This window comes from Amycolatopsis sp. NPDC101161, from assembly GCF_044768185.1.
Taxonomy (GTDB): Bacteria; Actinomycetota; Actinomycetes; order Mycobacteriales; family Pseudonocardiaceae; genus Amycolatopsis.
On record NZ_JBIWPI010000006.1, the window covers coordinates 520928 to 578598 of the forward strand.

Below are 57671 nucleotides of genomic sequence, written 5' to 3' on the forward strand. Positions count from 1 at the left end.
CCGGCGCCGGGGTTTTTGCCGGCGACTTCTTCCCCCGCCCGCCGCGCGGGGTGTTTTCTCAAAACCCGTTTAAAAACGTGTATTCCCCCACACCCCCGGCCGAGGCAGACCGCTCGTGGCGCCCACGCGGGACCGTGCTGATCACCGGCGGCACCGGGGCGCTCGGCGCCGAGGTCGCCCGCTGGCTGGCCCGCGCCGGCGCCGATCACCTCGTCCTGACCTCCCGCCGCGGCCTCGACGCCCCCGGCGCGCCGGAACTGCGCGACGAGCTGACCGCCCTCGGCGTCACCGTGACCGTCGCGGCCTGCGACGTCACCGACCGCGGAGCCGTCGCCGAGCTGGTCGACGGTCTCGACGGGCTGCGGGCCGTAGTGCACGCCGCCGGGGTTGCCCAGTCCGCGCCCCTCGCCGATCTCACCCCCGCCGAATTCGCCCGGTTCACCGCCGCCAAACTTGCCGGCGCCGGGAACCTGGACGCCGTCCTCGGTGACCGCGAACTCGACGCGTTCGTGCTGTTCTCCTCCATCGCGGGCGTCTGGGGCAGCGGCGGCCAGAGCGCCTACGCCGCCGCGAACGCCTACCTCGACGGCCTCGCCCACCGGCGCCGCGCGGCGGGCCTGGCCGCGACCTCGGTGGCCTGGGGCCCCTGGGCCGGCGGCGGCATGCTCGCGGACGAAGGCGCCGAAGACCACCTGCGCCGCCGCGGCCTCCGGCCCCTGGCGCCGGACCTGGCGATCGCCGCACTGCGCCAGGCCCTCGGCGCCGGCGACACCGCCGTGACCGTGGCCGACGTCGACTGGACGCGGTTCGCCCCCGGCTTCACCGCGGTCCGCGCCAGCGCCCTGCTCGGCGACCTGCCCGAGGTCCGCGACGCCCTCGACGTCCCGGTCGAGGAAACCCCGCGTCGCGAGCTGTCCGCCGACGAGCTGCTGGACCTCGTCCAGCGCGAGGCCGCGGCCGCCCTCGGGCACGCCGACCCGGCGTCCGTCGCCGTGGACCGGCCCTTCCGCGACCTCGGCTTCGACTCGCTGACCGCCGTCGAGCTGCGCAACCGCCTGAGCACGGTCACCGGCCTGAAACTGCCGTCGACGCTCGTCTTCGACCACCCGTCGGCCACCGTCCTCGCGGGCTTCCTCGTCGCCGAGCTGTCCGGCGGCGACGAGGAAATCCCGGTCCAGCGGGTCGAGGAGACCGACGAGCCGATCGCGATCGTCGGCATGAGCTGCCGCCTGCCCGGCGGCATCGACTCGCCGGAGGACCTGTGGCGGCTGCTGGCCGACGGCGGCGACGCCATCTCGGCCTGGCCCGCCGACCGCGGCTGGGACGTCGAGGGCCTCTACGACCCCGATCCCGACGCCGAGGGCAAGAGCTACTCCCGCGACGGCGGCTTCCTCACCGGCGCCGACGAGTTCGACGCCGCCTTCTTCGAGATGAGCCCGCGCGAGGCCCTGGCCACCGACCCGCAGCAGCGGCTGCTGCTCGAAAGCTCTTGGGAAGCGTTGGAACGCGCGGGCATCGACCCGCGCTCCCTCGCCGGGACCAGCTCCGGCGTGTTCGTCGGCGCGGGCGTCTCCGGCTACGCCGCGGGCCTGCGCGAAGCCCCCGAAGGCCTCGGCGGCCACCTGCTCACCGGCAACGCGGGCAGTGTCCTTTCCGGACGGATCGCCTACCACCTCGGCGTCGAGGGCCCGGCCGTCACGCTGGACACCGCGTGCTCGTCCTCGCTCGTCGCGCTGCACCTGGCCGCCCGGTCCCTGCGCTCGGGCGAGTGCTCCCTGGCCTTGGCCGGCGGCGTCGCGGTGATGGCCAACCCCGCCGCGTTCGTCGAGTTCAGCCGGCAGCGCGGCCTCGCGCCCGACGGCCGCTGCAAGGCGTACTCCGACGCCGCCGACGGCACCGGCTGGTCCGAAGGCGCCGGAATGCTCGTGCTGGAACGGCTTTCCGACGCCCAGCGGCTCGGGCACCCCGTGCTGGCCGTGGTGCGCGGCTCCGCGGTGAACTCCGACGGCGCGTCCAACGGCCTGACCGCCCCGAACGGCCCGTCGCAGCAGCGGGTGATCCGGGCCGCGCTCGCCGACGCCGGTCTCCGGCCGTCCGATGTGGACGCCGTCGAAGGCCACGGCACCGGCACCCGGCTCGGCGACCCGATCGAGGCGCACGCCCTGCTGGCCACCTACGGCCGCGACCGCGACCGGCCGTTGTGGCTCGGTTCGCTGAAGTCCAACCTCGGGCACACGCAGGCCGCGGCCGGCGTCGCCGGGGTGATCAAGATGGTGCTCGCCCTCCAACGCGAACTGCTCCCGAAGACCTTGCACGCCCGGCAGCCGTCGTCCGAAGTGGACTGGACGACGGGCAGTGTCTCCCTGCTCACCGAGCCGATGCCCTGGCCGGCCGACGGGCAGCCGCGCCGGGCCGGCGTGTCCGCGTTCGGCGTGAGCGGCACCAACGCGCACGTCATCCTCGAAGAGGCACCCGTGACCGAACCGGAGCTGCCGCGGCCGCGCCGGACCGGGCTGGTGCCGGTGGCGCTGTCCGGCCGCTCGGAAGCGGCGCTGCGGGCGCAGGCCGCGCAGCTGCTCGGTCACGCGGACGGCGACCTCGGCGACCTGGCCTGGTCGCTGGCCACGACCCGGTCGGCGTTCGAGCACCGCGCCGTCGTGCCGGCCGAAGACGCCGCCGAACTCCGGGCCGGGCTCGCCGCGCTGGCGGAGGGCACCAAGTCCGCCGGGGTGGTGCGCGGGACGGCGACGCAGGGCCGGACGGCGTTCCTGTTCACCGGCCAGGGCGCGCAGCGGCCCGGAATGGGCAGCGAGCTGTACCGCGAGTTCCCGGCCTTCGCCGCGGCTTTCGACGCGGTGTGCGCGCACTTCGACGGTTCTCTGCGGACGGCGATCGCCTCGGGGGAGCGGCTCGACGAGACGGCTTACACCCAGCCCGCGCTGTTCGCGGTCGAGGTGGCCCTGTTCCGGCTGCTCGAGTCCTGGGGTGTGCGGCCCGACTTCGTCGGCGGTCACTCGATCGGCGAACTCGCCGCGGCGCACGTCGCCGGCGTGCTGTCCCTCGAGGACGCGTGCACGCTCGTCGCGGCCCGCGCGCGGCTCATGCAGGCCTTGCCCACGAACGACGCAGCGTCGCGAAGCGACTCCGTTGAGGGTGGCGGTGGGGGCAAGGGCGGAGGGGCGATGGTGGCCGTCGCGGCCACCGAGGACGAGGTCACGCCGCTGCTGACCGGCCGCGTGTCGCTGGCCGCGGTCAACGGGCCGTCGTCGGTCGTGCTGTCCGGTGACGAAGACGCCGTGCTGGCGGTCGCCGCGAAGTTCGGGAAGACCCGGCGGCTGCGGGTGAGCCACGCGTTCCACTCGGCCCGGATGGACGGCATGCTCGCCGATTTCCGTACGGTGGCGGCCGGGCTGACCTACCACGAGCCTGCCATACCGGTGCTGTCGAACGTCACCGGCGAGATCGCCACCGACCTGGGTGACCCGGAGTACTGGGTCCGGCAGGTCCGCGCGACGGTCCGGTTCGCCGACGGCGTCCGCACGCTCGCCGCCCGCGGGGTGACGCGGTTCCTGGAGCTGGGCCCCGCGGGGGTCCTGTCCGCGATGGTCGCGGAATGCTTGGACGGCTCGCGGGTCGCCGTGCCGGCGCTGCGCGCCGACCGTCCCGAAGCCCGCACGCTGCTCTCGGCGCTGGCCGAACTGCAGGTCGACGGCGGCGACGTCGACTGGGCCCGGGTCGTCGGCGACGGCTCGCGCGTCGAGCTGCCGACCTACGCGTTCCAGCGCGAGCGGTACTGGCTGGAGGTGCCGGACGTCGACGGCGACCCGGCCTCGCTCGGCCAGTCCGGCGCGTCGCACGGCCTGCTGGGTGCGGCCGTGGACCTGGCCGGCGCGGACGGCGTCGTGCTCACCGGGTTGCTCTCGGTCGATGCCGCGCCGTGGCTGGGTGAGCACCGGGTCCACGGCGAGATCCTCTTCCCCGGCGCCGGGTTCGTCGAGCTGGCCCTGCGCGCGGCCGACGAGGTGGGCTGCGACCAGGTCGAGGAGCTGGTCTTGGAGGCCCCACTGGTGCTGCCGGAGCACGGCGGGGTACCGGTGCAGGTCCGCGTCGAAGCCGCGGACGGCGCCCGGCGCGCGTTCGGCATCTACACCCGCGCCGACGGCTGGGTCCGGCACGCCAGTGGTTTCCTGGCCGACGGTTTGTCCACTTCGGACGATCTGACGCAGTGGTCGCCGCCGGGCGCGCTGCCGATCGACGACTTCTACACCCAGCGCGCGGCGGCCGGGTTCGGCTACGGGCCGACGTTCCAGGGCCTGCGCGCCGCATACCGCTCTGGCGACGACGTGTTCGCCGAGGTGGCGCTGCCCGCCGGAACCGCGACCGAAGAGTGGGGACTGCACCCGGCACTGCTGGACGCGGCACTGCACGCGCTGGCGTTCGCCGACCTGACGGACGTGCTGCCGTTTTCGTGGTCGGGCGTCAGCCTGCACGCGACCGGCGCGACCGAGCTGCGGGTCCGGTTGCGCCGGACGGGAAGCGCCGTCCGGCTGACCCTGGCCGACTCGACGGGCCAGGTCGTGGCCGTCGCCGAGTCGGTCGTCCTGCGCCCGGCGACGAAGCCGGTCCCGGCCGCCACGCACCACCGCGTCGAGTGGGTCGTGAGTGAGGAACAGGGTTCTAACCCGGTTTCACGCTCACGACCGGCCGCGGTGCTCGGTGACCTCGGGCTGGCGGACTTGCCCTCCTACCAGGAGCTCGCCGACCTGGCCGCCGCCGGGGCGGTGCCGGAAGTCGTGTTCGCCTCCTGCCGGCCCGACGACACCGAAGACCGCACCTGGGCGGTCTGGGCGTCGGCGCAGCGGGCATTGGCGCTGGTCACGGCCTGGCTGGCCGACCCGCGGTTCGCCGGCTCGCGGCTGGTCTTCGTCACCCGTGGCGCGGTCGCCGTCAGCGCCGGCGAGGTGCCGGACGTGGTGGAAGCCGCCGTCTGGGGTGCCGTCGAGCCGGTGCTGGCGCGGCACCCCGGCCGGTTCGCCCTCGTCGACGGGACGCCGGTCGAGCCGATCGCGGACCGGCTCGTGATCCGCGGTGGCGTCGGCTACGAACCCCGCGCCGCGGCGGTCACGCCGGACGTGTGGAAGCCCGAGGGGACCGTGCTGCTGACCGGCGCGTCCGGCGAACTGGGCGCCGCCCTCGCGCGGCACCTCGTCGAGGACCGGGGCGTGCAGCGGCTCGTCGTGCTCGGGGACGCGGACCTGCCGGAGGCCGTTGCCTGCGACCCCGCCGATCGGCACGAGCTGGCGCGGGCGCTCCGGGACGTCCCGGACATCACCACCGCTGTCCACATCGGACTCGCCGAGAGCCCGGCCGACCTGCGCGACCGCGCCGACATCGCCTTCAACCTCGCCGAGCTGGACGTCGACCTCGTCGTCCTGACCGCCGCCGGCGGAGACGGCCTGGTCGCGGCGCAGACCGCGGTGCTCGAAGCCCTCGCGCACAGCGCGCTCGCTTGCCGTCCCGGTGAGACGTTCGACCTGCTGGGCACGAGGGGCGCGCTCCGCACCGTCGAGCAGGCCCCGGCGAAGGCCAAGACGCGCCGGGTGGTCACCCAGGTGGCCGACGCGGGCAACGCGCTGCACCAGCGGCTCGCCCGGCTGCCCGAGACCGACCGGCACCGGGCACTGCTCGCCATCGTCCGCACCGAGGCCGCGCTCGTCCTCGGCCACGCCGGACCCGAGGCGGTCGGCGCGGACCGCGCGTTCAAGGAACTGGGCGTCGACTCGCTGACCGCCGTCCAGCTGCGGACCGCGCTGAACACCGCGACCGGCTTGCGCCTGCCCGCGACGTCGGTCTTCGACCACCCGACGCCCACGGCGCTGGCGAAGGCGCTGCACGCCGAGCTGTTCGGCGCGGAGGAAGAGCACACCGAGGCCGGCACCCGGGTCGACGAGCCGATCGCGATCGTCGGCATGGCCTGCCGCTACCCCGGCGGCATCGCCGACCCCGACGACCTCTGGCGGCTCGTCGCCGAAGGCGGCGACGCGATCTCGCCGTTCCCGGCCGACCGCGGCTGGGACCTCGAAGCCCTCTACGACACCGACCCCGACGCACCGGGCACGTGCTACGCCCGCGAAGGCGGCTTCCTGCACGACGCGAGCGCGTTCGACCCCGGCTTCTTCGGGATCAGCCCGCGCGAGGCCGTCGCGATGGACCCGCAGCACCGCCTGCTCCTCGAAGTGTCCTGGGAGTCGATGGAACGCGCCGGGATCGACCCGGCCACGTTGCGCGGCAGCCGCACCGGCGTCTTCGCCGGCATCACCTACCAGGACTACGGCGGCCTGCTCGGCGCCGCGACCGACAGCTTCGAAGGCTTCCTCGGCACCGGCAACTCGCCGAGCGTGCTCTCCGGCCGCGTCGCCTACACCTTCGGCCTGGAAGGACCCGCGGTCTCGATCGACACCGCGTGCTCGTCCTCGCTGGTCGCGATCCACTGGGCCTGCCAGTCCCTACGTGACGGCGACTGCACGCTGGCCCTCGCCGGCGGCGTCACGGTCATGTCCACCCCGGTTTCCCTCGTCGAGTTCAGCCGCCAGCGCGCGCTCGCCGCGGACGGGCGCAGCAAGCCGTTCTCGGCCGACGCCGACGGTGCCAGCTGGGCCGAAGGCGCCGGGATGCTGATGCTGGAACGGCTTTCCGACGCCGAGCGCAACGGCCACCGCGTCCTCGCGGTGATCAAGGGCTCGGCGATCAACTCCGACGGCGCGTCCAACGGCCTCACCGCCCCGAACGGGCCGTCGCAGCAGCGGGTGATCCGGCGGGCGCTGGCCAACGCGCGGTTGACACCGTCCGAAGTGGACGTCGTCGAGGCCCACGGCACCGGCACCAAGCTGGGCGACCCGATCGAGGCGCAGGCCATCATCGCCACCTACGGCCGCGAGCGGCCCGCGGACCGGCCGGTGTACCTGGGGTCGTTCAAGTCCAACGTCGGGCACGCGCAGGCGGCTTCGGGCGTCGGCGGCGTGATCAAGATGGTCCAGGCCATCCGGCACGGCGTGCTGCCGAAGACGCTGCACGCGGACGTCCCGTCCCCGCACGTCGAGTGGGACGCGGGCGACGTCAGCCTGCTCACCGAGAGCCGGCCGTGGCTCGCCGACGGCCCGCGTCGGGCGGGTGTCTCGTCGTTCGGGATGAGCGGGACGAACGCGCACCTGATCCTCGAGCAGGCCACGGAAACCACGCGACGACCTGACCGCGAGACGCCGGCCGCAGTGCCGTGGCTGCTGTCCGGGCGCACGGCTGACGCGCTGCGCCGGCAAGCCGAACTGCTGTCCACAGTGGAGTCCGACGTCGCCGATGTCGCGGTGTCCCTGGCCGCCACGCGGTCGGCGTTCGAGCACCGGGCGGTCGTCGTCGGCGCCGATCGGGCCGAGCTGCTCGCCGGGCTGGCCGACCCCGCCGTGCGCGGCGTCGCCGGGACGCCCGGCAAGACCGTGTTCGTCTTCCCCGGCCAGGGCTCGCAGTGGGTCGGGATGGCCCTCGAACTCGCCGAAGCCGCGCCGGTGTTCGCCGACCGGCTCGCCGAGTGCGCGGCCGCGCTCGACCCGTTCGTCGACTGGCGGCTGACCGACGTCCTGGGCGACGCCGAGGCCCTGACCAGGGTCGACGTCGTGCAACCCGCGTGCTGGGCGGTCATGGTGTCGCTCGCCGCGCTGTGGGAGTCCTACGGCGTCCGCCCGGACGCCGTCATCGGCCACTCCCAGGGCGAGATCGCCGCCGCCTGCGTGTCCGGCGCGCTCTCCCTGGAAGACGGCGCACGGGTGGTCGCCCTGCGCAGCCAGGTGATCCGGACGTCGCTGGCGGGCCGCGGCGCGATGGCGTCCGTGGCGCTGCCGGCCGAAGACCTCGAGCTGCCGCCCGGCCTGTCCCTCGCCGCGCTGAACGGCACGGCCGCGGTCACCGTCTCCGGCGACCCGGAGCTGGTCGACGCGCTGCTGGTCCGCTGCGCGGCCGACGGCGTCCGCGCCCGCAAGGTCCAGGTCGACTACGCGTCGCACTCCGCGCACGTCGAGGCGATCGAGGCCCAGCTTCTCGAAGTGCTGGCCCCGGTGACCCCGCGCGCCGCGCGGATCCCGTTCTACTCGACCGTCACCGGCGACTGGCTCGACACCACCGAGCTGACCGCCGCCTACTGGTACCGCAACCTGCGGCAGCGCGTGTTGTTCGCGCCCGCCACCGTGGCGCTGGGCGAGCAGGGCTTCGACGTGTTCGTCGAGTCCAGCGCGCACCCGGTGCTGGGCAGCGCGATCGCCGGAACTCTCGACGACGCCGTGGTCACCGGTTCGCTGCGCCGCGACGAAGGCGGGCTCGCCCGCTTCCTGACCTCGGCCGGCGAACTGTGGGCGCGCGGTGTCGACGTGGACTTCACGCCCGTGCTCACCGGGTCCATTGTGGACTTGCCGACGTATCCGTTCCAGCGTCAGCGCTACTGGCCGACGCTGCCCGGCCCGGGCGACGTCGCCGCGGCCTCCGACGCCGCCGACGCCGGCTTCTGGTCGGCCGTCGAACGCGACGACGCCGGCGAGCTGGCCCGGACGCTCGGGCTCGACGCGCCCGCCGTCGAAGGCCTGCTGCCCGCGCTGGCCGCCTACCGCAGGCAGCGCCGCGAAGAATCCACAGTGGACAACTGGCGGTACCGCGTCGGGTGGCAGCCGGTCACCGTCGAGACCTCACCACGCATCGAGGGCACCTGGCTCGTCGTGCGTCGTCCGGGCGACGAGACGACCCTGCCCCTGGACCGCTTCGGCGCGGACGTCGTCACGGTCGAGGTGGAGTCCGGCCTCGACCGCGCCGCCCTGGCCGAGCGGATCGGCGACGTCGAACCGGCGGGGATCGTGTCCCTGCTGGGGACCGACGTGTCCTACCGCGGTCTCGTCGACACGCTCACGCTGATTCAAGCCGTCAGCGACGCTCCCTTGTGGACGCTCACCCGTGGCGCCGTGTCGACCGGCAAGGCCGACGCGCTTCGCCAGCCGGCCCAAGCGCCGGTGTGGGGCCTCGGCCGCGTGGCCGCGCTCGAACACCCCGGCCGCTGGGGTGGCCTGCTCGACCTGCCCGCCGACCTCGACGACCGCGCGGCCGCCCGGGTAGTCGCCGCGCTCACCGGTGACGAGGACCAGGTCGCCGTGCGCGCGTCCGGCGTCTTCGCCCGCCGGCTCCTGCGGTCCCCGCTCGGCTCGACCCCGCCGGGCCGCGAGTGGACGCCGGACGGAACCGTGCTGGTCACCGGCGGTACCGGCGCGCTGGGTGCGAAGGTCGCCCGCTGGCTGGCCGGTCGCGGCGCCGGGAACCTGGTGCTCACCAGCCGCCGGGGCGCGGACGCCCCGGGCGCGGCCGAGCTGTGCGAAGAACTCGCCGGGCTCGGTGCCCGCGCGACCGTCGTGGCCTGCGACGTCGCCGACCGCGACGCGCTGGCCGCCGTGCTCGCCGAACACCCGCCGACCGCCGTCGTCCACGCGGCCGGTGTCCTCGACGACGGTGTGCTGGACTCGCTCACCCCGGACCGGCTGATGGGCGTGCTGAAGCCCAAGGCGCTGGCCGCGTTCCACCTGCACGAACTGACCCGGGACCTCGACCTGACGGCGTTCGTCTCGTTCGCCTCGACGGCCGGTGTCTGGGGTGGGCCCGGCCAGGGCAACTACGCCGCCGCCAACGCCTATCTCGACGCGCTCGCCGAGCACAGGCGCTCGCTCGGGCTGCCCGCGACGTCGATCTCCTGGGGTCCGTGGGCCGACACCGGCATGGCCGACGCCGCGGCCGTCGCCGAACGCCAGCGCCTCGGCGGCATCCAGGCGCTCGACCCGGACCTGGCGATCGCGGCGCTGCAGCAGGCGCTCGACCACGGCGAGACCACGCTGACCGTCGCGGGCGTCGACTGGGCGCGGTACGTGCCGTCGTTCACCGCCGTCCGGCCGAGCCCGCTGCTGCTCGGCATCCCCGAGGCCCGCGCGGCGATCGAAGCCGCGGCGAAGCACACCCAAGGCGTGAGCGAACGCGACGTGCTGGAGTTCGTCCGCGCCCAGGTCGCCGGGGTGCTCGGGTACGGCGGGCCGGGTGACGTCGAGCCGAACCGGGCGTTCACCGACCTCGGCTTCGACTCGCTGACCGCGGTCGACCTGCGCAACCGCCTGTCCGCGGCCACCGGGCTCAAGCTGCCCGCGACGCTCATCTTCGACTACCCGACGACGACCGCGCTGGTCGCGCACCTCAAGAGCGAGCTGGGCGAGCCGGCCGACACGCCGTCCACAGTGGACGTCACGCCGAAGGCGGTCGAGGACGACCCGATCGCCATCGTCTCGATGGCGTGCCGGTTCCCCGGCGGCGTGCGGTCGCCGGAGGACCTGTGGGACCTGCTGTCCGGCGGCGCGGACGCGATCACCGACTTCCCCGACGACCGCGGCTGGGACCTCGACGCGCTCTACGACCCGGACCCCGACCACCAGGGCACGTCCTACACCCGCCGCGGCGGGTTCCTCGACGGCGCCAGCCGGTTCGACGCCGCGTTCTTCGGCATCAACCCGCGCGAGGCCCTGGCCATGGACCCGCAGCAGCGCCTGCTGCTCGAGACGGCGTGGGAGGCCGTCGAGCGCGCCGGGATCGACGCCGCGTCGCTGCGCGGCGGCCCGGTCGGCGTGTTCGCCGGCTCGAACGGCCAGGACTACACGCCGCTGCTCGCGCTCGGCGACGACGAGGGCGTCGAGGGCTACACCATGACCGGCAACGCGGGTTCCGTGGTGTCCGGCCGGATCTCCTACGCGCTCGGCCTGGAAGGCCCGGCCGTCACGGTCGACACGGCGTGCTCGTCGTCGCTGGTGGCGGTACACCTCGCGGCTCGGGCGCTGCGGGCGGGGGAGTGCTCGCTGGCGCTGGCCGGCGGGGTCACGATCATGTCGACCCCGTCCGGGTTCATCCAGTTCAGCCGCCAGCGCGGGCTCGCGCTCGACGGCCGCTGCAAGGCGTTCTCCGACGACGCCGACGGCACCGGCTGGGGCGAAGGCGCCGGGATGGTGCTCCTCGAACGGCTCTCCGACGCGCGCCGCAACGGCCACCCGGTGCTCGCCCTCGTCCGCGGGAGCGCGGTCAACCAGGACGGCGCGTCCAACGGCCTGACCGCCCCCAACGGGCCGTCGCAGCAGCGGGTGATCCGCGCCGCGCTGGCCGACGCCGGCCTGGCACCGTCCGAAGTGGACGCCGTCGAAGCGCACGGCACCGGCACGGTGCTGGGCGACCCGATCGAGGCGCAGGCTGTCTTGGCCACCTACGGGCAGGACCGCGACCGGCCGCTGTGGCTCGGTTCGGTCAAGTCCAACATCGGGCACACCCAAGCCGCCGCGGGCGCGGCCGGGATCATGAAGATGGTCCTGGCGCTGAGGCACGATCTGCTGCCGAAGACGCTGCACGCGGACGTTCCGTCGTCCCATGTGGACTGGACTTCCGGCGACGTGCGGCTGCTGTCCGACGCCGTCGAGTGGGCGCCGAACGGGCACCCGCGCCGGGCCGGGATCTCGTCGTTCGGCGTGAGCGGCACCAACGCGCACGTGATCGTCGAGCAGGCGCCCGAAGAACCCGCGGTGGCCGAGTCGGCGTGGTCGGGTCCGGTGCCGTGGGTGCTGTCGGGCCGATCCGAGGCGGCGTTGCGGGCCCAGGCCGCGCAGCTGGCCGACCTTGCAGCCGAGGAGCGACCGGCCGACATCGGCTGGTCCCTGGCCACCGGCCGCTCGGCGTTCGAGCACCGCGCGGTGGTGATCGGCACCGATACCGACGAGCTGCTGCGCGGTCTGCGCGACCTCGTCGACGGACCTCTCCCCGGCCCGGCGAGCGAAGGCCGGATCGGATTCCTCTTCACCGGACAGGGTGCGCAGCGGCTCGGCATGGGCCGCGAACTGTACGACGCGCACCCCGTCTACGCCGAGGCGTTCGACGCGGTGTGCGCGCACTTCGACACCGAGCTGGATCGGCCGTTGCGGGACGTCGTCTTCGGCGACGAGGATCTGCTGAACGAGACCGGCTACACCCAGCCCGCGCTGTTCGCGGTCGAGGTCGCTCTCTTCCGGCTGCTGGAGTCCTGGGGTGTGCGCCCCGAGTACGTGGCCGGGCATTCGATCGGCGAACTGGCCGCCGCGCACGTCGCCGGGGTGTTCTCCCTGGCGGACGCGTGCCACCTGGTCGCGGCGCGCGGCAGGTTGATGCAAGCCTTGCCACGCGGCGGCGGCATGCTGGCCGTAGCCGCCACCGAGGACGAGGTCACGCCACTGCTCACGGACACGGTGAGCGTCGCCGCGATCAACGGGCCGACGTCCGTCGTGGTCTCCGGCGACGACCTCGACGGGATCGAGCAGCACTTCACCGCGCTGGGCCGCAAGACCAAGCGGCTCACGGTCTCCCACGCGTTCCACTCGCCGTCGATGGATCCGATGCTGGCCGAGTTCGCGAAGGTGGCCGAGCGGATCGCCTACGCCGAACCGGCCCTGCCGATCGTGTCCACGGTGACCGGTGCGGTCACGTCCGTGCTGACGCCGGAGTACTGGGTCGGCCAGGTGCGTGCGACCGTGCGGTTCGCCGACGCCGTCACGACTCTCCAGGGGCTGGGCGTCAACCGGTTCGTCGAGATCGGGCCGGACGCCGTCCTCACACCGATGGTCGAAGCGGCCGTGGCGGTGCCCACCCTGCGCGCGGGCCGCGACGAGCGGGTCACCGTGCTGGCCGCCGTCGGCGAGCTGCACGTCCACGGGCAGAGTCCCGAGTGGACGGCCGTGTTCGCCGGAACCGGCGCCCGCCGGGTCGACTTGCCGACGTACGCGTTCCAGTACCAGCGGTTCTGGCCGCACCTCACCGGCCTGCCGGTCGGCGACGTCACCGCCGCCGGTCTCACCGCGGTGGACCACCCGCTCCTCGGCGCGGCGGTCTCCGTGGCCGGTTCCGACGAGCTGCTGTTCACCAGCCGGCTCGCGCTGTCCACGCACCCGTGGCTGGCCGGGCACGAGGTCATGGGCCAGGTCCTCCTGCCGGGCACGGCGTTCCTGGAGCTGGCCGTCCGCGCCGGCGACCAGGCGGCCTGCGCCCGGGTCGAAGAGCTGACGCTGGCCGCGCCGCTGGTGCTGCCCGAGCGCGGCGGCGTCCAGCTGCAGTGCTCGGTCGGGGCCCCCGGGGAGGACGGCGGCCGGGCGTTCACCACGCACTCGCGGGTCGAGGGCACCGACGACTGGGTCCTGCACGCCACCGGCCTGCTCGCCGTCGACGCCGGAGAGCCCGGCGAACCGCTGACCGAGTGGCCGCCCGCGCAGGCGGAACCCATTGCCGTGGAGGACTTCTACGACACCTACGCGGCCGGCGGGTTCGCCTACGGGGACGCCTTCCGCGGCCTGGCCGCCGCGTGGCGCCGCGGCGACGACGTCTTCGCCGAAATCGCGCTGCCCGAACCGGCCCGCGATGACGCGCGGCGCTTCGGCCTGCATCCGGCGTTGCTCGACGCCGCACTGCAGGCCCTGCTCTACCTGCCCCTGGCCGGGTCCGGGCAGAGCCGCCTCCCGTTCTCGTGGTCGGACGTCACCCTGCACGCGTCCGGCGCCGCCGCGCTGCGCGTCCGCCTGAGCCTGGCCGGGCCGGACGCCCTGGCGCTGACCATCGCCGACGCCGCGGGCAACCCGGTCGCCACCGTGGGTTCGCTGGCCATGCGCCAGGTCTCGGCCGAACTGCTGACCGAGCCGCGACGGCTGCACGACTCGCTGTTCCAAGTGGACTGGATCCCGCTGACCGGCGGGTCCGAACCGGACACCCAGGACTGGGCCGTCCTCGGCCCGGACCCGCACAAGCTCGGCGTCCAGCTCGGCACGTCCGGTCCGCTCAAGTCCTATGTGGACATCGACGCGCTCATCGCCGAGGGTGGCACGCCACCCGAGGTGGTCTTCGCGCCGCTCGTGCCGGACCGTGCGGCAGACCTCCCGGCCGCGGTGCGCGCGGCCACCGGGCTCGCCCTGGAGACCGTGCAGCGCTGGCTGACCGAGGACACCCTCGAAGGCGCGAAGCTGGTGTTCGTCACCTCCGGCGCGGTGGCGCACCGCGGCGAGGTGACCGATCTCGCCAACGCCGCGGTCTGGGGTCTGGTGCGCTCGGCCCAGGCCGAGAACCCCGGCCGGTTCCTGCTGGTGGACGTCGACGGCACGGAAGCCTCCTTCGCCGCCATCCCGGGCGCCCTCACCACCGGCGAGCCGCAACTGTCCCTTCGCGACGGTGAACCGCACGCGGCCCGCTTGGTGCGCGCGGAAACCGCGGGCGGGGTGCTCGCCGCGCCGGCGAACGGACCGTGGCGGCTCGACGTCGTCGACAAGGGCACCCTCGAAAACCTGACCCTGCTGCCGTGCCCCGAGGTCGAGGGCCCGCTGCCGGACGGGCACGTGCGGATCGCGGTCCGCGCGGCGGGCGTCAACTTCCGCGACGTCCTCAACGCGCTCGGCATGTACCCGGGCGAAGCCGGGCAGATGGGCCTGGAGGGCGCGGGCGTCGTCACCGAGGTCGGCGCCGGGGTGACCGGGCTGGCGGCAGGCGACCGGGTGCTCGGCATGTTCCCCGGCGCGTTCGGGCCGGTCGCGGTCGCCGACCAGCGGCTCGTCGCCCGCGTCCCGGACGGCTGGTCGTTCGCCGAGGCGGCGTCCGTGCCGATCGTGTTCCTCACCGCCTACTACGCGCTGGTCGACCTCGCCCGCGTCCAGCCGGGGGAGACCGTGCTGGTCCACGCCGCGGCCGGCGGCGTCGGCATGGCCGCCGTCCAGCTCGCGAAGCACCTCGGCGCCGACGTGTTCGGCACCGCGGGCGCGGGCAAGTGGGACGCCCTGCGCGACCACGGCCTCGCCGACGACCGGATCGCGTCCTCGCGCACCCTGGACTTCGAGGAGCGGTTCCTCGCGGCCACCGAGGGCCGCGGCGTCGACGTCGTCCTCGACTCCCTGGCCGGGGACTTCGTCGACGCCTCCCTGCGGCTGCTGCCCCGCGGCGGCCGGTTCCTGGAGATGGGCAAGACCGACGTCCGGAACGCCGCCGAGGTCGCCGCGGCCCACCCGGGCGTCGCCTACCGGGCGTTCGACCTCATCGAGGCCGGTCCCGACCGGATCGCCGAACTGCTGCGGGAGGTCCTCGACCTGCTCGGCCGCGGCGCGCTGCGGCCGGTGCCGGTCACCGCGTGGGACGTCCACCGCGCCCCGGCCGCGTTCAAGCACCTCCAGCAGGCCAAGCACGTCGGCAAGGTCGTGTTGACTGTGCCCGCGCCGCTCGACCCCGGCGGTACGGTCCTGATCACCGGCGGCACCGGCGGCTTGGGCGGGCTGCTGGCCCGGCACGTGGTCACCGAGCACGGCGCACGGCACCTGCTGCTCACCAGCCGCCGCGGCCTCGCGGCCGAAGGGGCGGCCGAGCTGCGGGACGAACTGACCGGGCTGGGGGCGACCGTCACCGTGGCGGCGTGCGACGCGGCCGACCGCGACGCACTGGCCGAATTGCTCGCCGGGATCCCCGCCGAACACCCGCTGCGCGCCGTCATGCACACCGCCGGCGTGCTCGACGACGGCGTCGTCGGTTCCCTGGACGCCGCCCGGCTGGACAAGGTGCTGCGGCCCAAGGTCGATGCCGCCGTGCACCTCGACGAGCTGACCCGGCACGCCGACCTCACCGCGTTCGTGCTGTTCTCCGGGGCCGCCGGCCTGTTCGGCGGCGCCGGGCAGGCGAACTACGCGGCCGCGAACGCGTTCGTCGACGCCTTCGCGACGCACCGGCACGCCCTCGGGCTGCCCGCGGTGGCGCTCGCGTGGGGGCCGTGGTCGGCGTCGGCGGGGATGACCAGCGGCCTGACCGAGACGGACCTGAGCCGGATGGCCCGCGCGGGCCTGCTGCCGCTGTCCGCCGAGCTCGGGCTCGCCCTGCTCGACGCGGGGGTGGCTTCCGGTGAAGCGGCCGTGGTGCCGATGCGGGTCGACTCGGCCGCGCTGGCGTCGTCGGGCGTGCCGCTGTTCCGGGAGTTCGCCACCGCCCCGGCACGGCGGGCGGTCGCGGAGGTGGCGCACGCCGCGCCCGCCGGCCTGGCCGAGCGGCTCGCCGCGACGCCGTTCGCGGAGCGCGAAGACCTCGTGGTGGCCCTGGTGACCGGGCAGGTCGCCGCGGTGCTGGGCCATGCGTCCACAGTGGACATCGATCCGGCCAAGGCGTTCTCCGAACTGGGCTTCGACTCGCTGACCGCGGTCGAGCTGCGCAACCGGCTCGGCGCGGTCGCCGGGAAGCGGCTGCCCGCGACGCTGGTGTTCGACTACCCGACCGTCCGCGAGCTGGCGGCCTACCTGCTCGGCGAGAGCGCGCCGTCCGCGACCGGCGCCGTCGACGAGCTGCGTAGTTCCCTCGCCGCGCTGCCCGCCGGCTACGAAGGCCGCGAGGAGATCACCGAGCGGCTGCGGTCCCTCCTCGACTGGTGGACCGGCGAACCGCGGCTGGACGACGAAGTGGCGGCGGCCTCCGCCGACGAGCTGTTCGACCTGATCGACAAGGAGTTCGGGGCGTGACCTCCGACAACGAGAAGAAGCTGCTCGACTACCTCAAGAAGGTCACCACCGACCTGCGCGCGGCGAACCAGCGGCTGCGCGAGGTGGAGGAGCGCGACGCCGAACCGGTCGCGGTGATCGGGATGGGCTGCCGGTTCCCCGGCGGTGTCCGCACTCCCGAACAGCTCTGGCAGCTCCTGGCCGACGGCGGCGACGGGATGGCGGGCTTCCCCGCCGACCGCGGCTGGCCCGCGGCGCTGTACTCCGGCGACGCCGGGCAGGCGGGCACCAGCTACGTCCGCGAGGGCGGGTTCGTCTACGACGCGGCCGAGTTCGACCCCGGCTTCTTCGGGATGAGCCCGCGCGAGGCGCTGGCGACCGACCCGCAGCAGCGGCTGCTGCTCGAAACGGCGTGGGAGACCGTCGAACGCGCCGGGATCGACCCGCTCTCGCTGCGCGGCACGCGAGCCGGGGTGTTCGTCGGCGGCACGTCCACCGGCTACGGCTCCGGTCTGACCGCGCTGCCCGAGGGTGTCGAAGGGCACCTGCTCACCGGCAACTCGACCGCGGTGATCTCCGGCCGGGTCGCCTACCAGCTCGGGCTCAAGGGCCCGGCGGTCACCGTGGACACGGCGTGCTCGTCGTCGCTGGTCGCGCTGCACTGGGCCGCCCAGTCCCTGCGACGCGGTGAGTGCTCGCTAGCGCTGGTCGGCGGGGTGACGGTGATGTCGACCCCGGGCATGTTCCTCGAGTTCAGCCGTCAGCGCGGGCTCGCGCCCGACGGGCGGTGCAAGCCGTTCGCGGCCGCGGCCGACGGCACCGGCTGGTCCGAAGGCGTCGGGCTCGTCCTGGTCGAAAGGCTGTCCGACGCGCTGGCCAACGGCCACCCGGTGCTGGCCGTGGTCCGCGGTTCGGCGGTCAACTCCGACGGCGCGTCCAACGGCCTCACCGCGCCCAACGGCCCGGCCCAGCAGCAGGCCATCCGGGCCGCGCTGGCGAGTGCCGGGCTCGAACCGTCCGATGTGGACGCTGTCGAGGCGCACGGCACCGGGACGACTTTGGGTGACCCGATCGAGGCGCACGCGCTGCTGGCGACCTACGGCCAGGACCGCGACCGGCCGCTGTGGCTCGGCTCGGTGAAGTCGAACATCGGCCACACGCAGGCCGCCGCCGGCGTCGCCGGGGTGCTCAAGGTGATCTTGTCCATGCGGCACGGGCTGCTGCCGCGCACGGTCCACGTCGACGAGCCCTCGCCGCACATCGACTGGACGTCCGGGCGCGTCGAACTGCTCACCGAGAACGTCGAGTGGCCGGCGGGGGAGACCCCGCGCCGGGCCGGTGTGTCGTCGTTCGGCATCAGCGGCACCAACGCACACGTGATCCTGGAGAGCTACGACTCCTCGGCCGCCGCGCCGACCGCGGTGAACGGCCTGGTTCCGCTCGCGCTCTCCGCCCGGTCCCGTGAAGCCCTGCGCGAGCAGGCTGTCCGGCTGCGGGAACACTTGTCGGCGGGCTCGACGCTGGCGGACACCGCGTTGTCGCTGGTCACCGGGCGGTCGGCGTTCGAACACCGGGCCGTCGTGCTGGCGGACGACACCGCTTCGGCGGTGACCGCGCTGGAGGCGCTGGCGGCCGGCGAGCCGTCCGCGTCTGTCGTGGACGGTGTCGTCGGCAAGGCGGGCAAGACCGCGTTCCTGTTCTCCGGCCAAGGTTCCCAGCGGATCGGGATGGGTGCGGGGCTGCGTTCCGCTTTTCCGGTGTTCGCGTCGGCGTTCGACGAGGTGTGCGCCAGGTTCGATCTTCCGTTGGCCGAAGCGATCTCGGGCGAGTCTCTGGACGACACGGGCTACACGCAGCCCGCTCTGTTCGCCGTCGAGGTCGCCCTGTTCCGGCTGCTCGAGTCGTGGGGCGTGAAGCCGGACTTCGTGGCCGGGCACTCCATCGGCGAGCTGGCCGCGGCATACGTCGCCGGGGTCCTCTCGCTGGCCGACGCCTGCACGCTCGTCGCGGCGCGGGCCCGGCTGATGGCGGCTCTTCCCGCGGGCGGGGCGATGGTCGCCGTGCAGGCGACCGAAGCCGAGGTCGCGCCCCTGCTCGGTGAGCGGGTGAACCTCGCCGCCGTGAACGCGGCCGACTCCGTCGTCCTGTCCGGCGACGAAGTCGCGGTCCTGGCGGCCGCGGCCGAACTGGCGTCCCGCGGGCGCAAGACCAAGCGGCTCAGCGTGTCGCACGCCTTCCACTCGGTGCTGATGGAGCCGATGCTGGACGACTTCCGGCAGGTCGTGGCCGGGCTGACCTTCTCGGCGCCGCGCCTGCCGATCGTCACCGGTGAGCCCGCCGACCTGACCGACCCCGAGTACTGGGTGCGGCACGTGCGCGAACCGGTCCGGTTCGCCGACCGCATGACGGCTCTGCAAGACCGCGGTGCCACGCGGTTCGTCGAGGTGGGCCCGGACGGGACCCTCGCCGGGATGGCGAGCGCGCCCGTCGTGCCGATGCTGCGCGCCGGGCGTGATGAGCGGGAGTCGGTCCTGGCGGCGCTGGCCGAGCTGTACGTGCGCGGCGGTGCGCCCGGGTGGACGGCCCTGCTCGACGGCGCCCGGCGGGTCGAGTTGCCGACGTACGCCTTCCAGCGCGAGCGCTTCTGGCTCACCTCGCCGGAGTCCGCCACGGTCGCGGACACCGATGCGGACGACTTCTGGTCGGCGGTCGACCGCGAGGACCTCGGCGCGCTGGTCGACACCCTGGACGTCCCTTCGGAAGCGCCGCTCAGCGAAGTGCTTCCCGCGTTGGCGTCCTGGCGGCGCCGAGCCCGTACAGAGTCCACAATAGACAGCTGGCGTCATCGGATCGGCTGGCGCCCGGTCACCGGGACGACCGCGACCCGGCTGTCCGGCCGCTGGCTCGTGGTGGGCGAAGGCGCCGACGACGTGGTCGAGGGCTTGCGCGACCGGGGCGCGGACCTGCTGCACGTCCCGGCCGTCGCCGCCTTGCCGGGCGACGAGCCCGCCGGGGTCCTTTCGCTGCTGGCCGTGGAGGACACCCTCGAGCTGGTGCAGGCGCTCGGCACGCTCGGCTGGTCCGCGCCGCTATGGTGTCTCACGCGGGGCGCGGTCTCGACTGGCCGCTCCGACCCGCTCGACCATCCGGAGCAGGCCCAGGTGTGGGGTCTCGGCCGGTCCGCCGCCGTGGAGCACCCGCGCCGGTGGGGTGGCCTGGTCGACCTGCCAGCGCGGCTCGACGACCGTGCTCTGGACCGGCTGTGCGGAGTGCTCGCCGACGGCGCCGAAGACGAGGTCGCCATCCGGCCCTCCGGGGTCTTCGCCCGGCGGCTCGTGCGCGCTCCGCTGTCCGGTGACTGTCCTGAGTGGACGATGTCGGGGACGGTGCTGATCACCGGCGGCACCGGCGCGCTCGGCGGCCCCCTCGCGCGCTGGGCGCTCGACCGCGGCGCGTCGCACGTCGTGCTGGCCGGCCGGCGCGGCCCGGCGGCGACCGAACCGACCCGGCCCGAGATCACGGTCGTGGCCTGCGACTGCGCCGACCGGGACGCGGTCACCGCACTCGTGGCGTCCCTGCCGGACCTCACCGCCGTGGTGCACGCGGCCGGCGTCCTCGACGACGGCGTGCTCGACGGGCTCACCCCGGACCAGCTGGCGCGCGTGCTGCGGGCCAAGGCGGTCTCTGCCCGGGTGCTGCACGAGGCCACCGAAGGCCGTGAACTCTCGGCGTTCGTGCTGTTCTCGTCGCTGGCGGGCACCGTGGGTTCGGCCGGGCAGGGCAACTACGCGGCGGCGAACGCGTACCTCGACGCGCTGGCCGCGTACCGGCGGGCCCGCGGGCTTCCGGCGACCTCCCTCGCGTGGGGGCCGTGGGCCGACGCCGGGATGGCGGCCGGCACCGCCGTCCGCGACCGGCTGCGCCGCGGCGGTCTGACCCCGCTCGACCCGGACCTCGCGGTGGCCGCGCTCGACCGGGCGCTGGGGGCCGGCGACGTCGCGGTCGTGCTCGCCGACGTCGACTGGCCCGTCTACGGCCCCGCGCTCACCGCCGTGCGGCCGAGCCGGCTGCTGAGCGAACTGCCCGAGGCGGCGGGTGCTCCGGTGGTGGTGCCGTCCGATGTGGACATGCTGACCTTGGTGCGCCGTCAGGTCGCCGCGGTGCTGGGGTACACCGAAGAGGTTCCCGCGGACAAGTCGTTCAAGGACCTCGGGTTCGACTCGCTGACCGCCGTCGAGCTGCGCAACCGCCTCGGCGCGGCCACCGGCACGGACCTGCCCGCGACGCTGATCTACGACCACCCGACAGCCGCCGACCTGGCCGCGCACCTGGCGGGCACGTCGAGCGAAGCGCCGGTGGTCTCGCGGCCTGCGGTGTCCACAGAGGACCCGATCGTCGTCGTCGCGATGGGCTGCCGGTTCCCCGGCGGCGTGCGGACGCCGGAAGACCTCTGGGAGCTGCTGGTTTCCGGGCGCGACGCGGTTTCGGGCTTCCCCGCCGACCGGCACTGGGACCTCGCGGGCCTCGCCGCGGCCGGGGTCGTCACGGGCGGCGGCGCGTTCGTCGACGGCGTCACGGAGTTCGACCCGGCCTTCTTCGGCATCTCCCCGCGCGAGGCCCTGGCGATGGACCCGCAGCAGCGGCTCGTCCTGGAAACGGCTTGGGAGACATTGGAACGCGCCGGCGTCGACCCGGCGGCCGGCCCGGACGTCGGGGTGTTCCTCGGGACCAACGGGCAGGACTACCCGGCGGTGCTCGCTGGCTCGGGCGAGGACTTCGGCGGGTTCGTCGGCACCGGGAACGCCGCTTCGGTCGTCTCCGGCCGGGTGTCGTACGTCCTGGGCCTCGGCGGCCCGGCGGTCACCGTGGACACGGCGTGCTCGGCGTCGCTGGTGGCGCTGCACCTGGCCGCGCAGTCGGTGCGCGCGGGGGAGTGCGCGATGGCCCTGGCCGGCGGCGTGACGGTGATGGCGACGCCCGGCGCGTTCGTCGAGTTCTCCCGGCAGGGCGGCCTCGCGGCGGACGGCCGGTGCAAGGCCTTCGCCGACGTCGCGGACGGCACGGGCTGGGGCGAAGGCGCCGGCGTCGTGCTGGTCGAGCGGCTGTCGGACGCGCGGCGGCTCGGGCACCCGGTGCTCGCGGTGCTGCGCGGCTCGGCGATGAACCAGGACGGCGCGTCGAACGGGCTCACCGCGCCGAACGGGCCGTCGCAGCAACGGGTCATCCGCTCCGCGCTCGCCGCCGCCGGGCTCTCACCGTCCGATGTGGACGCAGTCGAGGCGCACGGCACGGGTACCGCGCTGGGCGACCCGATCGAGGCGCAGGCGCTGCTGGCGACCTACGGGCGGGACCGTTCGACGCCGCTGTGGCTGGGTTCGTTGAAGTCCAACATCGGGCACACGCAGGCGGCGGCGGGCATCGCCGGGGTGATCAAGATGGTCCTTTCCCTGGGCCACGGCGTCCTGCCGAAGACCCTGCACGTCGAAGAGCCGTCGCGGCACGTCGACTGGACCGGCGGCACGGTGGCGTTGCTGACCTCGCCGCAGCCCTGGCCGGCCGGGGACCGGCCGCGTCGGGCCGGGGTGTCGTCGTTCGGCTTCAGCGGCACGAACGCCCACGTCATCATCGAGGAGCCACCGGTTCCGGAAGTCATGCCCGTCGACGCCGGTGTCGTCGCCTGGCCGCTGTCGGCCCGGTCGGACTCGGCGTTGCGGGAGCAGGCGCGCCGGCTCGCGGCCTTCGACTCGGACGCCGCTCCGGCCGACGTCAGCCTGACCCTGGCCGGCCGGGCGGCGTTCGACCACCGCGCGGTGGTGGTCGGCGCGTCCCGGGCGGACCTGCTGGCCGGGCTGGCCGCGGTGGCGTCGGGCGGGAAGGGCCCGGGCGTCGTCACCGGGCAAGCCGTCCCGGGGGCGACGGGCCTGTTGTTCGCCGGGCAGGGGTCGCAGCGGGTCGGGATGGGAGCGGAGCTGTACGCGCGGTTCCCGGCGTTCGCGGACGCGTTCGACGCGGCGTGCGCGGTGCTGGACCCGGCGCTGGACCGGCCGTTGCGGGACGTCGTGTTCGGCGACGCCGTGGCGCTCGACCGGACGGGGTACACGCAGCCGGCGCTGTTCGCTTTCGAGGTCGCGTTGTTCCGGCTGCTGGAGTCGTGGGGCGTCCGGCCGGACTACCTGGTCGGGCACTCGATCGGCGAGCTGGCGGCGGCGCACGTCGCGGGGGTGTTCTCGCTGGCGGACGCAGGCCGGCTGGTCGCGGCGCGCGCGGGTCTGATGCAGGCGTTGCCGCCCGGGGGCGCGATGCTCGCAGTGCAGGCCGCTGAGCAGGAGGTTCTCCCGGTGGCGGCGGGCCGCGTGGACCTGGCGGCGGTGAACGGGCCGCGATCGGTGGTCCTGTCCGGCGAGGCCGGCGCGGTGGCGGAGATCGCGGCCGAGCTGACCGAGCGCGGGGTGAAGTCTAGGGATTTGCGGGTCTCGCATGCGTTTCACTCGGCTCGTATGGACGCGATGCTGGAGGACTACGCCCAGGTGGCGCGCGGGATCGGCTACGCCGGGCCGCGCGTTCCCGTGGTGTCCACGGTGACCGGGCGGGTCGCGGAGGAGCTGACGGACCCGGGGTATTGGGTCCGCCAGGTGCGCGAGCCGGTGCGCTTCGCGGCGGCGGTCGAGACGCTGCGTTCGGCCGGGGTGACGCGGCTGGTGGAGCTGGGTCCGGACGGGACGTTGTCGGCGCTGGCCCCGGGCTCGGTCCCGATGGTGCGCAGGGACCGGCCGGAGGTTTCGACGGCGTTGCTGGCGCTGGGGTCGTTGCACGTGAGTGGGCAGACGGTGGATTGGACGCCGCTGTCACCGGGAACGCGGCGCGTGGCGTTGCCGACGTACCCGTTCGAGCGCCAGGTGTTCTGGCCGGAGCCGGTGGTTTCGAGCGGGTCGCCTTCGGACGCTTGGCGTTATCGGGTGTCTTGGCAGCCGGTGGCGAATGGGCCGCGGGCGGGGTTGACCGGCCGCTGGCTGGTGGCGGTACCCGCCGGGTTCGACGGCGACCCGCTGGTCAAGGGAGTGTTGTCGGCGCTCGCGGAGGCCGGGGCCGAGCCGGTGTCGATGGCGCTCGCGGAGAGCGATCTCGACCGGGACGAGCTGGCTGGTCGGCTGCTGGGGATGAGTTCGGGTGGCGAGCTGGCGCTCAGCGAGGCCGACCTCTTGCTCGGCAATGCCGGGCCAGGGCGCGGCCCGCTCGGCGAAGCCAGTCTCGATTCCTTCGCCGGCGTTCTCTCGCTGCTGGGCCTGGTCGTCCACGCGATGCCCGACCTGCCGTCCGTCCCGCTCGGGCTCGCACTCAGCACCACGCTCCTTCAGGCCCTCGGCGATGCCGGCGTCACCGCGCCGCTGTGGCACGTCACCACCGGAGCTGTCGCCGTCGACGCCGAAACCCTCGGCGAACCCCTCGCCGCCGGGATCTGGGGACTGGGGCGGACCGCCGCCCTCGAACACCCCGATCGGTGGGGCGGCCTTGCCGACCTGCCCGCCCACCCCGGCGACCCCGAACTGACCGGCCTGATCGCCGCCCTGGCCGCCACCGAAGGGGAAGATCAGCTCGCCATTCGCCCCTCCGGCACCTTCACCCGCCGGCTCGTGCGTGCCCCGGTGACCCCCGCCGAGCCCTGGACCCTGCGCGGCACCGTGCTCGTCACCGGCGGCACCGGCGCCCTCGGCTCCGAAGTCGCCCGGTGGCTGGCCCGGACCGGGGCGCCGCACGTCGTCCTCGTCGGGCGGCGGGGGCCCGCCGCTCCCGGGGCCGCCGACCTCGAAGCCGAACTCAGCGCGCTCGGCGCCAAAGTCACGATCGCCGCCTGCGATCTCGCCGATCGGGACGCCGCCGCCGAACTCCTCGACGGCCTTCCCGATCTCGACGCCGTCGTGCACGCCGCCGGCGTCCTCGATGACGGCGTCCTCGACTCGCTGACGCCGCAACGGCTCGCGACCGTCCTGCGATCCAAAGTGGACTCCGCGAGGAACCTCGACGAGCTCACCCGCGACCGGGACCTCTCCGCCTTCGTCCTGTTCTCCTCCCTCGCCGCCACGCTCGGCGCGGCCGGGCAGGGCAACTACGTCGCCGCCAACGCCGTCCTCGACGCGCTCGCCGAACACCGAGCCGGGCTCGGCCTGGCCGCCACCTCGATCGCCTGGGGACCGTGGGCCGGCGCCGGCATGGCCGCCGGGACCACGGCCCGCGCCGAACGCGGCGGGATCCGGCCGATGGCCCCCGCCCTGGCCACCGCCGCCCTGCACCGTGCGGTCACCACCGGCGAGCCGGTCATCACCGTGGCCGACTTCGATTGGGACCAGTTCCGCGCCGGGCGGCTGTTCGACGACCTGCCCGAAGCCCGCCGGGCGACCCCCGAAGTCGACTTCCGCGCGAAGCTCGACGCCCTGACCGGCCCCGAACGCGACCGCGCACTGCTCGACCTGGTGCGCGCCGAAGTCGCCGCCGTGCTCGGCTACGCCGGACAATCCACAGTGGACCCCGCGCTGGCGTTCAAGGAACTGGGCCTGGACTCGCTCACCGCAGTCGAGCTGCGCAACGGCCTGGCTGCCGCCACCGGCCTGGCCCTGCCCGCGACGCTCGGCTTCGACTACGCGACCCCGGCCGCGCTCGCCGCGCACCTCGGCCGCGAACTCGGGCCCGCCGACCCGGCCGAGGCCGCCCTCGAACGCATCGAAGCGGCCCTCGCCGGCCTGACCGCCGAGCAGGGAACCCGCGTCACGAGCCGGCTGCAGGCCCTGCTCGGCCGCCTCGCCGCGGAACCGGTGGAAAACACACGGCAGAAGCTCGAGACGGCCAGCGAAACCGAGATCTTCGACTTCATCGACAACGAGCTGGGGCTCGCGTGACGGGGGCGACGTGAACGAGGAGAAGCTGCTCGGCTACTTGCGCAAGGTCACCGCCGACCTGCACGAGACGCGGGAGCGGCTGCGGGCCGCCGAGGCGTGCGCGCCCGAGCCGATCGCGATCGTGGCCATGGCCTGCCGGTTCCCCGGCGGCGTCGAGACGCCCGAGGACCTCTGGCGGGTCCTGGAGACCGGCACCGACACGCTGACGGACTTCCCGGACGACCGCGGCTGGGACCTCGACGCCGTCTACCACCCCGACCCGGCGCACCCGGGCACGAGCTACGTCCGCCAGGGCGGGTTCGTCCGCGACGCGGATGCGTTCGATGCCGCGTTCTTCGGCATCTCGCCCCGCGAGGCCCTCGCCATGGACCCGCAGCAGCGGCTGCTGCTCGAAACCTCCTGGGAGGCCTTGGAACGCGCCGGGATCGACCCGGTTTCCCTGCGGGGCGAGCCGGTCGGCGTGTTCGCCGGCACCAACGGCCAGGACTACCCGGGACTGCTCAGCCTCGCGCCCGGCGTCGGCGACGGCTACGAGAGCACCGGCAACGCCGCCAGTGTCCTGTCCGGACGGATCGCCTACGCGCTCGGCCTGGAAGGCCCGGCCGTCACCGTCGACACGGCGTGCTCGTCGTCGCTGGTCGCGCTGCACTGGGCGGCGCACGCGCTGCGTGAAGGGGAGTGCGACCTCGCGCTCGCCGGCGGCGTCACGGTCATGACGACACCTGGCGCGTTCATCGGCTTCAGCCGGCAGCAAGGGCTGGCCGCGGACGGCCGCTGCAAGGCCTTCGCCGACACCGCCGACGGCACCGGCTGGGGCGAAGGCGCCGGCGTCGTCCTGCTGGAACGGCTGTCCGACGCCCGCCGCCACGGCCACCCCGTGCTCGCGATCGTCGCGGGCTCGGCGATCAACTCCGACGGCGCGTCGAACGGGCTCACCGCCCCGAACGGCCCGTCGCAGCAACGCGTCATCCGCGCCGCGCTCGCCGACGCCGGACTTTCACCGTCCGATGTGGATGCCGTCGAAGCGCACGGTACGGGGACGAGCCTGGGTGACCCGATCGAAGCTCAAGCCTTGCTGGCCACCTACGGCCGGGACCGCCGGACGCCGCTGTGGCTCGGCTCGATCAAGTCGAACCTCGGGCACACCCAGGCCGCCGCCGGGGTCGCCGGGGTGATCAAGATGACCCTCGCGCTGCGCAACGGCGTCCTGCCGAAGACCCTGCACGTCGATCGTCCGTCGTCCAAGGTGGACTGGTCAGCCGGCGACGTCCGCCTGCTGACCGAACCGGTCCCGTGGCCGGACGAGGGGCGGGTGCGCCACGCGGGCGTCTCGGCGTTCGGCGTGAGCGGAACCAACGCGCACGTGCTGCTGGCCGCGCCACCGGCCGAAGAATCCCCGACGCACCAGGAAAGCCCGTCCGTCGTGCCGTGGGTCCTATCCGGACGGTCGGAAGCGGCCCTGCGCGCCCAAGCCGCGCGGTTGGCCGGTATCAAAGGCGACCCCGCCGGGATCGGGCTGGCGCTCGCGACGACTCGGTCGGCTTTCGAGCACCGGGCGGTGCTCATCGGCGACGCCGTCGAGCTGGCCGAAGGAGTGCGCGCGCTCGCCAACGGCGACGAGGTTCTCGTACGCGGCACGGTCACTGAAGGGCTGACGGCGTTCCTGTTCACCGGCCAGGGTGCTCAACGCGCAGGCATGGGACGCGGACTCTACGACCGATTCCCGGCCTACGCAAACGCCTTCGACGAGATCTGCGCGGAGTTCGACCGCCACCTCGACCGTCCACTCAAGACGGTCGTCGAGTCCGGAGTGGACCTCGACGAGACGGCCTACACCCAGCCCGCGCTGTTCGCGGTCGAGGTCGCGCTGTTCCGGTTGCTGGAGTCCTGGGGCGTGACACCCGACCACCTGGCCGGGCACTCCATCGGCGAGCTGGCGGCCGCGCACGTCGCCGGCGTCTTTTCCCTCGCCGACGCGGCCGAGCTGGTCGCGGCGCGCGGACGGCTGATGCAGGCCCTCCCGCGCGGCGGGGCGATGGTCGCCGTCCAAGCCACCGAAGCCGAAGTGACGCCGCTGCTCACCGAGACCGTCTCGCTCGCCGCGGTCAACGGACCGGACTCCGTCGTGGTGTCCGGCGACGGCGCCGATGAGATCGAGCGCCACTTCGCCGGTCTCGGCCGCCGGACCCGGCGGCTCACCGTCTCCCACGCCTTCCACTCCCCGCTGATGGACCCGATGCTGGCGGAGTTCGGCCGCGTCGCGGAGCGGATCACCTACGCCCGGCCGCGGCTCCCGATCGTCTCGACCGTGACCGGGACACCGCTCACCGACGAGCTGACCACCCCGGACTACTGGGTCCGCCAGGTCCGGGAGCCCGTCCGGTTCGCGGCCGCCGTTGAGGCGCTCGCGGACCTCGGGACCACCCGGTTCCTCGAGGTCGGGCCGCACGGCGTGCTCACCGCCATGGCCGAGGAGTGCTTGCCCGGCACGACGGCTGCCGCGCTGCTGCGCAAGGACCGCGACGAGGTCCGGACCGCGCTGACCGCCGTCGCGACGCTGTACGTCCGAGGCGCGCGAGCCCGCTGGGGCGCGCTGTTCCCCGGCGTGCGGCCGTGCGCCCTGCCGACCTACGCGTTCCAGCGCGAGACCTACTGGCCGGAACTGCCCCGCCCGGTCGGCGACACCACCCGCGACGCCCTGCTCAAGCTCGACTGGGTGCCGGTCCCGGCGGGGGAACCGGTCCCGGCGACCTGGGCGCTCCTAGGTTCCGGTCACCGCGAACTCGCCGCCGCCTTGTTCGCCGAGCTGGGGGCGCTGGCCTGCCACCCCGACCTCGACGGTGTCGCCGAGGCGGGCTCGCTGCCCGACGTCCTCGTCGCCCCCTTCCTCTCCCGGTCCGAAGCGGACACACCCGGCGAAGCGGCGCGCCGCGCGTTGCACCTCGTGCGCTCCTGGCTGGCCGACGCGCGGTTCGACGGCCGCACGCTGGTCGTGCTGACCCGCGGTGCCGCCGTCGCCGAGGGCGTGTCGGACCTCGCGCAGGCGCCCGTGTGGGGCTTGGTGCGCTCGGCCATGGCGGAGAACCCCGGCCGGTTCGTGCTCGCCGACGTCGACGACCCGGCGGCCGCGCGGCTGCTGCCCGCCGCGCTCGCCACCGGCGAACCCGAGTTCCTGGTGCGCAACGGCGAGATCCGGGCGTCCCGCCTGACCAAGGCGGCCGAGCCAGGCACGTCCGCGTCCTTTGGTCCGGAAGGGACGGTGCTGGTCACCGGCGGGACCGGGGCTCTGGGCGCGCAGATCGCGCGGCACCTCGTCACCGACCACGGCGTGCGCCACCTGCTGCTCGCGAGCCGACGCGGGCCGGACGCCGACGGCGCCGACGGCTTGGCCGACGACTTGACCGAGCTGGGCGCGGAACCCGTCGTCGCGGCCTGCGACGCCGCCGACCGTGACGCGCTGGCCGCGTTGCTGGCGACCATCCCGGACGACCGGCCGCTGACCAGCGTCGTCCATGTGGCCGGGGTCCTCGACGACGGCGTCGTGTCGGCGCTGACCCCCGAACGCCTCGACGCCGTGCTGCGCCCCAAGATCGACGCCGTCACGAACCTCCACGAGCTGACCGCAGGCACCGAGCTGACGGCGTTCGTCGTCTTCTCCTCGATCTCCGGGACGCTCGGCCCGGCCGGGCAGGCGAACTACGCGGCGGCCAACGTCTGGCTCGACGCGCTGGCCCGCCACCGCCGCGACCAGGGACTGCCCGGGCTCGCGCTCGGCTGGGGGCTGTGGGCGCAGGACGGTGGCATGACCGGCGGGCTCGCCGATCGCGACCGCCGTCGCCTGGGCGCCACCGGCATGATCCCGCTGTCCACTGTGGAGGGTCTCCGGCTGTTCGACGCGGCCTGCCGCGGTGGCGAGCCCGCCGTGCTGCCGATCCTGTTCGACTTCGACGTGCTGCGTGCCGCCCCGGCGCTGCCGCCGATATTCGCCGGGCTCGTCCCGCCGCGACTGGCCGTCGAGCCCGCCGCCCGGCCGGCCGACGTGCTCGACGTCGTCCGGACCGCCGTCGCGCTGGTGCTCGGTTACGCCGGCGCGGCGGCCGTCGAGCCGGACCGCGCGTTCAAGGACCTCGGCTTCGACTCGCTGACCGCCGTCGAGCTACGCAACCGGCTGGCCGCGGCCACCGGGCAGCGCCTGCCCGCCACGCTGATCTACGACTACGCCACCCCGAACGCCCTGGCCGCGCACTTGGCCGGCGACGCGGCACCGGTGGCACCGGCGCCCACGGCGGCCCGGACCGACGACGAGCCGATCGCGATCGTGTCGATGGCCTGCCGGTTCCCCGGCGGCGTCCGCACCCCGGACGAGCTGTGGGCGTTGCTCGCCGAGGGCCGGGACGCGATCGGCGGGTTCCCGGCCGACCGCGGCTGGGACCTCGACGCGCTCTACGACCCGGACCCCGACAGCGAAGGCACGTCATACGCCCGCGAAGGCGGTTTCCTCGACGACGCCGCATTGTTCGACCCCGCATTCTTCGGGATCTCGCCGCGGGAAGCGCTCGCGATGGATCCGCAGCAGCGTCTGCTGCTCGAGACGTCGTGGGAAGCCTTGGAGCGCGCGGGGATCGACCCGGAGTCGCTGCGCGGCGCCCCGGTGGGCGTGTTCGCCGGGACCAACGGCCAGGACTACCCGGCCCTGCTGGCATTGGCGCCGAAGAGTGCCGAAGGTTACCTGGGCACCGGCAACGCCGCTTCCGTGCTCTCGGGCCGGATTTCGTACACGCTCGGCCTCGAAGGCCCGGCCGTCACCGTCGACACCGCGTGCTCGTCGTCGCTGGTCGCGCTGCACTGGGCGATCCAGGCGCTGCGCACGGGTGAGTGCTCGCTCGTGCTCGCCGGCGGGGTCACGGTGCTGTCGACACCCGGCTCGTTCGTCGAGTTCAGCCGGCAGCGCGGGTTGGCCCCGGACGGCCGGTGCAAGGCCTTCTCCGACGCCGCCGACGGCACCGGCTGGGGCGAGGGCTCGGGAATGCTGGTGCTGGAACGGCTTTCCGACGCGCGTCGCAACGGGCACCCGGTGCTCGCGATCGTGCGCGGCAGCGCGGTGAACCAGGACGGCGCGTCGAACGGGCTCACCGCGCCGAACGGACCGTCGCAGCAACGCGTGATCCGGGCGGCACTGGCGAACGCGGGACTCGAAGCGTCCGATGTGGACGCCGTCGAAGCCCACGGTACCGGGACGTCCCTGGGTGACCCGATCGAGGCGCAGGCGCTGATCGCCACCTACGGTCAGGACCGCGACCGTCCGCTGTGGCTCGGGTCGATCAAGTCCAATGTGGGCCACACGCAGGCGGCGGCGGGGGTCGCCGGGGTCATGAAGATGGTGCTGGCGCTCCGGAACGGCTTGCTGCCGCAGACCCTGCACGCCGAGGTGCCGTCGTCCCATGTGGACTGGACCGACGGCGACGTCCGGCTGCTGTCGGAGCCCGTGCCGTGGCCGGACGGCGATCGCGTGCGCCGCGCCGGGGTGTCGTCGTTCGGGGTGAGCGGCACCAACGCCCACGTCATCATCGAGGCCGCGCCCGAGGTCGCACTTCCCCGTGAAAGTGCCGTTTCCGGATCGCTGACGGCGTGGAGCGTGTCGGGTCACAGTCCGGAAGCATTGCGGGGTCAAGCCGAACGGCTGCTCAGCCATGTTGCTGACCACTCCGCCGAGATCGGCACGGCGTTGGCCGTCCGCACGGTATTCGGGCACCGGGCAGTCGTCGTGGGTGGGGACCGGGAAGAGCTGGTCAAGGGCCTGGCCGCGGTGGCCGCCGACCGGCCCGCGCCCGGCGTCGTCACGGGCGTACGCGCCGAGGGCGGGACCGCGTTCCTGTTCACCGGCCAGGGCGCGCAGCGGCTCGGCATGGGAGCCGGGCTGCGCCGCGACTTCCCGGTGTTCGCCGACGCCTTCGCCGAGGTCTGCGCGGGGTTCGACGCCCACCTCGACCGGCCGCTGGGCGAAGTGATCGACACCGAACCCGACCTGCTCGACCGGACCGAGTACACCCAGCCCGCGCTGTTCGCGGTGGAAGTGGCCCTCTTCCGGCTCCTGGAGTCCTGGGGTGTCCGGCCGGACCGGCTCGCCGGGCATTCGATCGGCGAGCTGGCCGCCGCGCACGTCGCGGGCGTGTGGTCGCTGCCCGACGCCTGCGCGGTCGTCGCCGCGCGCGGCCGGCTCATGCAGGCTCTCCCGGCCGGCGGTGCGATGCTCGCGATCGAGGCGACCGAGGCCGAAGTCGTGCCGACGCTGCCCGCGGGGGTCGACCTCGCGGCGGTCAACGGGCCCACGTCCGTCGTGGTCTCCGGCGCCGAGGAGGGTGTCCTGAAGGTCGAGCGGCACTGGGCGGCCCGCAAGACCCGGCGGCTGCGCGTCTCGCACGCCTTCCACTCGGCGGACATGGACGCGATGCTCGCGGAATTCGGGCGGGTCCTGAACGGCGTCACCTTCGCCCCTCCGGCCATCCCGGTCGTGTCGACGCTGACCGGGACGCCCGCGACCGAGCTGACCTCGCCGGAGTACTGGCTGCGCCAGGCCCGCGGGACGGTCCGGTTCGCCGACGCCGTCGCCACCCTGACCGACTTGGGCGTGACCCGGTTCGCCGAGCTGGGCCCGGACGGCGTGCTCACCGCCATGGCCGCCGCCTGTCTCGACGACCGTGCGGTGGTCACCGCGCTGCTGCGCAAGGACGAGCCGCGGGACCTGCTGACCGGACTGGCGAAGCTGCACGTCAGCGGCTCCACAGTGGACTGGGCCCGCGTCCTCGGCGGAACCGGCGACTCGGCGTCCCTGCCGACGTACGCCTTCCAGCACGAACGGTTCTGGCCGGAGTTCGACCTGGCGCCGGCCGGGGACGTCACGCTGGCGGGCCTCGACCGCCCGGACCACCCGCTGCTGGGCGCGTCGGTCACGAACGCCGAGAACGGCACCGTGGTGTGCACCGGCCGCGTCTCGCCGCGCACCCACCCCTGGCTCGCCGACCACGTCGTCGCGGGCCGCACGCTGTTCCCGGGCACGGGGTTCGTCGAGCTGGTCCTGCGCGCGGCCGAGCAGGTCGGCGCGGGCGGCCTCGACGAGCTGGTCATCGAGACGCCCTTGGACCTGACCGATGGCGGCGTGCAGCTACAGGTCGTCGTCGGCACGTCGGACGAGTCGGGCACGCGGGGCGTGACCGTCCACTCGCGACTCGACGACGAGCCTTGGACCCGGCACGCCAGTGGTCGCCTGGCCGCCGAGCCCGGCCCCGCCCCCGAAGACGTCACGGAGTGGCCGCCGGTCGGTGCCGAGCCCTTGGATCTCGAGGGTCTCTACACCGCGGACAGCGGGTTCGGCTACGGCCCGGCGTTCCAGGGCCTGCGGGCGGCGTGGCGGCTCGGCGACGAGGTGCACGCCGAAGTGGCGCTGCGGCCGGAGGAGCACGCGGACGCGGCCCGGTCCGGCCTGCACCCGGCGCTGCTCGACGCGTCGCTGCACGTCCTGGGCACGGTCGCCGAGTGGGCGGGCCGTACCTACCTCCCGTTCTCCTGGAGCGGGGTGACGCTGCACGCGAGCGGGGCCACCGCGGTCCGGGTCACGGTGACGCCGAACGGCCACGACACGGTGAAGCTGAGCCTGGCCGACCCGGCGGGCCGCGCGGTGGCGTCGGTGGACGCGCTGGTGCTGCGTCCGCTGGCCGACGGGCCCCAGCCGGTCCGGAAGGCGCACGATTCGCTGTTCCGGCTGGACTGGCGGCCGGTCCCGCCGGTGCCGGTCGACGGCGCCCGGCGGTGGGCCGTCCTCGGCGCCGACGACCTCGGGATCGGCCCGGCGCTCGACGCGAGTGGCGTGACCTGTGAGTCCTATGTGGACCTCGACGCGCTCGGCACCGCGGTCGGGCTCGGCATGGCCGTGCCGGAAGCGGTACTGGCCCCCGTCCGTACGCCGGCGGCGGGCGCGCTGCCGGACGTCGCCCGGTCGGCCGCCCACGAGGTGCTGGGTCTGCTGCGGGAGTGGCTGGCGGACGAGCGGTTCGCCGCCTCCCGGCTGGTAGCGGTAACCCGCGGCGCGGTGGCGGCGACGGCCGGCGACGACGTTCCCGGCCTGGCGGCCGCGCCGATCTGGGGCCTGGTCCGCTCGGCGCAGGCGGAGCACCCGGGCCGGGTCCGGCTCATCGACCTCGACGCGTCGGCCGAGGGGCTCCTGGCGGCGGTCGCGGGTGGCTGGGGGCATCCCGGCCGGGTCGACCTCGATGAGTCGGCCGAGGGGTTGCCGGGTGATGGCGCGCGGGGGGTTGCGGGTAGCTCGGGGCACCCCGGCCGGGTCGGGCTCGACGCGTCGGCCGAGGGGCTCTCGGGCGATGGCGCGCAGGGGGTCGCGGGTGGCTGGGAGCACTCCGGCTCGTCGATAGCGGCGTTGCCGGCCGCGGTCGCGGGTGACCGAGACCACCCTAGCCCGTCGATCGACCCGTCCATGGCGGCCTTACCAGCCGCGGTGCTCAGCGACGAGCCGCAACTGGCCCTGCGCGACGGCACCCTGCTCGCCGCCCGGCTGAACCGGGCCACCACCGAGTCCGCCACCGGGAAGCGGCCGTTCGGGCCGGACGGCACAGTCCTGCTCACCGGCGCCACCGGCAGCCTCGGCCGGGTGCTGGCCCGGCACCTGGTCACCGCGCACGACGTTCGGCGGCTCGTGCTGGCCAGCCGTAACGCAGCCGGTGCCGCTGACCTGCGGGACGAGCTGACCGCGCTGGGTGCGGACGTCCGGCTCGCCGCGTGCGACACGGCGGACCGGGATGCGGTCGCCGCGCTGCTGGCGGGGATCCCCGATCTCGCCGCGGTCGTGCACGCGGCCGGCGTGCTCGACGACGGCGTCATCGACAGCCTCACCCCGGCACGGCTGGACACCGTGCTGCGGCCCAAGGTCGACGCGGCCTGGCACCTCCACGGGCTGACCGCCGACCGGCACCTCTCGGCGTTCGTGCTGTTCTCGTCGGTGTCGGCCACCTTCGGGGCGCCCGGGCAGGGCAACTACGCCGCGGCCAACGCCTTCCTCGACGCTCTCGCCGCCCACCGGGCCGCTCGCGGCCTGCCCGCCCAGGCGCTGGCCTGGGGCCTGTGGGAGACCGGGATGAGCTCCGCGCTGGACTCGGCCGACCGGCAGCGGATGTCGCGTGGCGGCGTCCGGGCGCTGTCGGTCGAGCAGGGGCTGGCGCTGTTCGACGCCGCTACCGCGCTCACCGAACCCGCGCTGGTCCCCGCGAAGCTGGACTTGTCCGGCGGCTCGGCCGCGACCGTCCTCAAGGGACTGGCACGTCCGGCTCGGCGGGCCGTGACGACGGAAAAAGCCGGAAAGGACACTCTGCTCCGGGCATTGGCCGGAAAGTCCGAAGAGGACCAGGAGTCAGTGCTGCTGGACCTGGTCCGGACCGCGGCGGCCACCGTGCTGGGGCACGCCGGTCCGGAGGCGGTGCGCCCGGACGTCGGGTTCCTCGTCGCCGGGTTCGACTCGCTCACCGCGGTCGAGCTGCGCAACACCCTCGGCTCGGCTGCCGGCCTGCGGCTGCCGCCGACGCTGGTCTTCGACTTCCCGACCCCCGAGGACCTCGCCGCCCACCTGCGGGCGGAGCTGAACGTCACCGAGGAGCCGAAAAGGTCCACTGTGGACGCCGGTGAGACGCTCGGTGCGTTGTTCCGCACGGCCTGCGAGCTCGGCAAGATGAAGGAAGGCTTCGAGCTGCTGCAGAACGCGGCGCTGCTCCGCCCCACCTTCGATTCGGCCGCGGGCCTGAACACCCAGCTCGGATCGGTGAAACTGGCCGCAGGCGAGCGGACACCGAAGCTGATCTGCTTCAGCTCGTACGTCGCGCTGGCCGGGGTGCACCAGTACGCCCGGTTCGCCTCGCCGTTCCGCGGCGACCGCGATGTGCACGCCCTGCCGGCGCCGGGGTTCGTCAAGGGCGAGGCGCTGCCCGCCAGCGTCCGCGCGGTCGCCGAGGTGCAGGCCGACGCGGTCCTGCGGGCTGCCGACGGCGAGCCGTTCGTCCTGCTCGGCTCGTCCTCGGGCGGGATGCTCGCGCACGCCGCCGCCGAACTCCTCGACGAGCGGGGCACGCCACCCCTGGCCGTCGTGCTGCTCGACAGCTACCTGCCGCGCGCCGACTCGCCGCTCGACCGGTTCCGCGACGAGCTGTTCGGCGGCATGTTCGACCGCGAAGAGGTGTTCGCCCCGATGGACACCGCGCGGCTGTCGGCGATGAGCTGGTACTTCCGGCTGATGGCCGGCTGGGAACCCGCGAAGCTGCCGGTGCCTCTGCTGCTGGTCCGCTCGTCCGAACCCCCGGTCGCCGGCGAGCCGCTGGCGCCCGAGGAGTGGCAGACGCACTGGGACACCGCCGACACCGTCGCCGACGTGCCGGGCAACCACTTCACCATGGTCGAGGACCACGCCGCCACCACCGCCGAGACTGTGCGCGGCTGGCTCGCAACCACCCTGCAGGACGGAGTTCACGCATGACTGACGACCCGGAGCTGTGGCTCCGCCGCTACCACGAGGCGGACGAGGGCGCCGTCCGGCTGTTCTGCCTGCCGCACGCGGGCGGCTCGGCCAGCTTCTACTTCCCCATGTCCGCCGGGCTCGGCCGGTCGGTCGAGGTGCTGTCCGTCCAGTACCCGGGACGGCAGGACCGGCGGCAGGAGCCCGGGATCGCCAGCCTGCCCGTGCTCGCGGACCGGCTCGCCGAAGTGCTCGCCGAGCGGACGCGGCAGCCGTTCGCGCTGTTCGGCCACAGCATGGGCGCGACGCTGGCGTTCGAGGTCGCCGCCCGGCTGGAACGGACCGGGGTGACCCCGCTGCACCTGTTCGCGTCCGGCCGGCGCGCTCCCTCGCGTCGCCGCGACGAGTCCGTGCACCTGCTCGACGACGACGGCGTCATCGCCGAGGTGCGCCGGCTCGGCGGCACGAACGCGGCCGTGCTGGGCGACGAGGAGATCCTCCGGATGGCCCTGCCCGCGATCCGCAACGACTACCGGGCCGCCGAGACCTACGTCCAGCGGCCGGGGCCGAAGCTCGGCACACCGATCACCGTGCTCACCGGCGACGCCGACCCGAAGACCACGCTCGACGAGGCGCGCGCGTGGGCGGACCACACCGACGGCGAGTTCGAGCTGAAGGTGTTCCGCGGCGGGCACTTCTTCCTCGCCGACCACCAGCCCGAGGTGCTGCGGCTGATCTCCGCGCGGCTGGCGGGCACGTTGTCCGGTCACCACTGAAAGGCGAACCCGTGCGCGTGCTGTTCGTGACGCTGGACGAGAAGTCCCACCTGTACTGCATGGTCCCGACGGCCTGGGCGCTCGTCGCGGCCGGGCACGAGGTGCGGGTCGCGGCGTCGCCGGGGTTCGCCGACGTCGTCACCGGCACCGGGCTGACCGCGGTGCCGGTCGGCGCGGACAACACGATGCACGAGGGCATGAAGCAGAACCGCGACGCCCAGGAAGCCGACATCGCGAACTGGAACGACACCGACCCGGCGTCCCACACCTGGGAGGCGTTGCACCAGCGCTACACGTTCACCGTGTGGGCGGGCTTCGCCATCTACAACGACGAAATGGTCGCCGACCTGGTCGCCCACGCGCGGGACTGGCGGCCGGACCTGGTCGTCTGGGACGCGCTGACCTACGCCGGGGCGATCGCGGCGAAGGCCTGCGGCGCCGCGCACGTCCGGCAGCTGTGCTGGGCCGACGTCTGGTGCGCGATGCGCGTGACGTTCTTGAAGCTGATGGCCGACCAGCCGGTCGAGCAGCGGGAGGATCCGCTGTACGACTGGATCGAGCTGACCGGGCGGCCGTACGGCGTCGACTTCGCCGAGGAGCTGGTCACCGGCCAGGCGACGATCGACCCGCTGCCGGAGCCGCTGGGCGCGCGCTCCGGCGTCCGGCGGCTGCCGGTCCGGCACGTGCCCTACAACGGCCGCGCGGTGGTCTGGGACTGGCTGCGCGAGCCGCCGTCGCGGCCGCGGGTGTGCTTGACGCTGGGTTCGTCCAACACGGACGCGTTCGGCGGCGACTACGTGTCCATTCCGGACATGCTGGCCGCATTGTCTACTTTGGACATCGAAGTGATCGCCGCGTTGGTGCCCGCGCAGCGGAAGGCGCTGGACGAGGTCCCGGCCAACGTCCGGGTCGTCGAGTCGGTCGCGCTGCACACGGTCCTGCCGAGCTGCTCGGCGATCGTGCACCACGGCGGCTTCGGCAGCTACGGCGCGGCGCTGGTGGCCGGCGTGCCCCAGCTGACGGTGACCACGCCGATCGCCGACCACCTGCTGCGCGCCCGGCGCCTGGTCGACGAAGGCGCGGGACTGTTGTTCACGCACAACGGTTTCACGGCCGACGACCTGCGGACGTCGGTGGCGAGACTGGTCGGCGAGCCCGGGTTCCGGGCCAACGCCGTGCGGTTGCGCGACCTCGCCCTCGCCCAGCCGACCCCGCACGAACTGGTGGCCGACCTGGAGAAGCTGGTCGCCGAGCGGTCGTGAGTGAGAAACAGTGTTAGACCACCGTTTCTCACTCACGACGGCGTCAGGCTCGGGCGGCGAGGCGGCGGCGGATCTCCGGCGCGTGCTCGACGGCGAACGCCACCAGCGCCGACACCTCGCGGACCTGCTCGCTGGTGACCGACGGCCCCGTCGGCAGCGTCAGCACCCGGCGCGAGAACGCGTCGGTGGCCGGCAGCGAGACCGGCCGCTCGGTCCGGTAGGGCTCGCACTCGTGCACGCACGGCGAGAAGTACCGCTGCGCCAGCACGTTGTCCGCGCGCAGCAGCTCGAGGATCGTGTCGCGGGACAGGCCGCACTCCCGCTCGTCCACCTTGACGACGTTGTACTGGTAGCTGTTGCGGTTGTCCTCGTCGTAGCGGTGCATCTCCAGGCCGGGGAGCCCGTCCAGCTCGGCGGTGTACTCCTCGTAGTGCGCCTCGTTGGCGGCGATGGTCGCGGGCAGCGCGTCCAGCGAGGTCAGGCCCATGGCCGCCGACGCCTCGCTCATCTTGGCGTTGGTGCCGGCGAACTCGGTGACGTGCTCCTCGCCCCAGCCGAAGTTGTGGGTGTAGCGGGCAAGCTGGGCGAAGTCGTCGTCGTTGGTGACGATCGCGCCGCCTTCGAAGGTGGTGACGACCTTCGCCGCGTGGAAGCTGAACATCTCCGCCTTGCCGAACCCGCCGAGCGGCTGGGACCCGAAGGTGCAGCCGATGCCGTGCGCGGCGTCGAAGAACAGGGTCAGGTCGTGGACTTCGGCGATCTTCTCGAGTTCCTGGATGGCGGCGGGCTGGCCCCAGAGGTGCACCCCGACCAGGCCGGTCGTGCGGTCGGTGATCAGGCTTTCGACCTGCTCGGGGTCGATGCACCCGGTGGCCGGGTCGAGGTCGCAGAAGACCGGCGTCAACCCGAGGTAGCGCATCGCGTGCGCGGTCGCGACGTAGGTCATCGACGGCATGATGACCTCGCCGGTCAGCCCGGCCGCCCGTGCCATCACTTCGAGGGCGATCGTGCCGTTGCAGGTGGCGACGCAGTGCTTCGCGCCGGTGTGGTCGGCGATCCGCGCCTCGAACTCCTTGACCAGCGGGCCGCCGCTGGTCAAGCGGCCGCTGTCCAGGGCCACTTCGAGCCGCTCGTAGAACTTCGCCCGGTCCCCGGTGCTCGGTTTCCCCACCACCAAGGTCTTCTCGAAGGCCATCGGGCCGCCGAACAGGGCCAGGTCGTCAACGCTCGTCTTCATGAAGGTCCTTCCCCAAGGGTCGCGGACTGCCCTTACCCGCGGCGACGTGCATTTCGTTGCTTTTAAACGACTGTTGAGTTCCCCCTCGACGGGTCGTCTGCAGGATAGGGACGGCGGGTACCGGTGCCCGGTTTTGCCGGAGAACTCTGTGGAAGCCCCTAGTCGTGGCGAGGGCGGCACTGTGCCAAGTGGACTCGGGGGAAACCGCCAGACCTCGCGTGGTAGCCACTTCACCGGGAGGGGCCGGTCATCGACGATGCGGTGGTGAGCAGGCACATCGCTGTCTTCAGCTTCCCCGCGTACGCCCACGTCGCGCCGGTGCTCCCGGTCGTCGCCGAGCTGGTGCGCCGCGGCCACCGCGTCACCTTCGCCGTGGTCGACGAGTTCGCCGCGAAGGTGGCGGCGACCGGCGCCGAAGTGCTGCCCTACACCTCGACGTTCCCGTGGGCGACCGGGCTGGGCGACACCGCGTCCGACGGCTACGCGCTGCGGGCCATGCTGGCGTTCATGGGCGAGGGGCTCGCCCCGCTGCCGGCCGCCATGGCCCGGTTCGCCGACGACCCGCCGGACCTCGTCCTGCACGACCTGGCGGCGTCCGAGACGGCGCGGCTGGTCGCGCGGAAGTTCTCGGTGCCGACCGTCGAGTCGTGCCCGGAGTTCGCCTCCAACGCCCATTTCCGGCTGAACGAAGCCCAAGCCGAGTCCGACGCCGCCCAGCCGCCCGACCTCACCGACCCCGAGCTGACCGCGTTCGTCGAGCACGCCCAGCGGCTGCTGGCCGAGCACGGTCTGTCCGATGTGGACACGAGCGGCGGAGAGCCGTCCTACCACCTCGTCTACCTGCCGAAGGCGTTCCAGATCCACGGCGAGACCTTCGACGAGCGCTTCGCGTTCGTCGGGCCGTCCTTCGACCGGACGGTGGCGCCGGGGGAGTGGACGCCGCCAGCGGACGGGCTGCCGGTCGTCCTGATCTCGCTGGGCACCTCGCGCAGCCGCGAGCAGGTCGGCTTCTTCCGCAAGTGCGTGCGCGCCTTCACCGGGCAGCCGTGGCACGTCGTGCTGACGCTCGGCCGGTGGGTCGACCCGGCCGAGCTCGGGCCGCTGCCGGAGAACATCGAGGCGCACCCGTTCGTCGCGCACGCGGCGCTGCTGCCGCACACCCGTGTGTTCGTCACCCACGGCGGGCTCGGCAGCACCATGGAGGCGCTGCACTACGGCGTGCCGATGGTGCTGACGCCGTCCCAGAGCGACCAGGTGGTGACCGCGGCGCGGGTCGCGGACCTCGGGCTCGGGTGCGTGGTGTCGCGGACCGGCGTCACCGAAGCCGAACTGCTCGACGCCGTCACGAAGACCGCGGCCGATCCGGTGGTCGCCCAGCGGGTCCGGTGGATGAGCGAACAGGTCGCGCTGGCCGGCGGGGAGATCCGCGCGGCCGACGCCGTCGAGTCGTGGCTGCGGCCGAAAGTGGAGGCGAAGTGAAGCTGGCGGACGTCTACCTCAGTGGGATCGGCACGTACGTGCCCGAGACCACCGGTGTCGGGTATGCGATCGAGCAGGGGTGGATCACCGCCGAAGACGCGGAGGCGTCCGGCCTGACCGGCGCGGCCTGCGCCGGCGAGACCCCGGCCCCGGACATGGCGCTCTGGGCCGGGCAGCAGGCCGTCGCGCGGGCGGGCGTCGACCCGGAGGCGCTCGACGTCCTGCTCTACGCCGACAACTACCACTCGGGCCCGGACGGCTGGTTCCCGCAGTTCTGGCTGCAGCGGCACCTGGTCGGCGGCGACCTGCTCGCGGCGCAGCTGCGGCAGGGCTGCAACGGCATGTTCGGGGCGCTGGAGCTGGCGGCGACGTACCTGATCGCGCGCGGCGGCGGGACGGCGATGACGGTCGCTTCGGACAATTCGACGTCCCCGCTGGTCAACCGCTGGCGCTGCCTGCGTCCGGACTTCATCATCGGCGACGGCGCGACGGCGGTCGTCCTGAACACGACGTCGGGCTTCGCGCGGCTGAAGTCGGCCAGTTCGATCACGGTGCCGGAGCTGGAGGGCATGCACCGCGGCGACGAGCCGATGTTCCCGCCGGGCGCGACGATCGGCCGGTTCATGGACTTCGCCGAGCGCATCGACTTCTTCGGCTTCGAGCACCGCGACACGATGCTGCACAGTGGGCTCAACCTGCTGAAAACGCGGTCCGAGCTGATCGACCGCGTGCTGGCCGAGGCCGGCATCGGGCTCGACGGGGTCAGCCGCATCGCCTACAACCACGGCTCGCGCACGTACGTCGAGGACGGCCTGCTGGCGATGCTGGGGATCCCCCTCGAGAAGTCGAACTGGGACTTCGGGCGGGGGCTGGGGCACCTCGGGGCGAGTGACCAGGTGGCGTCGCTGGCGAACATGCTGGGTACCGGGCAGCTGGCGCCCGGGGACCACGTGCTGATGGTCGGGATCGCGCCGGGGGTCAGTGTGGCGGGTGCCGTGGTGGAGATCCTCGACGTGCCGGAGTGGGCCGAGCCGGTGGTTCCCCGGTCGAGCTGAGCCTGCTGGTCGTCACTGCGGGTACTACCGCTGTTGCCGCAGAGTAGCCTCCACCCGAGTTGGTGGAAACTCACCAACAGTCAGTGACGGCACCGGCGTAGACCCCCGAAAACGCGGATCGGGTGGTCCGAGGTCTCCCTCGGGCCACCCGATCCGGTCGCCTCGTCAGTCTGCCGGCTCAGCCGCCGGAGCCGCCGCCGTACGCGCCACCCAAAAGGCGGCTGCGGCGCTTGCGGTTCTTTTCGTCGTCAGCCTTGGCGTTGTCCGCCTTGGTGTCCGCCGGCTTCTTCTTGGAATCGTCTTCCTTTTTTCCGAAAATTCCCACCAGTTCATCCCTTTCCGGCATTTTGGAAATCGAACCGTGCCCCCGCAGGATAGCGCAGGGTATCTTCGCCCGCACACCGCTGAAAGCGGCTCAGCGGATGTACTGCGGGGTCACCTTCGGCGGCCACTGGCCGATGCAGAGGATGCCCTGCGAGTACGCCTTGGAGACCAGCGCCGAGCGGTTCGGCGACTTGAACTGCCGCAGCATCGCGCCGACGTGGTACTCGATGCCCTGCCTGCTCAGGTAGAGCTTCGACGCCAGCTGCACGGTCGAGATCCCGGCGGCGACGCCTTCGAGGACCTTCGCGTCGAGCTCGCTGAGCAGCTTGGTCTTCTCGATGCCCGGCCGCGGGGTCTCCGTGGCGCGGTCCGGTTTGATCAGCACGACGATCGTGGTGACCTGGCCGGACCGGCTGCGCACCGCGATGCCCGTCAGACCGCCGGAGAGCACCGGCTGCGCGGGCCGCACGCCGACCAGGCGGGCGCTGAAGCGGTCCCGGCGGCCTTCGTTCAGGCGCGCCAGCTGCTGCAGCGTGAACTGCTTGGCGCTCGGGTGCACGAAGTCCACAAAGCTCTGTCCGAAAACGTCGGACGCGGTGCGTCCCAGCTGCCGGAGGAAATCGCCGTTGGCTTCGATGACCCGGAGATCGGGACCCAGATTCGCGATGCAGACGTCGGACATGTCGAAGGACGGGACGTTCTGGTTCTGTCTTTCGGTGGCGGCGGGGAGGCCGTGCGGTGCGGCGACCGGCCGGTCGACCACGGAATCGAGACGCGTGTTCATCGAGTTCGAACCCCCAGATTCGGTTCTACGTTCGAGGCATTGCCCACGGACAAAAGACGTCGGCGACCCTCGAGCTCCCCTCAAGAGGGTCCACGGCGGCGGTCCGGACGGTTCTTCACACCACCCCAGCGGAAACCTCGAGTTCCTTCCCCAGAACGATCCTCGAGTCCACCCGGACACCGGCCGCTTCGGTCCGTTTCGTTGGAAACAAACCAAACGACGTCTCGTACGCTAGCCAACGGGGTATGGCCCGTCAATGCCGGTGCGGCAGTTCGGCGCTAACACTGTGGTCCGCCCCGCCGCAGGTACGGCACCCCCGGGGCGGCCTTCGGTGGGTGCGGTCGCGCCGGGTCAGCGCGGGGTGGTCGTGACCGGCAGCCGCTGCACGCCGAACACGCCGCCGGCGTGGAACGGGACCTCCGCACCCGGGGCCACCCGCAGGTGCTCGAACCGCTCGAACAGCAGCTCCAGCGCGACGCGCCCCTCCAGCCGCGCCAGCGGCGCGCCCAGGCAGAAGTGGATGCCGTGCCCGAACGCGGCGTGCGAGTTCGGCTTGCGGTGCGGGTCGAACCGCCCCGGGTCGGTGAACTCGCGCTCGTCGTAGTTCGCCGACACCACCCAGGCCCAGACGATCGAGTCGGCGGGGATGACCGTGCCCGCGACCTCGACGTCGGCCGTGGTCACCCGGACCACCCGGGGGAACGGCGGCCGCAGCCGCAGCACCTCCTCCAGCAGCGGCTCCACCAGCGCCGGGTCGGCCCGGACGCGCTCGTAGCCGCCGGGCGCGTCCTCCAGGCAGAGCAGGACGTTGCCGAGCAGCATGGTGGTCGTGACGTGCCCGGCGAGCAGCAGGAGCGCGGTGAAGTTGCCGACCTCCTCGTCGGTCAGCCGCTCGCCGTCGATCGAGGACTCCACCAGCCGGGTCAGCAGGTCGTCGCGGGGCCGCGCGCGCCGGTCGGCGATCTGCGCGTTGAGGTACGCCTCCATCTCTTCGATGGCGACGGCGAGCTTCTCCCCGGTGCTCGGGTCGTCGACCTGCAGCGCCATCAGCGCCTCGGCCCAGCCCCGGAACAGCTCGCGGTCCGTGGCGGGCACGCCGAGCAGCTCGGCGATGACGATCACCGGCAGCGGGTAGGCCAGCACGTCGACCAGGTCGAACGCCGTCGCGTCCGGTTCGACCGCGGCCAGCAGCTCCCGGGTGACCTCGGTGATCCGCGGTTCGAGGTCGGCGACGACCTTCGGCGTGAACGCCTGGCTGACCAGGCGGCGCAGCTTGCGGTGCTCGGGCGGGTCGATGACCAGCAGGGTGCCCGGCGGCGCCTGGTCGCCGGGCGAGGTCAGGCGCGTGGTGTCCGAGGAGAACAGCTGCGCGTCGGTGCTGACGCGGCGGACGTCGGCGGAGCGGAACACGTGCCAGGCCCCCGAGCCGTCCTGCCACACGGGCGTGTCGGCGCGCATCTTTTCCAGCCAGGTCAGCAGGGCGCCGCCGCCGTCGGGGGCGATCTCCGGGGCGGCGGTCGGCTCGGTGGTGTCCACTTCGGATTCACTCCCAGGGTCGGGCGGTCAGTCGGGCCTCGACGCGGTCCGCGGCCGCCGCGGCACCCCCGGCGTCGATGATGTGCTCGCGCATCCGGGCCACGCGCTCGTGCGCGGCGGCGTCTTCGGCGAGGCCGGTGATGGCCGCCCGCAGCGTCTCCGCGTCGACTTCGGCCGGGTCGACCCGGGCGCCGAGGCCGAGCTCGGTGACGCGGTCGGCGACGATCTCCTGCTCCAGCGTGCGCGGCACGACCACCGGCGGGACGCCCAGCGCGAGGGACTCCATGGTGCTGCCCATCCCGGCGTGCGAGACGAACCCGCTCGCCCGGCGCAGGACGGCGGGCTGCGGCACCCACGGGTGCAGCTCGAAGTTCGGCGGCACCGGGCCCAGGTCGGCCGGCGAGACGAGGCGGCCGATCGTCATGACGACGTGCCACGGCGTCCCGGCGAACGCCTCGAGGCACGAGGCGAAGAACTCGCGCTGGCGGTGGTAGCCGAAGCTGCCCATGGCAATCAGCAGCACCGGCCGGTTGTCCGGCGGGGTCCAGCCGCCGGCGCGGTCGCCGAGGCACGGTCCGACGAAGGCGAACCCGTCGTCGAAGGTGTCGCCGCCGGGCTGGAACTCCCGGGGCAGGAACACGAGCTTGGTGTCTTCGTCGCCTTGCGCGAACTCGGCCGCGGACGTGCCCGGCAGGTGCTCGGCGAGCGCGTCTTCGACCACCGCGGCGGCCTTGGCGAGCGCGGGGTGCGCCGGGTCGGGCGCGGGGACCTTGCCCGCCATGGCCGCGTACGGCGAGAACCGTTCGTTCGCGACGAACGTCGAGCACAGCAGGACGGCCGGGATCTCCCACTTGCGCGCCAGCAGCCGCCCGGTCGGGTAGCCGAAGGCGTCGTACAGGAAGACGTCCGGCCGGTCGCCTTCGAAGGCGCCGAGCGCGGTCCGCAGCGGCGCGAAGCCTTCCAGCGCCTGGGCGAGGCCCGCCTCCGCGACGACGTCGCCGGTGATCTCCTCCGGGATCGCCACCGTGTCCCAGGACTTCGGCACGTGGGACTCGTACGGCAGCGCGGTGGCACCGGTGGCGCGCACGGCGTCGGCGTACTGCTCGGCGACGACGTAGCTCACCCGGTGGCCGCGCCGCACGAGCTCGGCCGCGACCGGCAGCGTCGGGTTGACGTGCCCGTGAGCCGGATAGTTGAGGAAGGCGAAGTGGCTTCCCGACGGGGGAGTCATGCTTCGAAAGCTAGTCCCGCGCGGCGGCCGGTCAACCATGTCTAGGCGAACCCCTCGGGTCGCGCTTCCGTGCGGGGAAAGGGGTTTCCCGGTGTGCTAACTGTAGCGGTGTCCGATCCGGCGCAGCGGAAGGAAACGGCCGTGACCCTGTTCGTCGAGGCCGAGGGGATCACCAAGACCTTCGGCAAGGTCCGCGCGCTGGACGACGTCAGCCTGCAGGTGCCGCGCGGCACCGTGTGCGGCCTCCTGGGCCACAACGGCGCCGGCAAGACCACGCTGGTCAACGTGCTCACCACGCTGGTGACGCCGACGTCCGGCCGGGCCAGCGTCGCGGGGCTCGACGTCCAGCGCGACGCCGTGGCCCTGCGCAGCCGCATCGGGCTCACCGGCCAGTTCGCGTCGGTGGACGAGCAGCTTTCCGGCTTCCGCAACCTGATCCTCATCGCCCGCCTGCTCGGCGCCTCCACGAAGGCGGCCAAGGAACGGGCGGACGAGCTGCTGACCGCGTTCGGCCTGCGCGAAGCGGCCGGCCGCCCGGCGAAGACGTACTCCGGTGGCATGCGGCGGCGGCTCGACCTGGCCGCCAGCCTGGTCGGCCACCCCGACGTCATCTTCCTCGACGAGCCGACCACCGGTCTCGACCCGGCGGCCCGGATCGCGATGTGGGAGATCGTGGAACAGCTCGTGCGCGACGGCTCGACCGTGCTGCTGACGACCCAGATGCTCGACGAGGCCGACCGGCTCGCCGACAAGATCGTCGTGCTGGCGCAGGGAAAGGTGATCGCCGCCGGGACCGCGGCCTCGCTCAAGGCGCAGGTCGGCAAGCGCACGGTTACCCTCACCCTGGCCGACCTGCCCGACGCCGAACGCGCCGCGGACGCGGTGCGGAGCGCCGGACTGGACCCGCGGGTGTCCGGAGTGGACGAACTGGCCGGGCTCGCGCTGACCGTCCCGGTGGAGAAGTCCACCGACCTGGTGCGCGTGGTCCGGGCCCTCGACGACGTCGCGGTCGAGCCGGTCGAGCTGGCTTTGGTGGACCCGCGGCTCGACGACGTGTACCTCGCCCTGTCCGGCGGGCCGCGGGATCCCCGCACCGAAACCGAGAGGCTCTGACCCGATGAGCGCACCGACACTGTCCACTCCGGACTCGGAGTCCACCGTGGCCGGACCCTCGCCGTGGCGCGGCACCTCCGTGCCGATGCAGATCGTCATCCTGACCGGCCGTTCGCTGCGCGCGGTCGTGGCGTCCCGGGCGCTGGTGCTGCTGGGCCTGCTGCAGCCGCTCATCGTGCTGATCCTGTTCAGCCAGGTGTTCGCGAGCCTGGCCGGCACCAGCTCGTTCCCGGCCGGGGTGTCCTACATCGACTACCTGATGCCCGCGGTGCTGGTGATGGGGTCGCTGTCGGTGGCGCTGCAGTCGGGCGTCGGCCTGCTCGACGACATGCGCAACGGCGTCGTGGCCCGCTTCCGCACCCTGCCGATCGCGTCGGCGTCGGTGCTGGTGGCGCGCAGCCTCGCCGACGTCGTGCGGCACGCGCTGCAGCTGGCGATCATGCTGGTGCTGGCGGCGACGCTGTTCGGGTTCTCGCCGGGCGGCGGCTTCACCGGCGTGCTGCTGGCGTGGCTGATGTGCATCGCGGTGGGCTGGTCGCTGAGCTGGATGTTCATGGCCATCGGCGTGTGGATCACCAACGTCGAGGTGATGCAGGGCGTGACGTCGATGGTGATGTTCCCGCTGATGTTCGCGTCTTCGGCGTACGTGCCGCTCTCGTCGTTGCCGGCGTGGCTGCGCGCGGTGGCGACGGTCAACCCGCTGACGTATTCGGTCGACGCGTCCCGCAACCTGGCGCTGGGCAACCCCGTCGGAGTGGGCGGCCTGGCGGCCCTCGGCGCGGCGGGCCTGATCGGCCTGACGGGCGCGATCGTCGCCACGCGGGGCTTCCGCCGCTCCGCCTGACCCGAATCTGCCGCGGCTGGTCGTGAGCGACGTAATCGGCTCGAGGGACTTGTATTAGTTCACCCGTTCGGCCGAGCGATACTTCTTCGCCAAAGTCGGTTCGTCGCCGGAATCACGCGCGTGCGATGATGGCGGGTCGTTAGTCCGCACTGAGGTGATCGTGACCGACATCCCATACCACTTCCCGCCTGACCTGGTCGGCGTCCTCGTCGACACGATCCCATTGCTTCGCAGATCGAAGGCGGACACAGTCGGGTTCTTCCGGGCATGCGGAGTCGGCGAACGCCACTTGACGGACTTGCAGCACCGCGTCGACTCGAACCGCAGTTCCATCAGCAAGTACGAGATTGCCCGCATGGTGATCGCCCGGATCAACGAAGAAGGCGACTCAGGTTTGAGGTCTCGCCGCGAAATCATCCGGCGAGTAGTCGAGTGGGAGGATTTCTCTACATCGTGGCCAGAGGATGCGCTCAAAGCTCAGGGGTTGGTTGCCAAGGTTCGCACGCTTGTGGGCACGAAGGACTCCTTTGTCCGGATGCAGCAGGAGCGCGACTCGGAGCGGCACGAGCGTCTTCGGCCGCAGCGTGAGGCGGCTGCAGCTGCGGCAGAAAAGCGGAAGCTCCGCGAGAATCTACTCAGTGAGCTGGGGAGATTGTTCGGCATGGCAGACCCCCGCCAGCGCGGGTTGAAGCTTGAGGCGCTGCTGAACGAGGTCTTCAAGCTCGACGGTCTCAATGTGCGAGACAGCTTTACGCTGGCGAACGAGGACGGGCGCGTCGGTGAACAAGTCGACGGGCTGATCGAGCTGAGCAACCAGCCCTATCTCGTCGAGGTCAAGTGGAGGAAAAACCGACTGGGTGTTGACGGTGTGTCGCAGCATCTCGTCCGGGTCTATGGGCGCGCCGGGGTGCACGGCCTGATCGTCTCCGCATCGGGGTTCGCGGACACGGCTGTGAGTCAATGTCGTAAAGCGCTCACCCAGAAGACGTTTGTCCTAGCGGAGTTGCGTGAGATCGTCTACTTGTTGGAACAAGGAGGCGACTTTGCAGAGTGGCTGCGGGCAAAGACGCGAGCGGCGGTCGTGGATGGCGAGCCGCTGTTCCTCCCGAACTTCGACAGCGCCTGACAGTCCGTAGCTCGCACAACGACGTGATTCATGTCCGAGGCGCCTGGGAACTGACAAGTGTGCCCGGATTCGTCGTCGTGGCGGCGGCCGTGACAGACTGCTTACGGGAGCAGGGTTTCCAGGGCGTCGGCGGCCGCGGGGGCGCCGCCCGCCTGCTCGATCTCCTTGGCCATCAGCGCGAGCCGGGCGGTCAGCGCGCCGTCGGCCGCCAGGGCTTCGACCGCCGCGTGGATCGCCGCGCCCGTCGCCGACGCTACCGGGATGTGCGTGCCCAGGCCCAGCTCCGCGACGCGGTGGGCGTTGGCCAGCGTCTCGCCGCTGTGGGAGACCGCGACGACCGGGACCTCGTAGCGCAGCGCCTCCAGGACACTGCCCATGCCGGCCTGGCAGACCAGCGCGGACGCGTACCGCAGCACCGACGGGTGCGGCATCCACTCGTGCGCCTCGACGTTCGGCGGCAGCTCGCCGAGCGCGGCCAGGTCGGCGCCGCGGCCCAGCGTCAGCACCACGTGCCACGGCTTGCCGCGGAACGCCTCGATGCAGCCGGTGAAGAAGCCGAGGTCCTTGCTCATCGACGTGCCCAGCGAGATCAGCACCACCGGCCGGCCGTCGCCGGGTGGGGTCCAATGGCCCTGCAGCGCGCGGCAGTCCGCGGTCGGGCCGACGAACCGGTACCGCTCGCCGAACGTCTCGCTCCCGTAGTGGAACGCCTGGGGGATGTAGACCAGGCGGAGCTCGTCGCCGGCGGGCGAGAGGCTGTCCGTCGCCAGCCGCGGGTCCAGGCCGTACCGCGTGAGCAGCGCCGAGACGCCGGCGCCGAACTCCTCGCCGAACCGCGCCAGGCGCGGGTCCCGGTGGTCGAAGTCCGTGGCGGCCGGGTGGTCGTCGGGCGGCTGGGGTGCGCCGGGGATCTCGTCGGCGTCGTTCTCGATGAAGACGGGACAGCTTTCGGCCAGCGGGACGTCCCACGCCCGGCCCAGCACCCGGGCGGCGTTCCCGCTGATGGTGTCGTGCACGATCAGGTCGGGCCGGTCGCCGGAGAGCCGCTCCAGCGCCGCTTCGAGCGGCGCGAAGCCTTCGCGCATGAGGTCGATGATCATCGTGACCGCGTCCTCGGCGCTGTCCACTTTGGTCACCGACGCGGGGAAGTCGGAGTGGTAGACCACGGTCTCGGCGGAGCTGTCGCGCAGCAGGTGCGCGAACGGCTCGGCGACGAAGAACGTGACCCGGTGGCCCCGCTCGGCGAGCGCTTCGACCGGGCCCAGCATCGGGTTGATGTGCCCGACGCCGGGAAAGCTGAAGAACGCGAGGTGCCGACCCTGGGTCATGGTCGCCAGTATCGCGGGAAACCCCTGCTCAGCACCGGTTCGCCGGCGAAGTCTAGGGGAATCGCTACCCTCACCTTCCGTGCTCAAACCTCACTTCCGAGTGACTACGAAGGTTGCGGCTCCGGGCGGCGTGATCGACTTTCGTTGTGCGGAATGAGCACTCTCGGCCGCAGAAACCGGCAGGTCGGAGCGGGTCTACTCGAGGTATGACCCTTACCAGCGAGACCATCGGCACCCGCACGGCGTTCGCGCGGACCCCGGTTCTCCTGATCGCGGGAGTCGCCGGCGTCCTGCTCTTCGTCGCCAGCCGCAACTACGGGTTCTCGTTCGACGAGGCCTACTTCGTGGTGGCCGGCCGCGACCACCCCGCGTGGGGCTACTTCGACCAGCCGCCGCTGCTGCCGTTCCTCGCGGCCGGGCTGGACCACCTGTTCCCCGGCTCGCTGACGGCGTTGCGGCTGCCCGCGACGCTGGCCGCGGCCGGCGGGATCGTGCTGACCGCGCTGACCGCGCGCGAGCTGGGCGGCCGCCGGGTCGCGCAGACGCTCGCCGCGGCCGCGTACGCGATGTCCGGCGCGACGCTCATCTGCCACTACCTCGCGACCTACTCGATCGACCCGTTCTTCTGGTCGCTCATCCTGTGGCTCGTCGTGCGCTGGACCCGGGTGCGCGACGACCGGCTGCTGCTCGCGGCCGGGCTCGTCACGGCCGTCTCGCTGCAGACGAAGTTCCTGGTCCCGGCGCTGTGGGTGGCGCTGGCCGCCGCGTCGCTGGTCTTCGGGCCGCGGGACCTCGTCCGCCGGCCGCTGCTGTGGCTCGGCGCGCTGATCGCGACGCTCACCACCGTGCCGACGCTGCTCTGGCAGGCCGCGCACGGCTGGCCGTACACGCGGATGTCCGAGGTCGTCTCGGCCGAGTTCCCCGGGACCGGCGCGTTCCTGCTCGAACTGCTGTCGGGCCCGGGCCTGGTGATCGGCGTGCCGCTCGCGTTGTTCGGTTTCGCGCGCCTGCTCATCACGCGGGAGCACCGCTTCCTCGGCGTCGCGTTCCTGCTGCTCGTCGTGGCCTACTTGCTCACGTCCGGCCGGTCCTACTACGTCTACAGCCTGTACGCGCCGCTGTTCGCCGCCGGTGCCGTCGGCCTGCAGGACGTCAAGTGGCCCACGGCGGCGAAGGCCGTCGGCTGGCTGCTCGTCGCCGCGTCGGTCGTCCAGGCCCTCGTCGCGCTGCCGATCTACCCGAAGTCGTGGGCCGAGCGGATCCCGGACCTGCCGCTGGTGCCGTTGACCGCCAAGGTCTTCGTGCAGTCCGACGGCCAGCTCGACCAGCTTTCCGACGCCGTCGTGCAGGTCTACCGGTCGTTGCCGCCCGAGCAGCGGGCCCGGACGGCGATCCTGACCGACAGCTACGCGTTCGCGGCCGACCTCGAGCTTTTCGGCGCGGAGCGGGGACTTCCGGCCGTCTACAGTGCCCACCGCGGGTACTACTACTTCGGGCACCCCGGCGAGAACGTCGACAGCGTCCTGTTCGTCGGCGACGCGAGCCCGGCGGTGGCCGGGGCGTTCGCCCGCCACCAGGACGTCGTGCCGCAGCTGATGACCGTCTTCAGTGGACGGACCACCGCGTGGGACGCTCTGTGGCCGCGGCTGCGCACGCAGTGAGTCAGCCCTTGAGCGGTTCCCACCAGCCGCGGTTGTTCTTGTACCAGTCGACGGTGTCGCGCAGGCCGGTGTCGATGTCGACGCGCGGGGTGTAGCCGAGCTCGGTGGTGATCTTGGTGATGTCCACCGAGTAGCGGCGGTCGTGGCCCTTGCGGTCCGCCACGGGCCGGATCGCGGTGTGGTCCCGGCCGGTGATGGCGAGGAGCCGCTCGGTGAGCTCCCGGTTGGTCAGCTCGGTGCCGCCGCCGATGTTGTAGACCTCGCCGGCCCGGCCCTTTTCGGCTACCAGGTGGATGCCGCGGCAGTGGTCGTCGACGTGCAGCCAGTCGCGGACGTTGAGGCCGTCGCCGTAGAGCGGGACCTGCAGGCCGTCGACGAGGTTGGTGACGAACAGCGGGATGACCTTCTCGGGGTACTGGTAGGGCCCGTAGTTGTTGGAGCAGCGGGTGATCGAGGCATTGAGCCCGTGCGTGGTGTGGAAGGCGCGGACCAGCAGGTCGGAGGACGCCTTGGACGCCGAGTACGGCGAGTTGGGGGCGATCGGGTGCGTCTCGGGCCAGGAGCCTTCGTCGATGGAGCCGTAGACCTCGTCGGTGGAGACGTGCACGAACTTGCCGACCTCGTGCTCTAGCGCGGCCTGCAGCAGCGTCTGGGTGCCGAGGACGTTGGTGCGCACGAACTCCGCCGACCCGGCGATCGAACGGTCCACATGGGACTCGGCGGCGAAGTGCACGACCAGGTCGGTGCCGGCCAGCTCGCGCTCGACGACGTCGGCGTCGCAGATGTCGCCGACGACGACCCGCAACCGCTCGTCATGGGCGACCGGCGCGAGGTTCGCCCGGTTGCCCGCGTAGGTGAACTTGTCGAGCACGACCAGCTCGTCGGGTTCGAACCCGGGGTACCGGCCGGAAAGCACGTTGCGGACGTAGGCCGAGCCGATGAACCCGGCACCGCCGGTGACCACCATGCGCATGGGAAGGATCCTCCGGGGGTCAGACCGCGGTGAGCGGCCGCGCGCGGCGCGCGAAGTCCATGACGTACTCGCCGTAGCCCGAGCTGCCGATCCGCTCGCCCAGCGCGTAGCACCGGTCGGCGTCGATGAAGCCCATGCGCAGCGCGATCTCTTCGAGGCAGGCGATCTGGACGCCCTGGCGGGCTTCCATCGTCTGCACGTACTGCCCGGCGTCCAGCAGCGACTTGTGGGTGCCGGTGTCCAGCCAGGCGAAGCCGCGGCCGAGGTCGACGCAGGCGGCGCGGCCCCGGTCGAGGTAGACGTTGTTGACGTCGGTGATCTCCAGCTCGCCGCGCGCGGACGGCTTGAGGCCCTTGGCGATCTCGACGACGTCGTTGTCGTAGAAGTAGAGGCCGGTGAGCGCCCGGTTCGACTTGGGGTGGGCGGGTTTTTCCTCGATCGAGACGAGGTTGCCGTCGGCGTCGCACTCGCCGATGCCGTGCCGGTGCGGGTCGGAGACCTCGTAACCGAAGAGGACGCAGCCCTTGAGGTCCTGGGTGGCGGCGCGCAGGACGTCGGAGAAGCCCTGGCCGTGGAAGATGTTGTCGCCGAGGATGAGGGCGGAGGTGTCGTCGCCGACGTGCTCCTCGCCGATGATGAAGGCCTCGGCGAGCCCGTTCGGGTGGGGCTGTTCGGCGTAGTCGAGCCGCAGGCCGAGCTCCGAGCCGTCGCCGAGCAGGCGCTTGAACGCGGGCAGGTCGTGCGGGGTCGAGATGAGCAGGATCTCGGTGATGCCGGCCAGCATCAGCACCGACAGGGGGTAGTAGATCATCGGCTTGTTGTAGACCGGGACGAGCTGCTTGGAGACGCCCAGCGTGACCGGGTGCAGCCGGGAGCCACTGCCGCCGGCCAGGATGATGCCTTTCATGGGGGCCCCGCGTTCTGGTCGGGAGTTCGTGACGGGCCGACAGTAAGCGGGGGAGCAGTAGGGGAATCTCCAGTCCTGACGCGGGTGGCTCGCCGGTGCCGGCGGGCGGTGCGGGGGCAGCGCGAGCGTCAGCGGTGCGCGGGCTTCTGCCGAGTCTCCGTCGTGGGCACGTACGCCGGCAGATCCGCGGCGATCCGGAACCCGCCGTCCGGCGTCGAACCGGCCTGCAGCGTCCCGCCCACCAGCTCCACCCGATGGCGCAGGCTCGACAACCCCAGCCCCGACCCGCTCCCCGCCAGCACCTCGTCCGGCTGCCGGCGCGGCCGGGTGTTGATGACTCGGATCCCGACCCCGTCCGGCCGGTACCGCAGTTTCACCCGGACCTCCGCGCCCGCCGCGTGTTTGCGCGCGTTCGTCAGCGCCTCCTGGACGACCCGGTGGACCGTGCGCGCGATCGTCGGGGACAGCCGGGACCGCTCGCCCTCGACGTCCAGCTCCACCGGGATCCCCGCCGACACCGACTCCGCGACCAGGGTGGCGGGATCCGGCGCCGGCTGCTCCGGCGCTCCCGTGCGGGGGCTCGGGCCCGTCAGCCGCTCGGACACGTCCGCCGACGTCGTGTTCAGCACGCCGACCAGGTCGCGCAGCTCGTCCAGCGCCATCGCGCCGCGGGCGCGGATCTCCTCGGCCGCCTTGCGGACGTCGGGTTCCTTCGAACTGATGCCGAGCGCCCCCGCGTGCAGGACCATCAGGCTGAGCCCGTGGGTGAGCACGTCGTGCATCTCGGCGGCGAGCCGGCGGCGTTCCTCGAACCGGGCCTGCTCGGCCAGCAGGTGCGTCTCGCGTTCGGCCCGCTCGGCGCGGTCGCGCAGTTCCTGCAACAGTTGCCGGCGCGCGTCCAGGTACAGCACGACCGCCGCGGGGCCGATCGTGCTGAGCAGGCCGACCGGGGTGAGCGTCCAGCTGGGGGCCCACGGCGCGCTGCCGACGAGCGCCAGCGCGCCGATGAACGCGAACGCCACCCGCGGGGGCTCCAGGCGGACCAGGAAGATCACGATCACCGATGTGACGCGGGGCAGGATCAGCGGGCTGGCCGGGTCCTCCGGGGAGAGCAGGCCCGGGGCGAGCGCGTCGGCCACCACCGTCGCGACCGTCACGGCCAGCGCGATGCCCGCGACCGTCTTGGGGAACCGCCGCAGCCCGAGCACCGAGACGTCGACGAGCAGCTGCAGGACCAGGTCCGCGCGCGGGCCCGCCCAGCCGGTGGTCGGGTGGCTGTTGAGGCAGATCGCCACGTCGAGCGCGCCGAAGATCACCGCCAGGCTGAGCAGGGTCGCCAGTTCGTGCTTGGGCCCCGCCCGCGTGCCGAGGCGCGCACGCGGCGTGGTTCCGGGACCGGGAGTGGTGACGTCCGACACGGGCTCCACGGTAGCTTCCGGACCCCGGTCCCGGCGGTGGTCCGCGGGTTCCCGGGCCGGACTAGCGACGAAAGTTGCCCGCCGGTGGACGGACCGACAACTTTCGTTGGTTCCCCTTCACCCCGACGGCCCACGAGCGCTGAAGGCCACCTCAAGTCTTGGTTAAATGTCCAGTTTCGGGGTCTGACTAATGCTACAAGTATGTCACCCGTACGGGTGGTGGCCTTCGCTGACAGCGAGGGTTGCCCCTGGTACGGTCACTCCATAGTGGAGGAAGTGGGCACATCGGGCACCGACGGTGGTTTCCCTCCCGGCGGCGGTGTCAATACTGTTCGGACGGTCAGATCCTTCGGCGGCTCTGGGGGCTGCGGGAAAAGGCTCGGTTTTGCCGGGTTTGCAGGAAAGGTCGATGGCGGCATGTCGGATCCCACTCCGAATCCGGTCTTCGCCCGGGATCCGGGCGCCCTGTCCCGGTGCGCGGCACTGGCGTGGACGGAGTCCGCGCAGGCCGTGCTGGTGGACGGGACGCCCGGCGGTGGCGTCCGGGCCCTGCTCGCGGGCCTGGAAACCGCGAAACCGGGCCAGTCTGCGAATATTTTTCGCTTTCACGCCGACGCGGCGGGTGAGCCGGTCGAGTTCCACGCGCTCGCCGAACTCTTCACGAAGTCCGGCGATCCCGGCGGCGCCATTCGGCGCACCCTGGAACTGCCTGCGGAAGACGGTTCCGGATTGCACCGGAAATTCCGCACATTGCGGTCGCTTTTGCTGGCCGGCGCATTGCGGAAAAAGAATTCGGTCATCTTCGTCGAAGACGCGCAGTGGTGCGATGAATCGTCGCTGCGATTCCTGGACTTCCTGCTCCGGTGCGGCCGCGGAGAGCGGTTTCTCATCGTCCTGTCCCGCCGTCCCGGCGAGCCCGGTCCCGGGGTGTGGGCGCTCGGGCAGCTCGGGGCGCAGGACCGGTGCCACCGCTGGGAAGTCACCGCGCCGAGCCCGGTCGACGCGCTCGCCGGCCTCCCCGCGCAGGCGCGAACCGTGGCCACCGCCGTCGCGGTCCTCGACGAACCGGACGTGACCAGGGTCGCCGCTTTGTGCGGGCTGCCCGCGCGGCCGGTGCGGCTCGCGCTCGACGCAATTCGCCGCGCCAATCTCTTCACCGGCAGCGTGCTCGACCGGTCCGTCCGATCGCGCCTGCTCGCCGAAACGGCCGCCGACGAACTCGCCCGTATGCATTTGCATGCGGCGCGGCTGCTCAACGACGACGCGCGCCCGGCCGCCGAAGTCGCCCCGCACCTCGGGGCGCTGCCGCGGCTCGACGAGCGCTGGATGGTCGACCTCGCGCTGGAAGCCGCGGCCACCGCGGAAAACCGGGGCGACCCGGCGACCGCTGTCGCCCACCTGTCCCGCGCGGCCGCCGCCGAGCCGGCCCGGCTCGACGTCCGGCTGGCGCTCGCCGCCGCCCGGCTCGGCCTCGACCCGGACGCGGCGATGGCGGAGCTGCGCACGGCCGCCGGCCACGCCCGCGACCCGCGTGACCACTGCGCCATCGCCGTGCTCTACGCGCTCGCGGCCACCGCGCCGGCCCCCGGCCACCGGGCCCCGGTCGGTGGCCTCGTCGACCGGCTTGCCCGGCGGTTCGGCACCGCCGCGCCCGCGGTGCCCGTGGCGGCCCTCGCCGCCGCGGCCACGACCCGGGAGGCCGCGCGCGGCCTCCTCCGGGACCGGGCCGCGACCGCCCCCCGCGCGGCCGCGGCCCGTCACCCCGGCGCCCGGGACCTCGCCGACCGCGCCGCCGCGCTCGCGCTGACCGGCCGCGGCACCGAGGTCGCCGCGGCCTGCGCCCGCGCCGTCGTCCGGCTGCCCGCGGCCGCCGCGTCGAGCGACGACCTGCTCGCCGCCGCGCGGACCCTGCGGCTGGTCGACGACGCGCCGAACGCGGTGCGGGCCCTCGACCGCGCGGTCGCCGAAGCCGCGGTGCGCGGCGACGGAGCCGCGCTCGGCCGGTCGCTGGCCGCCCGCTCCCGCGTGCTGCGGGAGAGCGGTGACCGCGAGGGCGCGCTCTCCGACGTCCGCGTCGCCGTGCTGGCGAGCGCCGGCCACCGCCCGGACCTGATGGTGCGGACGACGCTGGCGACCGCCCTGCGCGACGACGGCGAACTCGCCGCCGCCGAACGGCTGCTGGACGCCGTGCGCCCGGAAGAACTGGACGCCGCGCCCGCGGACCGGCACCTCTGGCTGCTCGGCCGGGCCCGGGGCCGCGCGCTGCGCGGCGACGTCGACGGCGCGCTGGACCTGCTGCTCGAATCCGGCCGGCGGCAGGACGAGGCCGGCATCGGCAACCCCGTCTTCGCGCCCTGGTGGTTCACCGCCACCCTGCTGCTCGCCGGCGCGGACCGGCATCGCGAAGCCGACGGCTACGCCGAACGCGGGGCGGAGCTCGCCGCGACCTGGCCGACCGGGACGGCCCGGGGCCTGGCGCTGGTCGGCCGCGGTGTCCTCGCGTCGGGGACGCGGGCGGTGGAACTGCTGGCCGAGGCGGCCCGGGTGCTGGCGACCTCGCCGTGCCGGGTCGAGTACGCGCGGTCGGAGTTCCTGCTGGGCAAGGCGATGACGCTCGCCGGCGACCGCAAGACCGCGCG

At 73.2% G+C, this 57671-nt stretch carries 19 protein-coding genes and 2 pseudogenes (1 of these 21 cut by a window edge); 12 read left to right on the forward strand and 9 right to left on the reverse strand.

Annotation, left to right across the window (positions count from 1 at the left end):
* From ACIRSS_RS40710 to ACIRSS_RS40730, 5 genes and pseudogenes are all read left to right on the forward strand, one after another.
* The coding region (locus ACIRSS_RS40710; RefSeq protein ID WP_400904856.1) for a type I polyketide synthase at positions 1-16598 on the forward strand (16598 nt) is incomplete at its 5' end.
* Positions 16599-16645: 47 nt separating this feature from the next.
* A pseudogene (locus ACIRSS_RS40715) lies at positions 16646-25468 on the forward strand (type I polyketide synthase); the annotation flags it as partial.
* A 43-nt stretch (positions 25469-25511) separates the two neighbouring features.
* Positions 25512-35999 (forward strand): annotated as a pseudogene (locus ACIRSS_RS40720) (type I polyketide synthase); the annotation flags it as partial.
* Positions 35996-36754 carry a thioesterase II family protein gene (locus ACIRSS_RS40725; RefSeq protein WP_400904859.1) on the forward strand — a complete coding sequence of 253 codons (759 nt, stop codon included), beginning with the start codon at positions 35996-35998 and terminating at the stop codon, positions 36752-36754. The pseudogene ACIRSS_RS40720 and the gene ACIRSS_RS40725, both read left to right, overlap by 4 nt.
* 11 nt (positions 36755-36765) lie before the next feature.
* Complete coding sequence (locus ACIRSS_RS40730; RefSeq protein ID WP_400904862.1) at positions 36766-38016, forward strand: activator-dependent family glycosyltransferase; 1251 nt, start codon at positions 36766-36768, stop codon at positions 38014-38016.
* 43 nt (positions 38017-38059) lie between these two features.
* Here ACIRSS_RS40730 and ACIRSS_RS40735 read toward each other — a convergent pair whose 3' ends face one another.
* The gene (locus tag ACIRSS_RS40735) at positions 38060-39253 is read right to left on the reverse strand and encodes an aminotransferase class I/II-fold pyridoxal phosphate-dependent enzyme (RefSeq protein WP_400904865.1); all 1194 of its coding nucleotides are present in this window, start codon (positions 39251-39253) and stop codon (positions 38060-38062) included.
* Positions 39254-39517: 264 nt separating this feature from the next.
* On the opposite strand from ACIRSS_RS40735, the gene ACIRSS_RS40740 reads away from it, so the two are divergent.
* On the forward strand, positions 39518-40732 hold the full coding sequence (locus ACIRSS_RS40740; RefSeq protein ID WP_400904867.1) for a macrolide family glycosyltransferase: 1215 nt from the start codon (positions 39518-39520) through the stop codon (positions 40730-40732).
* Positions 40729-41787, forward strand: coding sequence for a ketoacyl-ACP synthase III family protein (locus ACIRSS_RS40745; RefSeq protein ID WP_400904870.1), 1059 nt, complete (start codon positions 40729-40731; stop codon positions 41785-41787). Before ACIRSS_RS40740 ends, ACIRSS_RS40745 begins: the two co-directional genes overlap by 4 nt.
* Before the next feature lie 178 nt (positions 41788-41965).
* On the opposite strand, the gene ACIRSS_RS40750 is transcribed toward ACIRSS_RS40745, so the two are convergent.
* From ACIRSS_RS40750 to ACIRSS_RS40765, 4 genes are all read right to left on the reverse strand, one after another.
* Positions 41966-42133 carry a hypothetical protein gene (locus ACIRSS_RS40750; protein ID WP_400904872.1) on the reverse strand — a complete coding sequence of 56 codons (168 nt, stop codon included), beginning with the start codon at positions 42131-42133 and terminating at the stop codon, positions 41966-41968.
* Between the two features lie 69 nt (positions 42134-42202).
* Entirely contained in the window at positions 42203-42895 is a 693-nt protein-coding gene (locus ACIRSS_RS40755) for a helix-turn-helix transcriptional regulator (protein WP_400904875.1), read from the reverse strand.
* A gap of 351 nt (positions 42896-43246) precedes the next feature.
* Positions 43247-44353, reverse strand: a complete 1107-nt coding sequence (locus ACIRSS_RS40760; RefSeq protein WP_400905887.1) for a cytochrome P450 — start codon at positions 44351-44353, stop codon at positions 43247-43249.
* Positions 44354-44438: 85 nt separating this feature from the next.
* Positions 44439-45662: a macrolide family glycosyltransferase gene (locus ACIRSS_RS40765; protein ID WP_400904877.1), complete on the reverse strand. Its 1224-nt coding sequence runs from the start codon at positions 45660-45662 to the stop codon at positions 44439-44441.
* Between the two features lie 141 nt (positions 45663-45803).
* Here ACIRSS_RS40765 and ACIRSS_RS40770 point away from each other — a divergent pair, with 141 nt between their 5' ends.
* The 3 genes from ACIRSS_RS40770 to ACIRSS_RS40780 all read left to right on the forward strand — a co-directional run bounded on the left by ACIRSS_RS40770 (position 45804) and on the right by ACIRSS_RS40780 (position 48745).
* Positions 45804-46775 (forward strand): ATP-binding cassette domain-containing protein, encoded by a 972-nt coding sequence (locus tag ACIRSS_RS40770; RefSeq protein ID WP_400904880.1) that lies wholly within the window; start codon positions 45804-45806, stop codon positions 46773-46775.
* Between the two features lie 4 nt (positions 46776-46779).
* Positions 46780-47619, forward strand: coding sequence for an ABC transporter permease (locus ACIRSS_RS40775; protein WP_400904882.1), 840 nt, complete (start codon positions 46780-46782; stop codon positions 47617-47619).
* 160 nt (positions 47620-47779) lie between these two features.
* Positions 47780-48745 (forward strand): restriction endonuclease, encoded by a 966-nt coding sequence (locus ACIRSS_RS40780; protein ID WP_400904885.1) that lies wholly within the window; start codon positions 47780-47782, stop codon positions 48743-48745.
* A gap of 101 nt (positions 48746-48846) precedes the next feature.
* Here ACIRSS_RS40780 and ACIRSS_RS40785 read toward each other — a convergent pair whose 3' ends face one another.
* A complete protein-coding gene (locus ACIRSS_RS40785; protein WP_400904887.1) occupies positions 48847-50073 on the reverse strand; it encodes a macrolide family glycosyltransferase in 1227 nt (408 codons plus the stop codon).
* Positions 50074-50279: 206 nt separating this feature from the next.
* Between ACIRSS_RS40785 and ACIRSS_RS40790 the strand changes: the two genes are divergently transcribed.
* Complete coding sequence (locus tag ACIRSS_RS40790; RefSeq protein ID WP_400904889.1) at positions 50280-51734, forward strand: ArnT family glycosyltransferase; 1455 nt, start codon at positions 50280-50282, stop codon at positions 51732-51734.
* A 1-nt stretch (position 51735) separates the two neighbouring features.
* Here the strand turns inward: ACIRSS_RS40790 and rfbB are convergent, their stop codons facing one another.
* The 3 genes from rfbB to ACIRSS_RS40805 form a co-directional block, all read right to left on the reverse strand.
* On the reverse strand, positions 51736-52707 hold the full coding sequence (gene rfbB / locus ACIRSS_RS40795; protein ID WP_400904892.1) for a dTDP-glucose 4,6-dehydratase: 972 nt from the start codon (positions 52705-52707) through the stop codon (positions 51736-51738).
* A 19-nt stretch (positions 52708-52726) separates the two neighbouring features.
* Complete coding sequence (rfbA, locus tag ACIRSS_RS40800; protein ID WP_400904895.1) at positions 52727-53614, reverse strand: glucose-1-phosphate thymidylyltransferase RfbA; 888 nt, start codon at positions 53612-53614, stop codon at positions 52727-52729.
* 128 nt (positions 53615-53742) lie between these two features.
* The gene (locus tag ACIRSS_RS40805) at positions 53743-55032 is read right to left on the reverse strand and encodes a sensor histidine kinase (RefSeq protein ID WP_400904898.1); all 1290 of its coding nucleotides are present in this window, start codon (positions 55030-55032) and stop codon (positions 53743-53745) included.
* A gap of 417 nt (positions 55033-55449) precedes the next feature.
* Here ACIRSS_RS40805 and ACIRSS_RS40810 point away from each other — a divergent pair, with 417 nt between their 5' ends.
* A protein-coding gene (locus tag ACIRSS_RS40810) for a LuxR C-terminal-related transcriptional regulator (protein ID WP_400904901.1) crosses the window boundary here: on the forward strand, positions 55450-57671 show its 5' portion. Its footprint extends 349 nt past the window's final position; only the first 2222 of its 2571 coding nucleotides appear in the window; its start codon is at positions 55450-55452; its stop codon lies off the right edge, out of view.

Bases quoted from the DNA above. Each gene is read 5' to 3' on its own strand.
- ACIRSS_RS40725 (WP_400904859.1), top strand. From the start codon at position 35,996: ATGACTGACGACCCGGAGCTGTGGCTCCGCCGCTACCACGAGGCGGAC.
- ACIRSS_RS40735 (WP_400904865.1), bottom strand. From the start codon at position 39,253: ATGAAGACGAGCGTTGACGACCTGGCCCTGTTCGGCGGCCCGATGGCC.
- ACIRSS_RS40750 (WP_400904872.1), bottom strand. From the start codon at position 42,133: ATGCCGGAAAGGGATGAACTGGTGGGAATTTTCGGAAAAAAGGAAGAC.
- ACIRSS_RS40755 (WP_400904875.1), bottom strand. From the start codon at position 42,895: ATGAACACGCGTCTCGATTCCGTGGTCGACCGGCCGGTCGCCGCACCG.
- ACIRSS_RS40760 (WP_400905887.1), bottom strand. From the start codon at position 44,353: ATGCGCGCCGACACGCCCGTGTGGCAGGACGGCTCGGGGGCCTGGCAC.
- ACIRSS_RS40765 (WP_400904877.1), bottom strand. From the start codon at position 45,662: ATGACTCCCCCGTCGGGAAGCCACTTCGCCTTCCTCAACTATCCGGCT.
- ACIRSS_RS40775 (WP_400904882.1), top strand. From the start codon at position 46,780: ATGAGCGCACCGACACTGTCCACTCCGGACTCGGAGTCCACCGTGGCC.
- ACIRSS_RS40785 (WP_400904887.1), bottom strand. From the start codon at position 50,073: ATGACCCAGGGTCGGCACCTCGCGTTCTTCAGCTTTCCCGGCGTCGGG.
- ACIRSS_RS40790 (WP_400904889.1), top strand. From the start codon at position 50,280: ATGACCCTTACCAGCGAGACCATCGGCACCCGCACGGCGTTCGCGCGG.
- rfbB (WP_400904892.1), bottom strand. From the start codon at position 52,707: ATGCGCATGGTGGTCACCGGCGGTGCCGGGTTCATCGGCTCGGCCTAC.
- rfbA (WP_400904895.1), bottom strand. From the start codon at position 53,614: ATGAAAGGCATCATCCTGGCCGGCGGCAGTGGCTCCCGGCTGCACCCG.